Source organism: Vibrio sp. TBV020 (assembly GCF_046056895.1).
GTDB lineage: Bacteria > Pseudomonadota > Gammaproteobacteria > Enterobacterales > Vibrionaceae > Vibrio.
Genome location: NZ_JBEEAQ010000003.1, coordinates 3,228,961 through 3,286,395, shown reverse-complemented (window position 1 = coordinate 3,286,395; position 57,435 = coordinate 3,228,961). Strand labels below are relative to the sequence as shown.

Sequence of the window (57,435 nt, the reverse complement as noted above, 5' to 3'; positions counted from 1 at the left end):
GCGTGTCGAAGTAACGCCAAAGAACATTCTAATGATTGGCCCAACAGGTGTTGGTAAAACCGAGATAGCACGTCGCCTGGCGAAACTAGCGAATGCACCGTTTATCAAGGTAGAAGCGACGAAATTTACTGAAGTCGGCTACGTTGGTAAGGAAGTAGAAACGATTATTCGCGATCTAACGGATGTTGCGATTAAGATGACTCATCAGCAAGCGATGGAAAAAGTAAAATTCCGCGCTGAAGAACAAGCAGAAGAGCGTATTCTAGATGCACTTCTGCCACCTGCACGTGATGCTTGGGGTCAAAACGAGCAGCAAGATGAAAGCTCATCAAACACACGTCAAATCTTCCGCAAGAAGCTTCGTGAAGGCAAGTTAGACGACAAAGAGATTGAGATTGATGTTGCTGCACCGCAAATGGGTGTGGAGATCATGGCTCCTCCTGGTATGGAAGAGATGACAAACCAGCTTCAGGGCATGTTCCAGAACCTAGCAGGCGACACGAAGAAAAAGCGCAAGCTGAAAATCAAAGATGCATTCAAGGCTCTTACAGAAGAAGAAGCAGCGAAACTGGTAAACCAAGAAGAGCTGAAAGAGCAGGCGATCTTCAATGTTGAAAACAACGGTATTGTATTCATCGATGAGATTGACAAAATCTGTAAGCGTGGTGAGAGCTCTGGCCCTGACGTTTCTCGTGAAGGTGTTCAGCGCGATCTGCTTCCTTTGATTGAAGGCAGTACGGTTTCAACGAAACACGGCATGGTTAAGACAGACCACATCTTATTTGTTGCATCAGGTGCATTCCAAGTAGCAAAACCATCGGATCTGATTCCTGAACTGCAAGGCCGTTTACCAATTCGTGTGGAGCTTGAAGCGCTTTCAAGCCACGACTTTAAGCGTATTCTAACCGAGCCAAAAGCATCTCTTACTGAGCAATACATCGCTCTTATGAAGACTGAAGAAGTAGATATTGAATTTACCGAAGAAGGTATTACTCAAATCGCTGAAGCGGCATGGACCGTGAACGAAACCACCGAAAACATTGGTGCTCGTCGTCTGCATACGGTGATGGAACGTCTGATGGATGAGATTTCGTTTGAAGCAACAGATAAGTCTGGTTCTAAGCTGACTATTGATGCTGAATATGTCAAAGCGAAACTTGGTGACACGATTGAAGATGAAGATTTAAGCCGCTTTATTCTTTAGAGGTCGAATTGAATAACGAAGCCCGCTCTAATGAGCGGGCTTTTTGTTTATATGACGCTAATGATTTGTTTATTAGGGTATTTCGCTGTCTATGACGTTAAATATCGCTAGAAGTCCCGCTTTGTACAAAAGCTCTCTGTACATAAAAACATCGAGAATGTGGTGTGCAATTAGGTTTTTTGTCTGTATGATGGCGCGCTTTTATGATCGTTCTCACATTATTTTGTAATGAGAGAGAAACACGCCTAACCCGAAATATCGGGCCAGCAAAAGCGAGACTCTAATGTCTAGAGCCAGTTTGGCGGCAGGAGACCCCTGCATTTCTAATGTCGATAACTCGACCACTTCACTTAATCTATCCAACAAAACAAACATTCGTTCTCAGTTAGAACTATCTAACCCAGTGCTGTGGATTAGTGGCAGTTTTCTCACCATATTTGTCCTAATAGCACTGCTTGATACGCAGTTATTGACCACCTTGGTTAATAGTGGATTTGGCTACGCTACCCAGTACTTCGGTGGTTATTGGCAAATTCTAATGTTAGCTAACTTTATTATTGGTTTGTTCCTTGCTCTAGGTCAGACAGGATATGTTCGCCTTGGTGGGCTAGCGGCACCAGAAGTCGGAACATTTAAGTGGCTATCAATTCTATTGTGTACGCTATTGGCGGGGGGCGGAGTGTTTTGGGCAGCCGCAGAGCCGATTGCTCATTATGTTTCAGCGCCTCCATTTTATGGCCAGACTGAAGCGCGTGAGATGGCGATTAATGCTCTGTCTCAGTCTTTTATGCACTGGGGATTCCTTGCGTGGGCAATTTTAGGCTCATTGTCTTCGATTGTTTTGATGCACCTTCATTATGATAAAGGGCTTCCACTGAAGCCACGTACCTTATTGTATCCCGTTTTTGGTGAGCGAGTGCTTCACGGTTGGCTAGGCAATACGGTTGATGCGTTAAGCATTATTGCTGTTGCAGCGGGTACTATCGGGCCTATTGGCTTTTTAGGGCTGCAAATAAGCTATGCCATTAATGCGCTTTTCGGTATTCCAGATACGTTAGCTACCCAGACATTTGTTGTGTTAGTTGCGATGGGGGCATACACCTTGTCTGCACTGAGCGGTTTAAGTAAAGGTATGCAGATCATCAGCCGCTACAACATCCTGCTCTCTTTTGCGCTAGTAGTCTTTATCTTATTGGCGGGTCCAACAAGCTTTATCGTTGATGGTTATATTCAAGGTGTAGGGCAAATGATCGATAACTTTGTTCCTATGGCGCTATATCGCGGTGATACTAATTGGTTGAGCTGGTGGACGGTATTTTTCTGGGGATGGTTTATCGGCTATGCACCGATGATGGCAATCTTTATCGCCAGAATTTCACGCGGCAGAACGATTCGACAATTGATTCTAGCGATCAGTATTGCTGCACCGCTGATTACCTGTTTTTGGTTTAGCATCGTTGGTGGTAGCGGCCTCGCGTTTGAACTCGCGAATCCGGGGAGTATCAAAGCTGGTTTTGAAGGTTTTAACTTGCCAGGTGCGCTATTAGCCATCACGCAGCAATTGCCATTCTCTTTGCTGATTTCGATTCTGTTTTTGATTCTGACCACTACGTTTATTGTGACTACGGGTGATTCAATGACTTACACCATAAGCATGGTAATGACGGGAGATAGCCAACCGAATGCGATGATTCGCTCATTCTGGGGAATTGTGATGGGGGCGATTGCGATTGTCTTAATTTCAATGGGAGAAGGAGGCATTTCTGCCTTACAGTCATTCATTGTGATAACAGCAGTACCGGCATCATTCATCATCTTACCTTCTTTATGGGCCGCGCCTAAGTTAGCCCATCAAATGGCGAAGAGTCAGAGTTTACTGAAATAAAAAAATCCCTCGCATTTGCGAGGGATTTTTATATCAAGTAGTGGCTTAAATCATGAAGATAAAGATTACAGCCAATGCAGAGATTAAACCTGCAAATGCGTAACATGCCACTTTGCCAACCAAACCGGTATGGAATTTAAGATCGTGCATACCATGGTGTACACGGTGCATTGCATGCCACATAGGCAGTGCAAGTGTACCGATGATAAACAGAGCACCGATGATGCTTGTTGCAAACTCAGAGACGCGTTCGTAGCTGAGTGCTTCCGCATTAATCACGCCTAATGGTGCCAGTACGCCAAGCACTAAGATGGTGATTGGGGTAATCATCGCAAACCAAGTACCGCCAGCGCCAAATAGGCCCCACCAGATTGGCTCATCAGAACGTTTCGGAGATCTATCTACAGAGTAATTAGGTTTCATCGTCAACGCTCCTTACACTACGACCAGTACGATTAGTGAAATAAATGCCACAGCAGCCCACTGAGTCAGCACAATGATCTTCTTATCAACTGGCTTTCCTTTTAGGCGAATCGGCATTACTTGCGGCATCATGCTAAAGAAAGTTTGTGCATGAAGTAGGCTGCCTAGTAGAGCGACGATATTGATCGCAACGACGACAGGGTTTGCCATGAACTCAAGCCAACCTTGCCATGCTTCAGGACCTTTCACTAATGAACCTAAACCAAAAGTTAGGAAAATAGTGAATAGAATCAGTGGCAATACCGTTGCTTCACGAAGCATGTAGAAGCGATAAAACGGATGATTTTTCCACCAAGTACGTTTTACTTCACGAACGTAAGGTTTACGGTTACTCATCTTACGCCTCCTCTGCTGTTTTCGTTGGCGTGCCATCAGGCTTGAACATAGAGATAACGAAGTCCATTGAAGACTCCACTTTGCCTTGGTTTACCGCTGCTGCTGGGTCTACGTTCTTCGGACATACGTCAGAACAGTAACCTACGAATGTACAACCCCAAGCACCGTTTTCACCATTGATCAGTGCCATACGCTCTGATTTACCATTGTCACGGCTATCTAGGTTGTAGCGGTGAGCGAGTGTCAGTGCTGCAGGACCAATGAACTCTGGGTTTAAGCCAAACTGAGGGCATGCTGCGTAGCAAAGACCACAGTTAATACAACCAGCGAACTGCTTGTACTTAGCCATTTGTTCAGGTGTTTGCAGGTTAGTGCCATCTTCAGGTTTACGGTCGTTCCCAATGATGTATGGCTTAATTGCTTCTAGGCGCTCGATAAACGGCGTCATATCTACGATTAAGTCTTTTTCGATTGGGAAGTTGGCTAGCGGCTCGATCTTCACGCCATTTGGGTAATCACGTAGGAAGCTCTTACACGCAAGCTTAGGCACACCGTTCACCATAATGCCGCACGAACCACAGATCGCCATACGACAAGACCAACGGTAAGAAAGATCTTTGTCTAGGTTATCTTTGATGTAGCCGAGTGCATCAAGCGTTGACATAGTCTCATCAAATGGCACTTCGAAGGTTTGAAAATGCGGTTCCGCGTCGTGCTCTGGGTCGTATCGTAGAACTTCTACTTTTTGGATGCGATTCGCTGACATTATGCTTGCTCCTCTGCTTTCTTCTCTGCCGCTTTCGCTGCTTCTTCAGCAGCTGCTTTCTCGGCGGCTTCACCGTATAGACGCGCTTTAGGTTGTGACTTAGTGATGGTCACATTGCTGTAGTCGATACTTGGTGCCGCATCTTCTTTGAAGAATGCCAGAGAGTGCTTCAGGAAGTTCACGTCATCACGTTCAGTGCAATTGTCATCAAGACGTTGGTGCGCACCGCGTGACTCTTTACGCAGGATTGCTGAGTGAACCATTGCTTCTGCTACTTCTAGGCCGTAGCCCACTTCGATAGCGTAGAGAAGGTCAGTGTTGAACACTTTGCCTTTGTCTTTGATGCTGATGTTTTTGTAGCGTGCTTTCAGCTCAGTGATCTTATCGATCGTTGCTTGCATCAGATCTTCTTGACGGTAGATACCACAACCCGCTTCCATGGTGTGACCCATTTCAGTACGGATATCAGCCCAGTTTTCGTCGCCTTCTTGATTCATCAGTGCTGCGATGCGCTCTTCAACCGCTTTAACTTGAGCTGCGATAGACTCTTCGTTCCAGCCTTTGAATTCTGCAGCGCGTTTCACTGCTTGCTCACCTGCTACGCGGCCAAATACCACGAACTCAGCCAGTGAGTTAGAACCTAGACGGTTTGCACCGTGAAGACCAACAGAGGCACATTCGCCAACTGCGAATAGACCTTTAATGCGAGTTTCACATTCGCCGTTGGTTTCAATACCACCCATGGTGTAGTGAACTGTAGGGCGAATTGGAATCGGCTCTTTTGCAGGATCAACGTTCACGTACGCTTTTGCTAGCTCACAGATGAACGGTAGACGCTCTTGCAGGTACTCTTCACCAAGGTGGCGAAGATCTAGGTGTACCACATCACCAAGAGGGTGTTTGATGGTGTTGCCTTTCTGTTGTTCGTGCCAGAAAGCTTGCGAAACTTTGTCGCGAGGACCGAGTTCCATGTATTTGTTCTTCGGTTGGCCAACTGGAGTTTCAGGGCCCATACCGTAATCTTGTAGGTAACGGTAGCCATTCTTATTGACGATGATACCGCCTTCACCACGACAACCTTCAGTCATCAGGATGCCTGTGCCTGGAAGACCTGTTGGGTGATATTGAACGAACTCCATATCGCGTAGAGGAACGCCGTGACGATACGCCATTGCCATGCCGTCGCCCGTTACGATACCGCCGTTAGTGTTACAGTGGTAAACACGACCTGCGCCACCCGTTGCAAGCACAACAGATTTTGCTTTGATTGTGACTAATTCACCTTCTGACATGTGGATTGCGATCAGGCCTTGAACCTCACCTTCGTCCACAAGTAGATCCACCACAAAGTACTCATCAAAGCGTTTGATGTTGTCGTACTTCATTGATGTCTGGAATAGGGTGTGAAGCATGTGGAAGCCGGTTTTATCGGCTGCGAACCAAGTGCGCTCAACTTTCATTCCGCCAAAGCGGCGTACGTTGACTTCACCGTTCTCTTTACGACTCCATGGGCAACCCCATTGCTCCATTTGGATCATTTCGCGAGTCGCGTTTTCTACAAAGTATTCAACAACGTCCTGTTCACATAGCCAATCGCCACCGCCAACAGTGTCGTTGAAGTGGTTGTCTAGGCTATCTTCATCCTTGATAACTGCTGCTGAGCCACCTTCCGCTGCGACTGTATGAGAACGCATAGGGTAAACCTTAGAAATCAGTGCTACTTCTAAGTCTGGGTTTGCTTCAGCTGCTGCAATAGCAGTACGAAGACCAGCGCCGCCTGCGCCGATGACTGCGATATCTGTGGTGATAATTTGCACAGTTATCCTCCAGTGTGAAATTGCGGAATTTTCCGCTTGTTATAATTAAATGGGGATACACCCCAAAAGTGGTAGGGTTAGTGTAGAAGAGCTAATTTACAGAAAAATTGATTTATTTAGCTTTTTGCTCCGGTAATGCATCAAAGGGCATAAAAAATATAGGTTATGTGACTGCAATCACGGCAACAGTTGATTGAGGCTCTCGTAGTTGCTTACGCATGTTAAAGGGCTGTTACGTGACATTACCTACGTTGATACTAGAGTTAATAAAGGATGTTTTTTGTACTGTGCTACGTAAATTGCTTGCTTCAATTATGAGCGAATTCTTATTTCCTCCTAATGATCATTAAGCTAGGCAATTAAGGATAAACTTGATACTTTCCTCGCCAGATATAGAGATGAGATTTTCTAAGATGAGTAATCAATGGCAACCAACAGCGTCTGTAGCCCAGCTTCGCCAACGCGCTGAGATCCTGGCTAAAATTCGTCAATTCTTCGCTACGCGAGATGTGCTGGAGGTCGATACGCCAGCAATGAGTCACGCAACGGTAACTGACATCCACCTACACACTTTCCAAACTGAGTTTGTTGGCCCGGGGTATGCGGATGGAAGCAAGTTGTATTTCATGACAAGCCCTGAATTTCATATGAAGCGCTTATTGGCGGCAGGTAGTGGCTGTATTTATCAGATCAACAAAGCATTCCGAAATGAAGAAAACGGCCGTTACCACAACCCAGAATTTACAATGCTGGAATGGTATCGAGTAGGGTTTGACCATCACAAACTGATGGATGAGATGGATGCGCTGCTTCAACTTGTTCTTGATTGTGGAACTGCAGAGAGAATGACCTACCAGCAGGCGTTTGTTGATGTCCTTGGTGTATGCCCATTAGAAGCGACAATGGCGGAGCTAAAAGCTGTAGCTCGCACCTTAGGCTTAAGTGATATTGCTGATCCTGAAGGAGATCGAGATACCTTGCTTCAATTGCTTTTTAGTATTGGTGTTGAAGGCAAAATTGGTCAGCAAGCTCCCGCATTTGTTTATGACTTTCCATCGTCTCAAGCGGCCTTAGCGAAAATCAATCAACAAGACCCTCGTGTAGCGGACCGGTTTGAAGTGTATTTCCAAGGCATTGAGCTGGCGAACGGGTTCCATGAATTGGACAACCCGCAAGAGCAGTTAAATCGATTTGAAGCGGATAACGCAAAACGTATCGAAATGGGGCTTAAAGCTCAACCTATCGACCGCCATCTGATCGCGGCATTAGCATCAGGTTTGCCAGAATGTGCTGGAGTTGCGTTGGGTATCGATCGACTCATTATGTTGGCGATCGGTTGTGATCATATCGATCAGGTGACCGCATTTCCGTTCCCAAGAGCATAGGGAAATGTGCAATAGATTCTTATTCTGAGTGTATTTGACTCGCTTAGGCATCTTAACCTCGCTATACTTCGAGACTGAATTTTTAGCCTAGAGCCGCAATCCCCTTCATATTTGAAGTTACAACTCCAACTATTTTGGGCATTCAATCTTTTATTGGAAGCTGCGGTTCTATCATCAAAGAGCACAGGACATGCAAGAGTACATCGCATTTTTTCAAGAGAACATGATTCTATCAGTGGTTTGGGTAGGTCTTGTTGTCGCCCTGATCATGAACATTGTTAAGTCATCAACAGCGGCTTACAAAGAGATCACTGCAGCACAAACTACACAACTAATGAACCGCGAAAATGGTGTTGTGGTTGATATCCGTAGTAAAGATGAGTTCCGTAAAGGTCATATTACGGATGCAGTTCACATTTTACCTTCAGACATTAAAGCGGGTAACTTCGGAAGCCTTGAAAACCACAAATCAGACCCAATCATTGTGGTATGTAAGACAGGTCAAACGGCGCAAGAGAGCGCAAACCTTCTTGCTAAAGCAGGTTTTGAAAACGTAAACCTGCTTAAAAGCGGTTTGATCGCTTGGAGTGAAGCAAACATGCCTTTAGTTAAAGGTAAGAAGTAATTCCAAGGCCTAATATCGAAACGCTGATTGAAAAATCAGCGTTTGTTTTAGAGAGATGTGAAGAGTTCCACGAAATTTATCGGAAACCTAGTCATAGCAACATCTCTCGGTTAGTCTCCAGTAAGACTTTTTAATGCAGGATTAAAGGATTTTTAAAATGGCTGAAGCAGCACCACAACAAGAAGCACAGAACTTCGCAATTCAACGCATCTTCCTAAAAGACGTATCTTTCGAAGCACCTAACTCTCCTGACATGTTCCAAAAAGAGTGGAATCCAGATGTTAAACTGGATCTAGACACTCAAAGCCGTGAACTAGGTGAAGGTGTATATGAAGTTGTTCTACGTCTAACAGTGACAGTTAAAAACGCCGAAGAAAATGCATTCCTATGTGAAGTTCAGCAAGGTGGTATCTTCACTGCTGATAAGATGGAAGCTGGTCAACTTGCACACTGTCTAGGTGCATTCTGCCCGAACATCCTATTCCCATACGCTCGTGAAACTATCTCAAGCCTAGTGGTTAAAGGTACGTTCCCTCAACTAAACCTAGCACCAGTTAACTTTGATGCTCTGTTTATGAACTACCTACAGCAGCAAGCTCAGACTGAAGGTCAAGCTGAAGCATAATTAATTGTCCTCTGTTACACAGAGGAGCTGTAAAAAATGCACAGAGTGTCTACTATCGACGCGATGTGCATTTTTTGTTTAGAGGCATCTATAGCCAACGTAATGCTGGGAGTTTATTGTTAACTTTTAATCTCGCTTAGAGCTTAACGATAAGATTCTAGTTACCCGAATGAAAATCAGGCGGAACAATGAAAGACAAGACCAATAATGCCTACGGTAAAGATATTGCAATGACAGTACTTGGTGCTGGTTCATACGGTACTTCACTAGCGATTTCTTTGGCACGTAATGGTGCAAACGTAGTAATTTGGGGTCACGATCCAGAGCATATGGCTCAACTAGAAGCAGATCGTGCCAACCATGAATTCTTACCAGGTATTGAGTTTCCTGAGTCATTAATCGTTGAATCAGATTTAGAAAAAGCGGTCCAATCAAGTCGCGATTTACTAGTCGTTGTTCCTAGCCATGTGTTTGGTATCGTGCTGAACAATGTTAAGCCTTTCCTGCGTGAAGATACGCGTATTTGTTGGGCAACTAAGGGCCTTGAGCCTGAAACAGGACGTCTACTAAAAGAAGTGGCGTTTGATGCGATTGGTGAAGGATATTCACTGGCAGTGCTATCAGGACCAACGTTTGCAAAAGAGCTTGCGATGGGGATGCCAACGGCGATTTCAGTTGCTTCACCGGATGCAGAGTTTGTTTCTGATCTACAAGAAAAAATCCATTGTAGTAAAACGTTCCGAGTGTATGCGAATAGCGACTTTATTGGCATGCAGCTTGGTGGTGCAGTGAAGAACGTGATTGCGATTGGTGCGGGCATGTCTGATGGTATTGGTTTTGGTGCTAACGCACGTACTGCATTGATCACTCGTGGTCTTGCAGAAATGACGCGTTTAGGTGCTGCATTAGGTGCTCAGCCTGAAACCTTTATGGGTATGGCTGGTCTAGGCGATCTTGTTCTGACTTGTACCGATAACCAGTCCCGAAACCGCCGTTTTGGTCTTGCGTTAGGTAAAGGCAAAGATGTCGATACTGCACAACAAGAAATTGGTCAGGTTGTAGAAGGTTACCGCAATACAAAAGAAGTGTTCTTATTGGCTGAACGCATGGGTGTAGAGATGCCAATTGTTGACCAAATTTATCAAGTATTGTATCAAGGAAAGGATGCACACTTGGCAGCAAAAGATTTGTTAGCTCGCGATAAGAAAGCAGAAGCTTAATTTGGCCGCTAACACCGTACTAGAGACTAGGGATTCAGTACTAGGTAATTAAATGAAACATTGTGAGAAACAGAAAGTTTGGCAAACCATTGTGAAGGAAGCGCGAGAGCTTTCAGAGCAAGAGCCAATGTTAGCAAGCTTCTATCATGCGACCATTATTAAGCATGATAGCCTGAGCGCAGCACTAAGCTATATTCTAGCGAATAAGCTAAATACTGCATCAATGCCAGCAATGGCAGTCAGGGAAGTCGTTGAAGAAGCATTGAATGCGGATCCAAGCATCAGCGCAGCGGCAGCATGCGATATCTGTGCGACAGTGAATCGTGACCCTGCCGTGGCTATGTACTCAATGCCGCTGCTATACCTAAAAGGCTATCACGCGTTGCAAGGTTACCGAGTGGCAAATTGGCTTTGGAAGCAAGGCCGAATTGCACTGGCGACCTATTTGCAGAATCAAATCTCGGTGGCTTGTCAGGTAGATATCCATCCAGCGGCAAAAATCGGTCGCGGTATCATGCTTGACCATGCGACTGGGATCGTTATTGGTGAAACGGCAGTGGTAGAAAATGATGTTTCTATTTTGCAGGATGTGACGCTTGGTGGTACGGGTAAAGAGTGCGGTGATCGTCACCCGAAAATCCGTGAAGGTGTGATGATCGGAGCTGGCGCTAAGATTCTAGGCAATATTGAAGTTGGCGAGGGAGCTAAGATTGGCTCATGCTCTGTGGTGCTTCAACCAGTACCTGCCCATACGACGGTGGCAGGGGTACCTGCGAAGATTGTTGGACGACCAAAGACTGACAAGCCTTCTTTGGATATGGACCAGCAATTTAACGGCCGCTCACAAAGCTTTATTGGTGGTGACGGGATTTAATCCCTACGCTTTAAAAACAAAAAGGTTGGCTTTCGCCAACCTTTTTTCGTTTAGGTGGTTAGTTATGCTAGTTCTTCTAGCTCTGCTAATACTTCTTCTGCCCACGTAATCCAAGCTTGGCGGATCAGTAGGTTTCTACGCAGCGTAAGACGTTCTAGACGTTGCTGCTTATCTAATGTCGTTGTTGCTGGGTAGTATGCGTTTTCAATTTCTTGGTAGTGCGCAACTAGCTTACGTGATTCTTCAACGAGCTCAGAAAGCTGAACTTGGTATGGCGCAGAAGGTTGCACAGCACAAGCCATCAATTTTGCAGAGAATTCGTCGCGGACAGTTGGGTGTGCTGTTGGTTGGTCAAACCATTCACCAAGCGCAACGCGCCCTGAATCTGTGATTGAATAAACTTTACGGTCTGGTTTGCCTTCTTGAGGCTCAAGTACGCAAGTCACTAGGTTGTTCTGAGCCATTTTATTTAGCTCACGGTAAACTTGCTGGTGGCTCGCTTTCCAGAAATAGCCAATAGTGGCAGAAAATTCTTTAGTGATGTCGTATCCGGTTGCGTCGCGTGTGCTTAGAACGGTTAAGATAACGTGTGGTAATGACATGTCTTCAATCCAAATGGTAAATAAACTACTAAATACAACCGCTTAATTACTGTCGTGCTTCTTGAGGCACTCTTCGTTAGTAAAAAAAGCAGCACCAACAAATGTTGGTCATGTCACCTTGAAAAGCCGGTTTATCACCTAGGATCGATAAGTGAATTATCGAGGAACTGCAGCATGTAGATTTTTATATGTGTCGCTACAGAGGTTGAGTAGTATATCTAAATAATAAGCATAAAGTGGAATAGAAGGACAAAATAGCCCAAAAAACTGACAAAAATCTCAATAATGATTATTGGTTGGTTTTTTGTTCTTTGGTTGTTGTCTATTTGTCTCTTGTGTGGTTTTTATAACTGCACTTTTAGGTGTTGGTAAAATAAAAAGGTTGATGCTTTCACATCAACCTTCTTCATTACGACACTGATATGGCGTTAACCCGTGTTACGCATACCAGCTGCAATACCAGCAATAGTGACCATTAGCGCTTCTTCAAGCTCTGGTGCTGACTCTTCATTTTGACGAGTACGGTATAGCAGTTCTGCTTGCAGCATATTCAATGGCTCAACGTAGATGTTACGTAGGCGAATTGATTCTAAGCCCCAAGGGTCGCTTTGCATTAGGTTCTCGTTGTTTTCAACGTTTAGCACAGACTTGATGTCTTGCTGAAGCTGATCACGTAGACGATCCCCAAGTGGAAGCAGATTACTGTCAACAAGACGCTCATCGTAGTAGCGAGAAATTTCTAGGTTACATTTGGTGTAAACCATTTCAAGCATACCTAGACGAGTTGAGAAGAATGGCCACTCACGACACATCTCTTCTAGCAGCGCCTGATGGCCTTTATCTACTGAATATTGGATTGCTTCACCAGCCCCTAACCATGCAGGGAGAACCAGACGGTTTTGACTCCAAGAGAAGATCCAAGGAATCGCACGTAGGCTTTCTACGCCGCCTTTCGGGTTACGTTTTGCTGGGCGAGAACCTAGTGGTAATTTACCTAGTTCCAGTTCAGGTGTTGCTTGGCGGAAGTAAGGAACGAAATCAGGCTCACCACGAACTACGCTACGGTAAGCTTCACAGCTCACTTCTGACAGAACATCCATCAGATCACGCCATTCTTGCTTAGGCTCTGGCGGTGGCAGAAGGTTGGCTTCTAGAATCGCACTCGCATACAGATTGAAACTGTTTACAGCAACATCAGGCAAACCAAGCTTAAAGCGGATCATCTCACCTTGCTCTGTTACACGTAGACCACCTTTAAGACTCTTAGGTGGCTGAGATAGCAGTGCAGCATGAGCTGGTGCACCACCACGGCCGATAGTACCGCCGCGGCCATGGAATAGCGTCAGCTCAACGCCTTCTTCTTCGGCAACTTTAACCAGTGAATCCATTGCGTGGTATTGAGCCCAACCTGCAGACATTACACCAGCATCTTTCGCTGAATCGGAGTAACCGATCATTACCATTTGATGGTTCTGGATAAATCCGCGGTATAAGTCGATACCCATTAGCTGTTTGATGACCGCTTCAGCATTGTTCAAATCGTCTAACGTTTCGAACAGAGGACATACGTCCATGCGGTAAGGGCAGCCCGCTTCTTGCAGCAGTAGGTGAACGGCCAGTACGTCAGAAGCAGTACGTGCCATTGAAATAACGTAAGCACCAAATGCTTCACGTGGTTGAGCTGCAACAATCTTACAAGTATCTAGGACTTCTTTGACTGGCTCTGACGGTTCCCAATCACGAGGTAGAAGAGGACGCTTAGAAGCTAATTCATTTGTTAGGAAAGCAACCTTATCTTGTTCACTCCATTGGTCGTAATCACCAATGCCTAGGTAGCGTGTTAGCTCAGAAAGCACGTCTGAGTGACGAGTACTCTCTTGACGAATATCAAGACGAACTAGGTGAACACCAAACGCTTTAATGCGGCGCAGTGTATCTAATAGTGAACCGTCAGCAATGATACCCATGCCACACTCATGTAGCGATTGGTAACAGGCATAAAGTGGATCCCACAGTTGCTCTACACGTTGAAGTGGAGCTTTGACTGCAAGCTTCTGGCCGTGCACTTTGGCATCCAGAATCTCTTTCGTTTCATTTAGTAGTGCACGTAACTGTTTAAGCACAGCGCGGTATGGTTCGTGCTCATCATCACCCGCCAGCGCACGGACGGCGTCATTACATTTGGTCATCGATAGCTCGCTAACCAATTCGTTAATGTCACCTAGGTAAAGGTCAGCCGCTTTCCAGCGAGATAACAGCAGTACTTCACGTGTAATGGTATGGGTAACAAATGGGTTTCCGTCACGGTCACCACCCATCCAAGATGAGAAATGTACCGGACGAGCATCGATAGGTAGGCCTTCACCAAGGTAACCTTCTAGACGCTGATCGAGTTCGCGTAAAAAGTCAGGCACTGCTTCCCATAGCGAGTTTTCTACAACTGCAAAGCCCCATTTAGCTTCATCAAGCGGTGTTGGGCGCTGCTGACGAATGGTATCTGAGTGCCAGCTTTGGGCGATTAACTGCTCTAGACGACGCTCTGTTTTTGCGCGCTCTTTAACGGATAGTTCACCAAGCTCTAGCTTAGACAGACATTCGTTGATTTTGACCAGTTTGTTGATCATGGTGCGACGAGTTATTTCTGTCGGGTGAGCCGTTAAGACGAGTTCAATGTTTAGGTCTCGAACCGCTTGTGCCGTGTCTAGCTTGCTAATGTCATTTTGTGCCAGCTTAGAGAAAAGCGAGTTGATCGCGTCAGGTTCACAAACGTGAGCGTCACAGTGGCGAGAGATCGTATGGTACTGCTCTGCCATGTTGGTGAGGTTTAGAAATTGGTTGAATGCATGAGCAACAGGAGTGAGCTGCTCATTTGGCAGGCTTTTAATCTCTTCGATCAAGCTGTCGCGATCTTGTTGATTGCCTGCGAGGGCGGACTTTGAAAGTTTACGAATGGTTTCTACTTTCTCTAGAAGTACGTCACCATGTGCGTCCTTGATGGTGTTGCCGAGCAAGTGTCCTAGCATGCTCACATTGCTTCTGAGCGCAGAGTATTTCTCGTTCATTATCATCCTGCCTTGTAAAAAAATTACATCCAATGTTCCTTGTTAGGTAAACAATCTAGCGAAAAATGTCGCCTGGAGTCAATTACTGTAGGCTAAGTTTGCAAATATTGTGCAAGTGAATGTAACGCTATGCGAGCCATGCGATTGACTAATTATGTTGAAATTTTATTACAGAATGGCCGCGCTGTATTCTGTCATTCCCTAGACTAACGGAGGAAGGAGTAGGGAATTTCGAAAAGTTATCGACTTGCTTCAAAGGATCGCCAACTCGTTTGCTCCTCACTCTTGAGGACGACCAATTAAAAAAGGGTTGGTGTTCAACACTAACCCTTCTCTTAGGCACTCAAAAACTAAAAACAATACTTATGCATCGCTTTTGAAAGAACATCGATGGTCGGGTCAATAAAATCAAACGCGAGGAACTCGTCGGGCTGGTGAGCTTGGTCAATGGAGCCCGGTCCAAGTACTAGTGTTGGACAAAGCTGCTGTAAGAACGGCGCTTCAGTACAGTAGTTAACGGTTTCAGAGTCCACACCACAGATCTCTTCAACGCCATCAATGAATGGATGGTCATGTTGACACTCGTAGCCTGGAATAGGCTCATGTAATGGTGTTATTGAGATTCGGCCTGGCCATTTCGCTTCTACTTCTTTTAGCGCACCACGTAGCATGTTATCGAGCCCGTCCAAACTGATGCCTGGTAAAGGGCGAACATCGTAGTGCAATTCACAGCAACCACAAATACGGTTGGCGCTGTCACCACCGTGAATATGACCAAGGTTGAGGGTAGGGCTAGGAATCGCAAATCCTGGGTGATGGTACTCTTTCACTAATTTATCGCGCAGCTGCATTAGAGCAAACAATACTTCATGCATGATTTCGATGGCATTGACGCCAAGAGCAGGGTCCGAAGAGTGACCTGATTTACCGGTGACACGCACTGCATTGGCAACGTGTCCTTTGTGTCCACGAATAGGTACAAGGCTAGTCGGTTCACCAATGATGCAGTAGTCCGGTTTAAAAGGCGCATTATCGGTAAAGTGACGCGCTCCCAACATTGTGGTTTCTTCATCACAAGTGGCCAAGATATACAGCGGCTTAGTCTGTTTAGTCCAGTCGACCTTTTTCACTGCCTCAATAATAAAAGCAAAAAAGCCCTTCATATCTGCCGTGCCTAAACCATAAAAACGATTGTTAGCTTCGGTCAGCGCGTGAGGTTCATAGTTCCAACGTCCTTCGTCAAAAGGAACCGTATCGCTGTGGCCTGCTAGCAATAGACCACCTTCGCCCGACCCTTTCTTGGCGATTAAGTTGAATTTACCCGGTTTAACTTCCGTCAGGTTTACTTCAAAGCCGATGTCTTTTAACCAAGTGGCGAGTTTTTCGATCACTTGTGCATTGCCTTCATCCCAACTTGGATCTGTCGAGCTAATTGATGAGGTGGAGATAAGGCCACTGTAGACCTCTAGAAAACTTGGTAATTGCATAATTAGTTTACTTTCCCTGTTGACAGAATTGGGTTAAGAAGGTAAAACACATATTAAATCACTTTTATTGAATAAAAAACCAATAAAAGCCAAATAATTTAAATTTATAGTCACAAGTTGAGTGGCGCTTTTAAGTCGAAAATGGATGTATGAGATGCTTAAAACCACAATCATAGGCGCAAGCGGTTATACCGGAGCAGAGCTTGCTCTGATGGTTCACAAACACCCTGAACTTACGCTATCAGGTTTGTATGTTTCCGCCAATAGTCTAGATGCTGGTAAGAGCATCGCTGAGCTACACGGTAAGTTAGCTGGCATTATTAATCATCCAGTTCAGCCTTTAAAAGATCCGAGTGAAGTCGCACAGCAGAGTGATGTGGTGTTTTTGGCTACTGCCCATGAAGTGAGCCATGACTTAGCGCCGATCTTTTTGGAGCAAGGGTGCCAAGTTTTTGATCTTTCTGGTGCATTCCGTGTTCAGAAAGAAGGATTCTACGATGAGTTTTACGGCTTTGCTCACCAACATGAAGCGTGGCTTGATAACTCAGTTTATGGCTTAGCAGAGTGGAATGCTGAAGGGATTAAGCAGAGTCAACTTATTGCAGTTCCAGGCTGTTATCCAACGGCGTCTCAATTGGCGATCAAGCCGCTGCTTAATGAAGCTCTGCTGGATACCAGTCAATGGCCAGTGATTAATGCAACCAGTGGTGTGTCTGGGGCAGGAAGAAAAGCGTCGATGACCAACAGCTTTTGCGAAGTGAGTTTGCAAGCGTATGGGGTATTCAACCACCGCCACCAACCTGAAATTGCAACACACCTAGGCACGGACGTCATTTTCACGCCACACCTTGGTAACTTTAAGCGTGGCATTCTTGCCACTATCACAATGAAACTTAAAGCAGGCGTAACAGAAGCTCAAATTGCTGAAGCGTTTACGTCGGCTTATCAAAACAAACCGGCAGTGAGACTGACAGGGTCAACATTGCCAACACTACAAAATGTAGAGAATACACCTTTCTGCGATATCGGTTGGAAGGTTCAAGGTGAGCATATCATCGTTGTTTCAGCGATTGATAACTTACTCAAAGGCGCATCAAGTCAAGCGATGCAATGTGTAAACATCCACTACGGATTTCCAGAGCTGACTGCTCTTGTTTAATTGGGCAGGGAAGGAATAAGTGATGACAGATAACAAACAAACTCCATTAGTGATCAAATTAGGCGGTGCTGCACTGTCGTGTACTGAGACGTTAAGCCAGGTATTTGGTGCGATTGCCAACTACCAAAAGCAAGCTCAGCGACGAATTGTGATCGTCCATGGAGGAGGTTATCTAGTGGACGATCTTATGGCGAAGCTACAGCTGGAAACGGTAAAGAAAAATGGCTTACGTGTGACCCCTTATGAGCAGATTCCTGTGATTGCAGGTGCGTTAGCGGGTACGGCAAACAAGATGCTTCAAGGTCAAGCAATCAAAGATGGTCTCAATGCAGTTGGTTTAAGCCTCGCAGACGGTGGTCTTTGTCATGTTGAAGAACTTGATCCTGAGCTAGGCGCTGTGGGTAAAGCAACACCGGGTGATTCATCTGTTCTTCAAGCAGTCTTGTCAGCGGGCGCTTTGCCAATCATTAGTTCGATTGGTTTGACCGAGCAAGGTCAAATGATGAACGTGAATGCTGACCAAGCTGCAGTCGCAGTTGCAGGCTCATTGGATGCTGAATTAGTCCTACTTTCTGATGTGAGTGGTGTATTGGATGGTAAAGGCCATTTGATTAAGAGCCTAGATGAGAAAGAAGCGCAAAGCTTGATTGATGGCCATGTTATCACTGATGGCATGATCGTTAAGGTCCAAGCGGCACTAGAGGCGGCGAATGACTTAGGTCGCCCAATTGAAGTAGCAACCTGGCGTTACCCAGATAAGCTGACAGATCTATTTGCAGGTCAGAGCATTGGTACACAGTTTCTACCTCAGTAAGTAAAGACAAAAGAATTGAAATTCAGCGCCATGGCGTTGAGCACAATAAGAATCAATAGGAAGTAACCCGTAGCACTGACCGCCAAGCGCAGCGCCGGGAATTTGGAGAAAGAAAATGAGCAAAGTTCAAGTAAATAAAGTAGTTGTCGCATACTCTGGCGGTCTGGATACATCGGTAATCATTCCATGGCTTAAAGAAAACTATGATTGTGAAGTTGTCGCATTCGTTGCCGATGTGGGTCAGGGTGAAGAAGAACTGGCTGGTATCGAAGAGAAAGCAAAAGCATCAGGTGCATCTGAGTGTTACATCGCTGACCTAAAAGAAGAGATGGTTGCTGACTACATCTACCCAACACTAAAAACAGGTGCTTACTACGAAGGTAAATACCTACTGGGTACGTCAATGGCACGTCCTATTATCGCCAAGGCACAGGTAGAAGTAGCACGTAAAGTAGGTGCAGACGCACTATGTCACGGTTGTACAGGTAAAGGTAACGACCAAGTTCGTTTTGAAGGTGCATTCGCAGCACTAGCACCAGACCTACACGTAATCGCACCATGGCGTGAATGGGATCTAGTTAGCCGTGAAGAGTGTCTAGATTACCTAGCAGAGCGCAACATTCCATGTACTGCATCTCTAACGAAAATTTATTCACGTGATGCAAACGCATGGCACATTTCTACTGAAGGTGGCGTTCTAGAAGATACTTGGAATGCGCCAAACGATGACTGCTGGGCGTGGACCGTTGACCCAGAGCAGGCACCAAACGAAGCGGAATACGTAACGCTAAAAGTTGAAAAAGGTGCAGTTGTTGCTGTAGATGGCGAGACAATGACACCATACAACGCACTTGTATATCTAAATGCTAAAGGTGTTAAACATGGTGTTGGTCGTATCGATATCGTTGAAAACCGTCTAGTCGGTATGAAGTCTCGTGGTTGTTACGAAACTCCAGGAGGTACCATCATGATGGAAGCGCTACGTGCAGTAGAGCAGCTTGTTCTGGATAAAACAGCATTTGAGTTCCGTGAAGAGCTAGGCGTAAAAGCATCACACCTAGTTTACGATGGTCGTTGGTTCACTCCACTTTGTAAGTCTATCCTAGCGGCGTCAGAAGAGTTGGCTCAAGATGTAAATGGTGAAGTCGTTGTGAAACTATACAAAGGCCATGCAACAGTTACTCAAAAGCGTTCTGATAACAGCTTGTACTGTGAAGAGTTTGCGACATTTGGTGAAGACGAAGTTTACGACCAAAGCCATGCAGAAGGCTTTATCCGCCTTTACTCATTATCAAGCCGTATTCGTGCGCTAAACAGCCTGAAAAAATAAAGCTAGTAGCTAGAAACAACAAAGCCCATTTGTCATGCAAATGGGCTTTTTCTTTTATTGGAGCAAGAGAAGTACAATCCTGAATAAATATGTGAAAAAAGTGAATTAATACTTTATTTTTATTTTATTTTGACGTAACTTTGAACCATCATAAAATACTGAATTTAATTCAGAGTCAATCTTAGCAATAACAGCGATTCACACTTTTAGTGAGCATAGGTAATCAGGAGAAACGCAATGGCATTATGGGGCGGAAGATTTACCCAAGCGGCAGATACGAGATTCAAAGATTTTAACGACTCATTGCGTTTCGATTACCGACTAGCTGAGCAAGATATTGTCGGCTCTATTGCTTGGTCAAAAGCACTGTTATCTGTTGATGTATTGACAGAAGAAGAGCAACAGAAACTAGAGTTAGCGCTTAATGAACTTAAGCTTGAAGTGATGGAAGATCCTCATCAGATTTTACGTTCTGATGCAGAAGACATTCACTCTTGGGTTGAGCAACAACTGATTGGTAAAGTGGGTGACTTAGGCAAAAAACTTCACACGGGCCGTTCACGTAATGACCAAGTAGCGACTGACCTTAAACTATGGTGTCGTCAGCAAGGTCAGCAGCTGTTAATGGCTCTTGATCGTTTGCAAGCTCAAATGGTTTCTGTTGCCAAAGAGCATCAAGGTACGGTTTTACCAGGTTATACTCACTTACAACGTGCTCAACCAGTAACATTCGCTCACTGGTGTCTAGCTTACGTAGAAATGTTCGAACGTGATTACTCTCGTTTAAGTGATGCGATTCATCGTTTAGATACCTGCCCGCTAGGTTCTGGTGCATTGGCTGGTACTGCTTACCCAATGGATCGTGAAGAACTTGCTCATAGCCTTGGTTTCCGTCGTGCGACACGTAACTCATTGGATTCAGTATCGGATCGTGATCATGTGATGGAGCTGATGTCGATTGCCTCTATCTCTATGCTGCACCTGTCTCGTCTTGCTGAAGATATGATTTTCTACAACTCTGGTGAATCTAACTTCATAGAGCTGGCGGACACGGTGACTTCTGGCTCTTCGCTAATGCCACAGAAGAAAAACCCAGATGCCCTTGAGCTTATCCGTGGTAAAACGGGCCGTGTTTATGGTTCTTTGGCAGGCATGATGATGACAGTGAAAGCACTGCCACTTGCCTACAACAAAGATATGCAAGAAGACAAAGAAGGTCTGTTCGATGCGCTCGACACATGGAATGACTGTATGGAAATGGCAGCGCTTTGTTTTGATGGCATCAAGGTGAACGGTGAGCGTACTCTTGAAGCAGCGAAACAAGGCTATGCAAACGCGACAGAGCTAGCGGATTACCTAGTAGCGAAAGGCATTCCATTCCGTGAGGCGCACCATATTGTCGGTGTAGCCGTGGTTGGTGCCATTGCAAAAGGTTGTGCGCTTGAAGAGCTTTCCATTGCAGAGCTGAAAGAGTTCTCTGAAGTGATTGAGTCCGATGTGTATGACATCCTGACTATAGAATCATGCCTAGAGAAACGTAGTGCACTGGGTGGCGTTTCACCTAAGCAAGTCGCTCACGCGGTAGAGCAAGCAGAAGGACGTTTGATTAAGCGTGATACTTCTGCAGTGAATGTACGTCCAGCTCGTCTAACAGACATTGAATCGCTAGAAGGTATGGTGACTTACTGGGCGAATATGGGTGAAAACTTGCCTCGCTCTCGCAGTGAACTAATACGTGATATCGGCTCATTTGCAGTTGCTGAACACCATGGTGAGGTGACAGGTTGTGCATCGCTATATGTTTACGATTCAGGCTTAGCAGAAGTTCGTTCTCTGGGGGTTGAAGCTGGCTGGCAAGGCCAAGGTCAAGGTAGTGCGATTGTGCAATACCTAGTTGAAAAAGCGCGCCAGATGGCGATTAAGAAAGTGTTTGTACTTACTCGTACGCCAGAGTTCTTTATGAAGCAATCTTTCTTGCCAACGTCGAAGTCATTACTGCCTGAGAAAGTACTTAAAGATTGCGACCAATGTCCTCGTCAGCATGCATGTGATGAAGTTGCACTGGAAGTGAACTTGGTTGAGCAATCAATTGCTCGGGTAAACGTTGCATAACTTTCTGAATCACAAAGGAAAGGGAAAAAGATCAAAAAAGATCGAGTAAGTTTTGGAACTAATTAGAAAAGGCAGAGTCTATTAAAGTACCACTGCTTTTTCTTAGAAGAATCTAAGAAGGCCCCAAACCATAATTGGTTTTGGGGCTTTTTTCTTTTCTGCTCTTCATAATTTAAGTCAGCCCTATAGAGCCTATGGGCAAAAAGAAATTTTACTTACTTCCTTTTTGGCGTTTCTGCCACGGTAAGATGACAAAGCGCATCCATAGGTGAAGAGCCAATAAACCATTAAAAGCAAACCCTGCGATGATCAAAGTAATCGACTCTATGCTTTTTGGGTCTTCTTTAAATAGAAACCACCATACGATCCAGCACAACACCGATAGTACGGTGAGCTGATCCATACAGCGTTTGCAGCGGCCAATTTTTTTCCAAAACCAACCGTTATTTTTGCAGTGAGGACATGTCATGGTGGCACGAATTAGGTAACATAACTTGCTATAGAATATCGCAATCGAATTTGAAAGTGAGAAAAATGATCGAACGTCAACACACAAAACAGCGTATGAGCCGTATTGTTAAACACAACGGTACGATTTACTTATGTGGACAAGTTTGTGCAGATGCAACTCAAGGTATCACAGAGCAGACTCAGACTATGTTGGATAAAGTAGAGCAACTGCTGCTTGAAGCGGGCAGTGATAAAGAGCATATGCTGTCTGCAACTATCTACCTAAAAGATATGAAAGACTTCCAAGAGATGAATGCGGTGTGGGATGCGTGGGTACCTGAAGGTCATGCTCCTGCGCGTGCTTGTGTCACTGGTGATATGGCTCGTGAAGCTCTGCTGGTCGAAATTTCAGTGATCGCAGCAGAAAAGTAACGGTTGTTCTTTCGCAAAATATAAAAAACGAGCCGCTTGGCTCGTTTTTTTAATGTGTTCAGTATATAGACCAGAGGTATTAGCCTAAGTAAAGCTCTAGCTCTTCGCTGCCACCGATGTGTTTACCACCAATGAAGACTTGAGGAACTGTTGTACGGCCAGTAATTGCACGTAGACTAACTGTCGTTGCGTCTTTACCTAAAATGATCTCTTCGTATTGCAGACCGTGGTCAATAAGGTTCTGTTTCGCTTTTACACAGAATGGACAACCTGGCTTTGAAAACACAGTGATTGATTCTTGCGTTTTGAAGTCTGGTGCAATGTGGTTAAGCATTGTGTCGGCGTCTGATACTTTGAACGGGTCGCCTGGCTCGTTTGGCTCGATAAACATTTTTTCTACCACACCGTTTTTCACCAGCATGCTGTAGCGCCATGAACGTTTGCCAAAGCCGATATCGTTCTTGTCGACAAGCATTCCCATACCATCCGTGAACTCACCGTTGCCATCAGGAATGAATGTGATGTTTTCTGCTTCTTGGTCGTTTTTCCAAGCGTTCATTACGAATGTATCGTTGACAGACACACACACAATCTCGTCTACACCGTGTTCTTTAAACACAGGGAATAGTTCGTTGTAACGTGGAAGGTGGCTAGATGAACATGTAGGAGTGAACGCGCCAGGAAGACTGAACACGATAACCGTCTTATCTTTAAATAGTTCTTCTGTCGTTACATTTACCCACGCGTCGCCTTGACGAGTAGGGAAAGTGATTTGAGGTACGTGTTGACCTTCTTTAGATGCAAACATATGGGTTTCCTTTTTATTTTTGTTTAATTTTTTGTTGAGACTTATCAGCTTTTTGACTGTGCTCTGTTTCGATGAAGTTATTATTAAAGAAAAGCTTTGATAGCTCTAATCGTTTGATGCTATGGTTTTGATAGATTTTTTCTATCTTCATTTGAGAGCATTAGAAATGAATATCCGAGATTTTGAGTATTTAGTAGCTCTAGCAGAGCATAAGCACTTCCGTAAAGCGGCAGAGGCTTGTTTTGTTAGTCAGCCGACATTAAGTGGCCAAATCCGCAAATTGGAAGATGAGTTAGGTACGGCGTTACTAGAGCGCAGCAGCCGTCGAGTATTATTTACTGATGCGGGCTTACAGCTAGTCGATCAAGCCAAACGTATTCTGACGGAAGTGAAAACCTTTAAAGATATGGCAAGTGGTCAAGCAGGTGAAATGGTTGGTCCTATGCATATTGGATTTATTCCAACCGTTGGACCTTACTTGCTCCCTAAAATTGTGCCAATGCTAAAAGAGTCTTTTCCAGACCTTGAGCTTTACTTACACGAAGCTCAAACCCACCAACTTGTTCGTCAATTGGAAGATGGTAAGTTGGATTGTTTGGTGCTCGCTTCGGTAGCAGATACCGAAGCGTTTAAAGAGATTGAAGTGTACAACGAGCCATTGAGTGTCGCTGTACCTTGTGATCATGAGTGGGCGGAGCTTGATGAAGTAGACATGCTTGACCTTAATGGTAAAACCGTATTGTCACTCGGTGATGGTCACTGTTTAAGAGATCAAGCTCTTGGCTTCTGCTTTGCTGCAGGTGCAAAAGACGATGAGCGCTTTAAGGCGACTAGCTTGGAAACGTTACGTAATATGGTTGCAGCAGGGGCAGGGATAACCTTACTTCCTCAGCTTTCTTTGCCAAATGAGAAGAAAAAAGATGGTGTTTGCTATGTACGAGCAACTAACCCAGTGCCATCTCGAAGCATAGTTCTCGCTTATCGTCCTGGTTCGCCACTTCGTTCTCGATTCGAACAATTAGCTCGCGCTATTAGCGATGAACTTGAATCGCAAGTTAAATAACAAAAAGGGGTTGATACTATGTATCAACCCCTTTGCTTTTAAGCTTAGCTACTTTTACTAGAACAGAATCTTCTTCCCCATCTTCAGAGGTATAGATACTGTCTGTAATTTCACTTGTGACATACTCTGTTGGTTCTGTGCCTTCAAGGAAGTACTCAAACATTGAGCTTGAGTCGAACTTGTTGGTTAGTAAACCAGAGTCTCTATCGATACGTACTCGTACAATGTTTTCAGGGATGACTTTCTCTTGCTGTGGTAGACCAGCTAGAGCAGTGTGCATGAAGTCTACCCATGCTGGCTGAGCCGTTTTCGCCCCTGCTTCAGCACCTGAGATTTGGTCTTTACCTAAGTTGCTGTTTGGCTTAGTTCTACCAAGCTTTCTCGTATGGTCATCAAAGCCAACCCAAGCGATCGCAACCATTCCTGGACCGTAGCCGTTGTACCAAGCGTCTTTTGAGTCATTGGTTGTTCCGGTTTTACCACCAATATCACGACGTTTTAGTTTTTGAGCTCGCCAGCCGGTACCATTCCAACCAGTACCATCACGCCAGTTACCACCGCCCCAAACGTTGCTGTACATCATTTCACGCATTAAGAATGCCGTTTGCTCAGAGATGACTTGAGGCGCGTATTGTGGCTGTTCAGAATCTGTAGAAATGTCTTCCTCAGCGAATTCATTACTCGCGTTGCTTGTCTGTTCACAGTCCTGCTTACAAATCGTTTTCGGTGTTGCTTCAAACTCTAAGTCACCAAATGGCCCTTCCACTCTGCTGATGTAGAAAGGTTCTACGTAGTAACCACCATTAGCAAATACGGAATAGCCTTGTGCCATCTTAATTGGTGTTAAGCTACCTGCACCAAGTGCAATGGTTTCTGAGCGAGGCAATTGGTCAATTTCGAAACCAAAGCGAGTTAAATACTCACGCGTTTCATCAAGGCCAACTTCACGCAGAACACGCACCGCCATAACGTTCTTTGACTGCGCTAGACCGATACGTAGGCGAGTTGGACCTGTATACGTTGGTGGCGAGTTCTTAGGGCGCCAAGCTGTGCCTTGACTCTTATCCCATTGGTTAATTGGTGCGTCGTTGATAAGTGTTGCCAGCGTTAAACCTTGGTCAATCGCTGCCGCATAGATGAAAGGTTTAATACTTGAACCTACTTGGCGAACAGACTGAGTGGCGCGATTAAACTTGTTATGAATAAAGTTAAAGCCACCAACCAAAGAAAGGACTGCGCCATTTTCTGGGTTCATTGCGACGAACGCAGTATTCGCATTTGGTACCTGACTAAGGTGCCATGCCAATGAGCTTTCTTCATTGTCTGCATCGCTTGCGATTTGGCGAACCCAAATTTGCTCACCTACCGCTAAAACATCAGAAGCTTGGTTTGGTACAGGGCCTTGGCGATCATCTGTAAGGAACTTACGTGCCCATTTTATGCCATCCCATTCAAGCGTTTGTACTCCTTGGTTCTTAACCCAAACAGTTGCTTGTTTACCTTCAACCTTGGTCACGATCGCTGGAACTAATTTGCCATAAGTTGGCACGTTATCCAGCGTCTTATCAATCTTGGCGTCATCAAATGCGGTTTGGCCTTGTTTCCACAGAACCTTTTCAGCTCCACGGTAGCCGTGACGCTCATCATAAGTGAGTAAGTTATTGATGGCTGAATCGTTAGCCGCTGCTTGCAGTTTAGAATCGACAGTTGTGTAGATTCTCATGCCAGAGGTATATGCTTCTTCTTCGCCGTAGCGAGCTACCATCCAAGCACGAGCAAGCTCAGCAACGTATGGCGCACTTAGTTCAATTTCAGCACCATGGTAGCGTGAAACAATCTCTTCAGCGCGAGCCTCGTCGTACTCTGCTTGAGTGATGTATTTCTCATCAAGCATACGCAGTAGAACGACATTACGGCGGTTAGTTGCACGATCCACAGAGTAGATAGGGTTCATCGTAGACGGTGCTTTTGGCATACCAGCAAGGGTCGCGAGCTCACTCAATGTGAGATCTTGTAACTCTTTGCCAAAGTAAGTTTGAGCGGCAGCACCAAAGCCATAAGAACGATAGCCTAAGAAAATCTTATTGACGTATAGCTCCATGATCTCTTCTTTTGATAGAAGCTGCTCAATATGGATAGCAATAAAAATTTCTTTAATCTTACGCATAATCTTCTTTTCATTTGAAAGGAAGAAGTTACGCGCTAGCTGCTGAGTGATGGTACTCGCCCCTTGCTTTGCTGAGCCTGACATGGCCACAACAACGGCTGCACGTGTGATACCGATAGGGTCGATACCAGGGTGATCATAAAAACGACTATCTTCCGTCGCAATTAGGGCTTCCACAAGGTGTTGGGGAATATCATCGTAAGCAACAGGAATACGGCGCTTTTCACCAAATTGAGAAATCAGTTTGCCGTCTTGGCTAAACACCTGCATTGGCGTTTGCAATTTTACGTCTTTCAACGTCGCTACATCTGGTAGCTCTGGTTTGACATAAAGATAGAAGCCGAAAATAGTACCGACTCCAAGAATTATGCAAATCAATGTGAATATAAACAGTCGCTTTATGAACTTCACCGGATATTCCCTGATTAATAGGATTCACTTTATGCAAACCCTTGTACTTTAAGCTAAAAAAACTAGCTCAGTTATCTATGTGTTTACTTAACCATCAATTTAAACATATGAGCGAAGCAAAAAGTACGGAGCCAAGCTTCATGGGTAAATCATTAGTTACAGGCATTGATATTGGCCACCACAGTATAAAAGCTGTGGTTCTCAAGCCATACAAAGGCACATTTGCGCTTGTAGGTTATCAAGAACTGCCAATCGAATCGGACATTTTCACTGATAACCACATGTTAAATTATCAGAAAATTGTAAAGAAACTCAAAGAACTAAGGAAGTCTTTGCCACGATTTAGCCAGAAAGTTGCTTTGGCTGTCCCTGATAACGCTGTAATAAGTAAAGTATTACAAATAGATAGTGACTTAGAAACGCAAGAAACAGAGTTTGCAATCTTTCAGGCATTTTCTCACCAATCTCCCTTTCCTATCGAAGAGTTGAATCTCGACTTCGTCCAAATAGCGGGATCAAACACAAGCCTCAACACAACAAGCTTTCAAGTCTATGCGACGAAAAAAGAGGTGGTTGATAGTCGTATTCAAGCAGTAGAGAAAGCAGGCTACAACCCTGTACTGGTCGACGTACAAGCGCATGGGTTAACCCAAGTATGGCAATTGGCTGCCCGAATGCATCAACAACAGCAATGGATTATGTTGGATATTGGCCTGAGTCAATCCTCACTCTGTATCGACTTTATGGATAAAGCACCATTCTGTAAAGACATTCCCTTAGGCACACAAATCATAGAGAGTTTGGATAATGACGACTCTCTTTTACATAGCAGTACAGAGCGCTTCATTCACACTCTGGTGGAAAAACTACAGCGCAATGTTCAACTGCTAGCTTCAATGCACAATACTCGGGTGGAAGGTGTATGGCTGTGCGGCGGTGGTGCTATGACCCCAATGTTGGCTGAAGAAATTACTCGTCGCTTGAATGTCCCTTGTGAACTATTTAATCCATTAGCGCTTTTTGATGCCAAAGGTAATAAGCACTATGGTGATTTCTCACGCGGTTATGCCTATACCATGGCAGCAGGGTTAGCTATGAGGGGAATTGATTGGTTGGAGCATAAACATGCTGCATAACGTTAATTTATTGCCATGGCGTGATGACTTACGAATGCGTCACAAAAAACGCTTTGTTTGGCTGGTTATGATTGCGGTGCTGGTGGCAATTGCAGCGCAGTGGGGCGCAGGAAAGTACTTACAAAATCAAGCTCAGATCCAGCAATCGCGTTTGAGCTACCTGACATCTTATATTACTCAGCTCGATCGCCGGATTAACGAGTTAAAAATGGTTGAGCAAGACCATAAGGCGTTGCTTACTAGGCTGCAAGTTGTCGAGCAGTTGCAAGCGTTGAGAAATAAAACCACAGACTTTATGAACGCTGTGCCAAGCTACATTCCTGAAGGCGTGTATGTCGACAAAATAAAGATGAATGGCCACCACATCCAAATTTCTGGGATCAGTGATACCACCTCACGTTTAGCCACCATGCTCGACAACTTAGAGAAATCTTCCCTCCTGAGCAATGTAGAAATGCATTCAATCGTGCATGGAAAGGTACGTTTTGGTAAGAAATTTCAAACGTTTAATGTCTCTTTTTCTTTCGAGCCTATGTCCCAGCCAAAAGGAGTTTAGTGATGGCAAACTATGTCGATTTAGATATTGAGGAGATCGCTGAATGGCCCTTACTAGCCCAACTTGTTGTGATGGCACTCCTGATTGCGGCGATACAAGGTTGTGGTTACTGGTTTTATCTAAAGCCTCAATCTGAGCATATTGAAGAGCTAAAGAACAAAGAGCAGACACTAAGATCAACCATTGTGATTAAAGCGAACAAAGTGGCGACGTTGCCTAAGTTACAAGCGCAATTGCAAGAGCTGTCTGAGAGATATAATTACTTGTCGAAGCAGCTCCCTGTTCAGAAAGAGCTGGCGAGTATGTTGGCCTCTGTAAATGAGGTCGGTTTAAAAAACTCGCTGACTTTTACTCGTATCGATTGGGGGCAAAAACAAAACCAACAATTCCTCTACCGTTTGCCGCTAAACATTGAGCTGACAGGCGACTATCACAATATTGGTGACTTCACTCAAGCCATCGCAGAGCTTCCGAGGATCATCAACTTTGATGATGTTTACTGGCAGCGAGTGAGTCAAGAGAGCAGTACTCTCCATTTCCGAGTGCGGGCCTACACCTATCAGTTTAAGCCTGAGGTGAAAGATGAGCAGTAAAAGACTCGTTGTGTTGTTTTGTTGTTTGGTCTTAGGTGGATGTAAAGCGAATCAAGACTCTTTAGGTGACTACATTACCCAAGTTGAAAGTCAGGCCCGAAAAGATGTCATCGATTTGGCTCCTGTACTCGACTTCGACATTACTCAATATGCCTCTCATCAGCAGCGTGAACCCTTCGTTTTACCGCAAGAAGCACTCGTACTTAACCAACCAAAAGAGAAAACAGATTGTTGGCAGCCAAACCGGCGTAAAAAAAGCGGGGAACTAGAGCGTTATCCATTATCCAAGTTGCGCTTAAAAGGCGTGATGAGCAGTAACAACCAAATCTCTGCGTTGGTACAAACGCCAGCGGGAAATGTTTTGAAAGTGAATACTGGACAATATATCGGAGTCAACAACGGCAGAGTGACTCGAGTGACTGAAACGTACTTACAAATTAATGAAACCCTACCTGATGGATTGGGATGTTGGAATAAGCGCAACGTTAAGTTAGCGCTCAAGTAGATGTCAAAGGTTAGAAAACGAAAATGATAAAAGGACTTAATCAGAGGTTTCGTTGCTTTGTGCAAATGATATTGCTCTCGTGCGTTGCCTGTTTTTCTGGTGCTACGTTGGCGCAGCAAAGCGGTGAGAACTTGCTTAAAGGGATAGATTTTCGAGTGGATGCTCAACAACAAGCCAAGATCATCGTGCAGTTAGAACACCCGCAGGTCGCAGTCGATCTGAAAAAGTCTCCAGAGGGTTTAAACATAGAACTGCTGAATACCCAGGTGCCTGATGACAAACTCTATCTTGTCGATGTTAAAGACTTTTCCACCAATGTTGAGTCGATTGAAGTCTTTCGTAAACAGCCCAGTACCTTGCTCGTTGCGACCATTAAGGGCAATTACAGCTATGACTACAGCTTAAATGGCAACTACTTAGAAGTTGTGGTTAAAGCGATAAAAGCTGAAGAAAAGCCCAAGCAGAAAAGTATTCTCGAAAAAGAAGGCAAAAAAATATCGATTAATTTCCAAGACATCCCTGTACGCAATGTTCTACAGCTTATTGCAGATTACAACGACTTTAACCTCGTCGTTTCTGACTCCGTCAATGGAAATTTAACGCTACGACTTGATGGCGTCCCTTGGCAGCAAGTGTTGGACATCATCTTAAAAGTCAAAGGGCTTGATAAACGTGTTGATGGCAATGTTGTGTTAATTGCACCCAAGGCCGAGCTGGATGCGCGTGAACGTGAGATCTTGGAAAAAGCTCGCCTGGAAGAGGAGCTTGGTGATCTTAGCTCAGAAATCATAAAAGTGAAGTTTGCCAAAGCCTCTGAAATTGCAGATATGATCGATGGGGAAGGGACAATTAGTATGCTTTCAGAACGTGGTTCATTAAGTGTGGATGAAAGGACTAACGCTCTGCTAATTAGAGACCTAAAAGAGAATATTGATGTCGTACGTGAGATCATCGCTTCGCTGGATATTCCGGTTAAGCAGGTTCAAATAGAAGCGCGGATTGTGACGGTCAATGAAGGTAACTTAGATGAACTAGGTGTTCGGTGGGGTTATAGCAATACTAACGGCAGTACCTCTATTGGCGGCAGCATCGAAGATAACGTTTTTGGTGTTGTGCCGATTGATGACATGCTCAATGTGAATTTGGCTGCAACCTCAGCCAATGCTTCAACAATAGCGTTTCAAGTAGCTAAATTAGGCTCTGATATGCTTTTGGACTTAGAGCTTTCAGCATTGCAGCGTGAATCTAAAGCGGAGGTTATTTCTAGCCCTAGGCTTATTACCACTAATAAAAAGCCAGCCTACATCGAGCAAGGTACTGAAATTCCTTACTTAGAATCCTCATCGAGTGGGGCGACCAGCGTCGCGTTTAAAAAAGCGGTACTAAGCCTAAAAGTGACTCCGCAAATTACCCCTGACAACCGTTTGGTCCTTGATTTGAGTGTTACCCAAGACAGACCTGGTGACATTGTTAAAACGGGCACTGGTGAGGCTGTTGCGATTAATACCCAGCGTATTGGTACACAAGTTCTGGTAGAAAACGGTGAAACGGTGGTGTTAGGTGGTATTTTTCAACACAGTGTGACCGACGCTGTTGATAAGGTTCCACTGCTGGGCGACTTACCCGTACTTGGGGCGCTTTTCCGCCGAACATATCAACAAATGGGTAAAAGTGAACTGCTTATTTTTGTAACGCCCAAAGTCGTAATTCAGTAAGAATTGGCTGAGGTGCAAAAATAAATTTGCATTAATGGCACCTTATCTAGATAATTTCGGGTCTTATCACGAATTATCTGTGAGGAATAGGTGCCACAAGCATCTCTATTGCTAGTTTCTAACTGGCTTTTCTTGTGGCGATGTCATTGAATTAACGTTGTAAATTACTGCTAAACATGGCTGAGAAACGCAATATTTTCCTTGTTGGCCCAATGGGCGCCGGCAAGAGCACAATCGGTAGACACCTAGCTCAACAACTTCATATGGAGTTTGTTGATTCTGATACCGTTATTGAAGAACGCACTGGCGCAGATATCGCTTGGGTATTTGATGTTGAAGGCGAAGACGGTTTCCGCAAACGCGAAGAATCTGTGATTAATGATCTAACTGATGAGCAAGGCATCGTTCTTGCGACTGGTGGTGGTTCAATTAAGAGCAAAGAAAACCGTAACCGTCTTTCTGCGCGCGGTATTGTTGTTTACCTAGAAACAACAATTGAAAAGCAACTTGCTCGTACTAACCGCGACAAGAAGCGCCCATTACTACAAACTGATGATCCACGTGAAGTGCTAGAATCTCTAGCTGGAGAACGCAACCCACTTTACGAAGAAATTGCGGATTACACAGTACGTACAGACGATCAAAGTGCAAAAGTGGTAGCCAACCAGATCGTAAAAATGCTAGAAGAACGTTAAGACTTTTTTTAGCAACTGGAGAATACCCATGGAACGGATTACGGTCAGCTTAGGCGAACGTAGCTATCCAATCTCAATTGGCGCCGGATTATTTGATGATCCGGCCCACCTTTCTTTTTTATCAAGCAAGCAAAAAGTCGTCGTGATTTCTAATGTCACGGTCGCTCCACTTTATGCAGATAAAATCTTTTCTCTCTTAAAGCAATTAGGCTGTGACGCATCGTTACTTGAATTGCCTGATGGCGAGCAATACAAATCACTCGAAACGTTCAATACCGTAATGAGCTACCTGCTAGAAGGTAACTTTGCACGTGATGTCGTGGTCATCGCTCTTGGTGGTGGTGTGATTGGTGATTTAGTTGGCTTCTCTGCAGCATGTTATCAACGTGGTGTAGACTTCATTCAAATTCCAACTACGTTGCTGTCACAAGTAGACTCCTCAGTCGGTGGTAAAACAGCAGTCAATCATCCACTAGGCAAAAATATGATTGGTGCTTTCTATCAACCTAAAGCAGTAGTGATCGATACTGATTGTTTGAAAACACTACCTGAGCGTGAATTTGCCGCTGGCATCTCAGAAGTGATCAAGTACGGCATCATTTACGATCAAGACTTCTTCGTTTGGCTGGAAGAAAACCTCGATAAACTGTACCAACTGGATGAGCAGGCACTGACATATGCCATCGCTCGCTGCTGTGAAATCAAAGCAGAAGTTGTCGCAAAAGACGAAAAAGAGTCTGGTATTCGTGCATTGCTGAACCTAGGTCATACATTTGGTCATGCGATCGAAGCAGAGTTAGGTTATGGTAAGTGGTTGCATGGCGAAGCGGTTTCTTCTGGCACAGTTATGGCCGCGAAAACGGCGCAGCTTCAAGGACTTATCAGTGAAGAGCAAGTTGAGCGAATTATCTCTATACTGAAAAGAGCCAAACTGCCTGTACACACACCTGAGCAAATGTCGTTTGCTGATTTTATGCAGCACATGATGCGTGATAAGAAGGTGTTAGCAGGTGAGCTTCGTCTTGTATTACCTACCAGCATAGGTACAGCGGATGTAGTAAAAGGTGTGCCAGAGTCGATTATTGAACAAGCTATCGACTTCGCCCGCACTGTTTAAGTCTTCTTGTTTGTAGTATCAACCGAATTTTATGAGTTCGACTCAAAGACGGTTGATACTGCGTGATGATCGTTGGGATATTGTGAAATGAGCTTAGCGCGTGATCCACGTGTGTTGGAGTTAGACTCGCAGGTTGAACTGCTAGAGCGGTTGCAGCTTCTGACCAATTTTGGTTCAAACCTCGTTACCATTGGTGGTGACAAAGGGGCGGGGAAAACTTGGCTTGCGCAATATTATCTTGAAGCTTGGGCACAAGATAAAAATCAGTCGCTACTGATGTGTTTTCCAAACCAAGATGATGATCAGCGACGCTCTACCATTCTGACTCAGCTTATATCCGAACCGCTTTTCAATCCTGCTGACTCTATCGTTGAGTCCTTTTCTCGTTTAATGAGTGGTGAAACGTGCGATATTGTTATTGCGATTGATGATGCGCATTTACTGAGTGAGTCTTTCATCTCAGAGCTTTGGATGTTGGTGTTGGAAGCTCAAGTTAACCCTGGGTGGACTGTTAATGTCTTGCTGTTTGCTCAGCCAAGTAGTCTAGATGCATTGCTGACTCGGTTGAGCTATGGTCAAGAACACAAGCCAATTGACTTGGAAATTGAAGCACTTACTCAACAAGAAGCCGATCGTTTTTTTGAACATTTGGTGATTCGCTTTGTCGAAGACGATATGGAAAAGCGTGTTCGTAATGCCTATCGAACCGTAGCTCGACGTCCAGGTGAAATCATGGCACTAGGGGAACAGAAAGTGGAAAAAAGGATTATTATCCGCTCGATAGTAGGCTCGCCTATTAATATTGCTTTGTTAGTGGTCATTCTGCTGGTGATTATCGGTGGCGGCTATTGGTGGATGATGTCGCAACCATCGCCTGATGATAAAGCGCAACAAATTACTCAGTCGATTGAGCAAACCGTGATCCCTACGTTACCGGAAGTTGCTTCTGCAGCGGACTCTACGTCTGAAGTTATTGAGCCTGAGCTAATTGTTGACCCTACTTTAGCTAATGCTGAAGATGACTCTAGTGCTTTGCCGCCTGATGTCACTGAGGAAGTGTCGAGTGTTGGTAACACCGATGACGACCACCAACGAGTCGTAATTACGTCAGATGTTGTTGATGCTCTAATGGAAAATAAGCCACAAAGCGTCGATACCAGTAAGATTGATGCGGTAGTTGAGCAGTCAACGGTTACTGAGCCTGTCGCTGAACCTGAAGTTGAAAGTGAGCCGGAAACCCAAGAGCAGCCTCAAGACACCGTTATCAAGTTCTCATTTACAAAAGATGAGCTGAAGAGCTTCTCGCCACGCAGTTATACACTTCAGCTAGCAGCAGTCAATTCGTTGCAAGAAGTGCAAAAGTTTATTGACCAATATCAGTTAAGTAATCAAGTCTTCATCTATCCAACAACCCGTAATAATGTTGATTGGTACATTATTACTTATGATAACTATCCAACCATTCAGGTCGCGCGTGACGCAGTGCAAAGTCTCTCTTCGGAGCTGCAAAACCTCGAACCTTGGGCAAAATCTCTCAATCAAGTTCAGCGTGAAATAGAACGTGGCAACTAAGATGGCTCTATTCTTGGTTAGAGCCAGAAAATAGTCTGAGATTAATTACAAAATATGTTACATTCCGCAGCCTTAATTTGTGGTTGATAGATAGAGCAGTAGATGAAGAAGCAGCGTGCCTTCCTTAAATGGGCAGGTGGAAAATACGGACTTGTCGAAGATATCCAGCGTCACTTGCCAGAGGCACGTAAGCTGGTGGAGCCGTTCGTAGGTGCTGGTTCTGTTTTTCTCAACACTGACTATGACCAGTATTTACTGGCGGATATCAATCCAGATCTGATCAACCTCTACAACCTGCTTAAAGAGAATCCGCAAGAGTATATCTCTGAAGCTAAGCGTTGGTTCTGCCCTGAGAATAATCGTAAAGAAGCTTACCTACATATTCGTGAGCAGTTCAATGCAACCGATGATGTGATGTACCGTTCTCTAGCATTCCTTTATATGAATCGTTTTGGTTTTAATGGTTTGTGTCGCTACAACAAGAAAGGCGGCTTTAATGTACCATTTGGCTCGTATAAGAAGCCTTATTTCCCAGAAGCAGAGTTAGAGTTCTTTTCAGAGAAAGCCAAGAAGGCGACGTTTGTTTGTGAGGGCTACCACGAGACCTTCAAACGAGCGCGCAAAGGCAGTGTCGTTTACTGTGATCCACCGTATGCGCCACTTTCAACAACCGCCAACTTCACCTCTTATGCAGGGAATGGCTTTAGCCTCGATGATCAGGCGGCACTGGCTGATATCGCAGAGAAAGCCGCGACTGAGCGCGGTATTCCTGTACTGATTTCAAACCACGATACCACGCTGACACGCCGCCTATATCATGGCGCAGAGCTGAATGTGGTTAAGGTGAAACGAACTATCAGTCGTAATGGTGCAGGGCGTAACAAAGTCGATGAACTTCTTGCGCTATTCAAGCCTGTTGAAAGCAAATAATCACATTTCATCACACTTCTCTATCTTCTGATCTCTAGCTTAGGTAGAATTGCGCGCAAAGTTTCTTCAGTGTGCAATGATGCCAATTTAACCTAGAGGTCAGGTATGAAAGATTTCCTTATCGCTCCATCGATTCTGTCTGCAGATATGGCTCGCTTAGGCGAAGACGTAGAAAAAGTACTCGCAGCTGGTGCTGATGTAGTTCACTTCGATGTAATGGATAACCACTACGTACCAAACCTGACTTTCGGTGCACCAATCTGTCAGGCTCTACGTGATTACGGCATCACTGCTCCTATCGATGTTCACCTAATGGTTAAGCCCGTTGACCGTATCGTGCCTGACTTTGCCAAAGCAGGTGCATCAATGATTACTTTCCATATTGAAGCGTCAGAACACGTTGACCGTACCCTACAACTTATCAAAGAGCATGGTTGTAAAGCGGGTGTAGTACTAAATCCAGCAACACCACTGTCTCATCTAGAGTTCATCATGGATAAAGTTGACTTGATTCTACTTATGTCAGTAAACCCAGGTTTTGGTGGCCAGTCATTTATTCCTAAGACGTTAGACAAGTTGCGTGCTGTACGTAAGATGATTGACGAATCTGGCCGCGATATCCGTTTAGAAATCGATGGTGGTGTAAAGGTTGATAACATCAAAGAGATCGCAGAAGCGGGCGCAGATATGTTTGTGGCAGGCTCAGCTATCTTCAACCAGCCAGATTACAAAGAAGTGATCGACCAAATGCGCGCTGAACTAGCAAAGGTAAAGTAATTCGATGAGCAGTATTAAACTTATCGCTTTTGATTTAGATGGTACGCTGCTTGATAGCGTGCCTGATTTAGCGGTTGCCGCGGCTCAAGCCGTTCAGGCTCTGGGCTATCCAGCAGTTTCTGAAGAGCAGGTTCGTGATTACGTTGGTAATGGTGCTGATATCCTTATTGGTCGTGCATTAAGCCGAAGCCTGACGGTTTCACCGGATTTAGACCCAGAGTTACATGCTAAAGCTCGCGTGTTATTTGATGATTACTATGAAAAAAGTGGTCATAAGCTCAGCCACCTCTATCCTGCGGTGAAAGAGACGTTAGCTGAGTTACACAAGGCTGGCTTTACTATGGCGTTAGTGACTAACAAACCATCGAAGTTTGTTCCTGAGGTTCTAGCTAAGCATGGTATTGATAAATATTTTGTTGATGTGATTGGTGGTGATACTTTCCCTGAGAAGAAACCGAACCCAATGGCACTGAATTGGTTGTTAGAAAAACACCATTGCCAGCCACAAGAGATGATGATGGTTGGCGACTCAAGCAATGACATTAAAGCGGCGAAGAATGCTGGTTGTCATTCGTTTGGCCTGACTTATGGCTACAACCATGGTGAGCTAATTTCTGTGTCTCAGCCAGATTATGTCGCAGATACCATCGCAGATTTAGCAGAAGTCTTAGCTGTTTCAGCTTAATAGCGATAAAAGATCTTTCAAAATACTCGTTAATGAGTACACTGAGTAAACCGTGTGATGAGGTAATGACTACCTGCGTTCACACGGTTTTTTTCATTTATTCGTAATAAGAAGTCAAAGGAATCATTCCCATGAGCAAACCCATCGTATTGAGTGGTGTTCAACCATCAGGTGAACTAAGTATCGGTAACTACTTGGGTGCTCTACGTCAATGGCAACAGATGCAAGATGACTACGATTGCCAATACTGTGTGGTAGACCTTCACGCGATTACGGTTCGTCAAGATCCGAAAGCATTGCATGAAGCGACTCTAGACGCACTCGCAATCTGTCTTGCTGTTGGTGTTGATCCGCAAAAGAGCACGCTATTTGTTCAGTCACATGTACCAGAGCATGCTCAACTTGGTTGGCTTCTTAACTGTTACACCCAAATGGGCGAGTTGGGTCGTATGACTCAGTTTAAAGATAAGTCTGCGCGTTACTCGAAAGACTCATCTAGCCAGTTTGGTGATGTCAATGTTGGTCTATTTGATTACCCAGTACTGATGGCTGCAGACATTCTGTTATACGGTGCCCATCAAGTACCAGTAGGTAGTGACCAGAAGCAACACCTTGAGTTAGCGCGTGATATCGCTAACCGTTTCAACAACATCTACTCGCCAGAGCAACCAATCTTCCAAGTGCCAGAGCCGTACATTCCTACTGTAAATGCTCGTGTTATGAGCCTGCAAGATGCAACGAAGAAGATGTCTAAGTCTGATGATAACCGTAAGAACGTTATTACTCTGCTTGAAGAGCCGAAGTCAATCATCAAGAAGATTAACAAAGCTCAGACAGATGCTGAGACACCACCGCGTATTGCACACGATTGGGACAACAAAGCAGGTATTTCTAACTTGATGGGTCTGTACTCAGCAGCAACGGGCATGAGCTTTGAAGAGATTGAAGCGAAGTACCAAGGTGTTGAAATGTACGGTCCATTTAAGAAAGATGTTGGTGAAGCGTTAGTTGCGATGCTTGAGCCGATTCAATCTGAATACCACCGTATCCGTGCAGATCGCGCATACATGGATCAAGTGATGAAGCAGGGTGCTGAAAAAGCCTCAGCTCGCGCAGCAGAGACGCTTAAGAAAGCATACGAAGCAGTAGGTTTTGTGGCTCGCCCATAGACCTATCTGATTTCGGTAAATATAAAAAACGGACTCATTAGAGTCCGTTTTTGTATCTAGCCTGTCATTCCATAGAGTGACGAAGGAGCGAGTAGGGAATCCTTATTAGTATTAGCTTTCAGAGATCCTCAGTTCGTTCGTACCTCTCTCTTGAGGATGACGAGAATAAACGGTTAACTTCTCGTTACTGAGCACCTTCAAAGCCCATTTGACGCCATGCTTCAAAAGCAATAATCGCTACAGCATTCGAAAGGTTTAAGCTACGGGCGTCTGGCATCATTGGAATACGAATGCGTTGCTCCATCGGCATGCTGTCTATTAGCTCAGCAGGCAGCCCACGTGTTTCTGGGCCAAACAACAACACATCACCTTTGGTGAAATTTGCATCTACGTGATGGCCCGTGGTTTTGGTTGTGCAAGCAAAGATTCGGTACTCTTCTCGTTCTTTCTCTAGGTACTCAACAAACGCTTGATAGCTTTTATGACGAGTAACACGTGCAAGATCGTGATAATCCAAACCAGCTCGGCGCACTTTCTTCTCTTCTAAATCGAAACCCAGCGGCTCAATTAAATGAAGGTTAGCACCGCAGTTGGCACATAGGCGGATAATGTTACCCGTATTTGGGGCGATCTCTGGCTCATAAAGGGCGATATCAAACATATTGTCATTCTTGTGCTTTGGAATTTAGGCCAGAAAGTATAAGGCCACATAGAATCACCGCCAAGTCTGACATGATGAGTTTTGGTCGGTTAGTCGACGTTATTTACCTTGGGCTATTGCGACGGCGTAGTTTTCACTAACCGCATCCCAATTCACCACGTTCCACCATGCATCAATGTATTCAGGACGACGATTTTGATAGCTGATGTAATAAGCATGTTCCCAAACATCAAGCGCTAGAATAGGCTCACCTTGTTGCTCAGTGACATCCATTAAAGGGTTATCTTGATTGGTTGTTGAGGTGATGTGCAGCTCGCCACCTTTAACGATCAGCCACGCGAAGCCAGAGCCAAAAGTATTGATCGCAGCTTGCGCAAAAAGCTCTTGGAACTGTTTGAAGCTGCCAAAGGTATTGACAATTTCTTCTGCTAGTTGGCCTGTTGGTGCTCCTCCGCCGTTCGGCTTCATACAGTTCCAATAGAGAATATGGTTGTAGTAACCGCCACCATTATTGCGCACAGCAGGGGGCTGCTCAGAGATTTTTGCAAAAATATCTTCGAGGCTGGTGGATTCTAGCTCACTGCCTTTTATCGCAGTGATGAACTTATCAAAGTAAGTTCGATGATGCTTACTGTAGTGAACCTCCATGGTTTTAGCATCAATATACGGTTCTAATGCGTCGTAAGAATAAGGAAGTTCTGGGAAAACATGAGACATAGTAAATCCTCCATAATTGAAGGATTTACTTTAAATGATAATGAGATCTATTATCAACTGTATATTTGTAAGGTTATTCAGTACCACCGAGTGGAAGTGTGATCTCCACTCTTAATCCGCCGAGCTTACTGCGTTTGGCAATGATAGTCCCACTGTGTTGACGAATAGCACTTTCAGTGATGGTCAGTCCAAGCCCAGTGCCACCGCTGTGTCTATCGCGTGCTGTTGAAACACGGTAGAACGGACGGAATATCGCATCAAGCTCATGTTCAGGGACGCCTTCACCATTGTCATCTACTGCAATGATGATTTGTGCTTCGGATTCAGACAGCTCAACTTCGATTCGATCTTTACCGTAGTAAATAGCATTTCGAACAATATTGTCCAATGCGCTCATCAGCAGCTTAGGGTTGCCTGAAATAACTCGCTCTGGGATGTCATTAAACGTTAGCGTTTTATCCATTTGCTCAGCTTCAAACTGAGCATCAGATAAGATCGCTTCCCATAGACTGCCCATTGGCTGTTCTTCACGTGTTAAGTGACTATCGACCTGCATTCTAGATAGCTCAAGCAGTTCACCAATCATCTGTTCTAAACGCTGAGCTTCAGTGTCAATTCGGGTGAGCTCAGGGCTTTCGCCTTGCTTACGAGTTGCGAGTGCATTGGCCATTCTTAGACGGGTAAGAGGCGAACGTAGCTCATGGGAGATATCGGATAGCAATCGCTGTTGACCTGAAATCATCTGATTTACCGCCTCAACCATTTGGTTAAAGCTTGTGCCTGCTTGACGGAACTCACTGGTGCCTTTTTCAAGGGTAGGATCAACGACAAATTCGCCTTTAGCGACACGTTTAGCGGCACGCTCTAGTTTACGGGCAGGCTGACTGAGTGCCCAAGCTAACCACAGTAACAAAGGTGTACTGACAAGCATGACCGAAAACAGCAATTGGAAAGGGCGATCAAACATGCGCAGTAAAAATGGCGGAGGTTGATTCCACTTTACGCCCACATACAGCAGCAAATCTTCTTTCGCCAATGTCACAGGAATGGGGCCCGCTAACATGTAGTGGCCATAAAGTTTTTGTTTTGGCTGACCGTCGACATCAATACTGGTGATGAAGTTTTGTAACGCACGGTACTTGAAGTTTTTGCGGTCTTGGACGGTTAAGGTATTGCCTTCCAGATCCGTCACCATATAGTGCGGGCGAGGGTCTTTAGGCGAGCGTTTTGGCCCTTCAAGCGCATAGAGAACACGGGACAAATTGTCTTTATTCGCGTATTTCTGTTCAATTTTCGCTTTGATACCGAGTAACTTGTCGTAGTGATCCGCAGGAATATCTCGGGCCTTTCTCGGGTCAAGGTGAGGGAGTGATAATACCGCCACCAACACAAGAAACATGGTGAACCAGAAAATGGCAAAGATGCGGCCATATAAGCTATTGATCTTAGGCAGACGCATTAATCTTCCTCAACCAGCAGATAGCCACGACCGCGAATAGTCTTGATACGAGATTTACCATCAGCACGTTCTGGGAGCTTTTTACGTAAATTAGACACATGCATATCGATAGCACGATCGAACGCAGCTAGACGTTTACCTAATACATCCAAACTCAGTGCTTCCTTGGTTAAAGTATCGCCCGGGTTTTGAATAAAATGCGCCAATAGAGCAAATTCAGTCGTGGTTAAGTCCATCAATTGGCCTTGGCAATAGGCTTCTTGTTTACCAGGGAAAACCTGTATGTCTTGGTAGTCAATGCTATCACTGCCTTTCGCAGATTTAGTACTGGATGACTGAGTTCGGCGTAAGATTGCTCGTATACGAGCCATAAGCTCACGGTCACTGAATGGTTTAGGTAGGTAGTCATCAGCTCCTAGTTCTAGGCCTATCACTCTGTCTATCTCTTCGCCTTTCGCGGTCAACATTAGAACAGGAGTTTCCCACGTCTCACGTAGCCGTTTTAAGGTTTCCATTCCATTGAGTTTCGGCATCATGACATCAAGTAAGATCAGATCGATTTGGTCGTTTAACCGCTCTAAACCTTCTTCACCATTGTTTGCCTCAGAGACCTCAAAGCCTTCAAACGACAGCACTTCCTTAAGCAAGCTAGTCAGCTCGGTATCATCATCAATAAGTAAAATATGCGGCATAATGAAGTCTCTATACGTAATTCTAATAGGCTTATATTACTGCGAAATGAGCAATAGATTTAGGGGCAATGTTGCTCTTTACGATTCTTTACGCTCTCTAGACGTTCCTTTACGTCCTAGGTCGTATTCTACACTCAAGCGCTGCAGAGAACCGCAGCACAATCCAATAGATCAAGTGAAGGGTACGATTATGAAATTAGCAAAGAAATTAGTATTAGCGGCTGTTGTTGTTCCACTAACGCTTGGTACTGCAAGTGCCTTCGCATTCGGTGGTAAAGATCATAAGAAGGGCGGCCATGGTGAATGTGGTGGTGGCTTTGACCGTAGCATCATGCGCAAACTTGACTTAACTGATGCTCAAAAAGACCAGCTAAAAGAGATGCGCGAAGCAGGTAAAGCTGAAATGAAAGCGAACTTTAAAGAGAACTTTGAAGCTCGCCATGCAGAGATGCAAGCGCACAAAGCAAAAGTTCAAGAGTTAGTACTTGCTGACAATTTTGACCAAGCGGCAGCTGATGAACTCGCTAAGGCAATGGTTGAGAAGCAAACTGAACGTAAAGTCAAAATGCTTGAGAAACAGCATCAAATGTTAAGTGTCTTAACCCCTGAGCAGAAGGCAAAATTTGTTGAGTTGTCTCAAGAACGTGCAGATAAGTGTGCTGAGAAGATGCAAAAGCGTCTGGCAGACAAATAACTAAACACAATAGATCGACAAGGCGGCCAATAGGTCGCCTTTTTTGTGTCACTTTTATTCAATACCGGAGGCGTTATACTAAAGCTATGTTGGTTTATTGATCAGTCAGTTATGAAACAGGAATACGCACGTTTAGTTACCATGGCAGCTTGGACTGCAACCATAGTAGCGACGATATTATTGATCGTGAAAGTGGGAGCGTGGTGGGTAACTGGCTCGGTAAGTTTATTAGCATCGTTAATTGACTCGATGCTTGATATAGCGGCTTCATTGGTGAACCTAATTGTTGTTAGGTACTCTCTGCAACCCGCAGATAGAGAGCATACCTTTGGCCATGGTAAAGCGGAGTCTCTAGCGGCCTTAGCACAGGCAATGTTCATTTCTGGTTCTGCAGTATTCTTAATTCTTAATGGTATTGAACGTTTCTTCCGACCACATGATCTTCAGTCACCAGAATATGGTGTTTATGTCAGTCTATTCGCCATTGCCGTGACATTTGGCTTAGTGAGATTCCAAAAACATGTAGTGAAAAAGACTGGCAGTCAGGCGATTGCTGCGGACTCATTGCACTATCAGTCTGACCTGTACATGAATGCGGCTATCATGTTAGCCCTGGCATTGAGCTGGTTTGGTATCACTCAAGCGGATTCTGTTTTTGCTATTGGTATCGGCGTTTATATTTTGTACAGTGCTTTTAGAATGGTTCAAGAAGCCACTCAGACACTGCTTGATCGAAAATTGCCGGATGATGAGCTAAGAGCGATCAGAGAAACCTGTGTAAAGGTAGAAGGAGTATTAGGGGTACATCAGCTTAGAACGCGTATGTCTGGGCCAACCCGTTTCATCCAGCTACATTTAGAGTTAGAAGATAATATTCGCTTGCTAGAGGCGCATCGAATCTCTGATGACGTTGAAGCAAAATTACTTGAGCTTTTCCCTCATTCAGATGTATTAATTCACCAAGATCCTTATTCTGTGGTGTTAGGTGCGGAGAAAGCGCAGAAGTCTCAAGATTGGTAAGAACGTGCGCAGACAAACGGTGACTTATTGACTATCTTTTCAGCGTTACGACTTTTAACTGTGATCCTGATATGTATCAATTAAGTGAAATGGCAAAGCTGTAATACTCTTACATAAGTAGAAAAGTTACATAATTTCGTGCAAATAAAAGTAGTATTCCTGATTAGGAAAGGTAACATATTGCACAGTTAAAGGAATTAAGTCAGTGGCTAACAATGAAAGTGGCTGACGTAAAAATTGAAATAAGATTCCCAAAAATCGAGGGTGAGCATGATTAAGAAGATCGGTGTCTTGACTAGTGGCGGTGACGCACCAGGTATGAACGCAGCAGTTCGTGGCGTGGTACGTACAGCACTATCTGAAGGTTTAGAAGTTTACGGTGTATTTGATGGCTACTTAGGTCTATACGAAGATCGTATCGAAAAACTAGATCGTTCAAGCGTTTCTGACGTGATCAACAAGGGTGGTACATTCTTAGGCTCTGCACGTTTCCCTGAATTCAAAGAAGTGGAAGTACGTCAGAAAGCGATCGAAAACCTACAAAAACACGGCATTGAAGCGCTAGTGGTTGTAGGTGGTGACGGTTCTTACATGGGCGCTAAGAAACTGACTGAAATGGGTTACCCTTGTATCGGTCTACCAGGCACTATCGATAACGATATTGCAGGTACTGATTACACTATCGGTTACCTAACAGCACTAAACACTGTTATCGATGCGATTGACCGTCTACGTGACACTTCGTCTTCGCACCAGCGTATCTCTATCGTTGAGATCATGGGCCGCCACTGTGGCGACCTAACGCTAATGTCTGCAATTGCTGGTGGTTGTGAGTACATCATTACTCCAGAAACTGGTCTAGACAAAGAGAAGCTTATCAGCAACATCCAAGACGGAATTGCTAAAGGTAAGAAGCACGCGATTATTGCTCTAACTGAGCTTATGATGGATGCGAATGAACTAGCAAAAGAGATTGAAGCGGCAACAGGTCGTGAAACTCGTGCAACGGTTCTTGGCCACATTCAACGTGGTGGTCGTCCTACGGCATTTGACCGTGTTCTAGCATCACGCATGGGCAACTACGCTGTTCATCTACTTATGGATGGCCAAGGTGGTCGTTGTGTTGGTATCCAGAAAGAGCAGTTAGTTCACCACGACATCATCGATGCGATTGAAAACATGAAGCGTCCAGTTCGTGAAGACCTATTCAAGGTAGCTGAAGAGCTATTCTAAGCAAGCTTGCTTAATGCTTTAAATAAAAAGCCAGTTGGGAAACCAACTGGCTTTTTTCGTTTTGGTTGGTGTTATGTGCTTAGTGTTAATTGACCATCGTGGTTGAGAGAACATAACCAACAGTCGTAGCGGTAATCACACCAATAAAACCCGGTAGCAAGAAGCTGTGGTTAAGCACGTATTTACCAATCTGAGTTGTACCAGAACGGTCAAAGGTAATTGCCGCTAAATCACTTGGGTAGAACGGGAAGAAGAAGTAGGCATAACACGCAGGCAGCACACCGATCAGTACTGGCGCTGGAATCCCCATCGCAAAACCGAGCGGTAGCATGATGGTTAGCACTGCAGCTTGGCTCTTTAAGAACACTGACACAACGAACATCGCAATAGCAAAGGTCCAAGGATGAGCCGCAACGATATCACTCACTAAACTGATTAAGTAAGGTTTGTGGAAGCCGATGATGGTGTCACTCATCCAAGCAATACCAAAGATAATGATCACCGCCGTCATACCCGCAATAAACACGTTGCTGTGGACAATCTTCTTCGGTTCAACCTTAGTGGTTAACAAAATCAAAGCACCAACCGACAACATTAAGAATTGAATTGCCACCGACATTTTGACTCCATCAGGCAGCAGACCCAGATCTTTACCAAACATCGCAACAAAGATAACGGTCGCGATACCCGCTAAGAAGATGGTTAAGCCTTTCTTTGCAATCCCTTCATGAGCAGGTGAGTCGTCTTCATCACTGCTTGCATCGATAAGTTGAGCTTTAAATTCAGGATCTTGGCAACGCTCGATAAAGGCTTGGTCTTGATCCAGCTCTTTACCGCGTTTTAAGCTCCACAAACAGCCCACTAAGACACCAATTAGTGTGGCTGGAATCGTTACTAGTAGTACATTGACCAGACTAATATCTAAGCTGTTATCAGCCGCAGTAGCCATTACCACTGCGGCAGCGGCAGCAATTGGGCTCGCAGTGATCCCCATTTGTGACGCGACGGTTGCCATTGCCATCGGGCGCTCTGGACGAATGCCTTTCTTATAGGCCACGTCGTAAATAACGGGCAGGAGTGGGTAAACAGAGTGACCGGTACCGACCAGTACTGTTAAAGAATAGGTACAGAGTGGGCCAAGGAAGACGATTTGGCTTGGGTGTTTACGCAATAAACGCTCTGCAAACTTAACGAGTAACTTAAGGCCACCAGTGGCTTCTAATGTTGCTGACGCTGCGACTACCGCAAGGATAATCAGCATGACACTGACAGGTGGCGAACCGGGAGCGACACCAAAGATAAAAGCGAGAACCGAAACACCAAGGCCCCCGAGCAGACCAAAAGCGATGCCTCCGTGACGGATACCGATAAATATCACCGTCAGAAGCAGGAGCATATGCACGTAAAACATAATTAAACCCTACATTGGTAATGAAACTACAGTTAGATTACCCAAAAGTGGTAGGTTTTAATGTGAAGCTAAGTGCTTATATAACGACAAGCTTTTGTTTTCGAACGCTTCTTTGTCTTTTATCAAAATGCGGCGCTGTATCGACGAACTTGTTTCGATTTCGCCGGATTGTTCAAGCTTTTGGGCGGGGTGTTTTTCGGCTTTGAAATTTTTGGTGAACCCCACGACGTAATGACTTGATGCGATTTTCCGCCTTGTCCACGCCAAGGAGCACCGTCAATACTAAAGCGGTAATGACGACAGATTGTTGTAGATAACCTAGACCAATCATCATCCCCAGTGCCGCCAATACCCAGATCACCGCAGCAGAGGTAACGCCATGAATTTTCCCATCAAGAGTCATCATTACTCCGGCACCTAAGAAGCCGACACCTGTAATAATTTGCCCAAGTACACGAGCTTGATCGAGTGTATTCGGTGAAAGTGAAACTGCCATCGACATAAAGAAATATGTCCCTGAGATCACTAAGATTGATGTTCGTATACCTACAGGTTTACCGCGAGTTTGGCGCTCAACACCGACTAAAATACCATTGATGGCACAGCAAAGGAGCGCGGCCCAGCTAAATGGGCCAAGGTCGAGGAGTTGTTCGATAGTTGGTTGCATATCTGGTTGCATAGTGACCTCCAAAACGTCGGAGTATGCAGATAATAGACCGTGCTATCGAACAAAAGATTTTTGTCTTGAGGATAAATCAACAGCCGTCGGTAGTGAGGATGTAGCTCGGAGCTGAGGCGGATGTAGCTTCATTGTAGGTTAGAAAGCAACCATCTCCTTCTCTGCGGCGACTTCTTGGCATAAACGTGATGATGCTGTCGTCAGCGTCTTCGTTATTGAAGTACCAGTCAGCGTTATCATTTCCCCAGGTACTGTCTTCGATATTCGCTTCAAGGATACGCGACCAAGCATTAGCGTTATCTGCTCGCGCATAACCAAATGCGATGGCGACGGTTTCTCCTTCGACGACGACAGAAGAGCTTGCAACGGTATCTAACCCTTGAACAGAACTTACACCTATCAGCTGATCGTTAGCTCCTTGCATCGCTCCGAGCAGACCTTGAAGTGAAGAGATGCGAGCATCTGTTTGTAGGTCAATGAGTCTTGGAAGTGCGGTGACCGCGAGAATCCCCAGCACAACGATAACGATGACCAGTTCAATTAAGGTAAAGCCTTTGTTTTTCATAATCACTCTAAGTGTAAATCCAATGGGGTCTTACTGGTTCTGCCACCAATTTCGCGAGTCAATTTAGGCACCAAGTAGCCAGATACCTTTGCCATCACTCCGGCCATAATCTGTTTTGCTTGCTGGTCAGAAATGTAGAAGTGAGCGGCGCCTTGTACTTTATCGAGTACGTGCAAGTAATAGGGTAGGACGCCAGCATCAAATAGGGCTTGGCTTAGTGCAATCTGAGCCTCGACGCTGTCATTAACACCTTTTAGCATAACTCCCTGATTTAGAAGAGTAACATTGGCACATTTTAGCTTCATTAAGCTATCTCGCAATTCTTGATTGATCTCTTGAGCATGGTTGATATGAGTCACCAAAATTGCTTGTAAGCGCGTATTTTCAAGTAGCTCTACTAACTTGTCGGTAACGCGTGCAGGGATCACGACTGGCAGCCTAGAGTGAATGCGTAATCTTTTGATATGCGTGATATCAGCAATATGATCGACTAACCATGCTAGCTCATCATCTTTTGCCATTAAGGGATCGCCGCCGGACAAAATGATCTCGTCGATCTCTGGATGTTGTTGGATGTAATCTAAGCTTTGCTGCCAAGCCGATTTCGAGCCTTTATTTTCGTCATAAGGGAAGTGGCGTCTAAAGCAATAGCGGCAGTTGATCGCGCAGCCGCCTTTAACGATCATCAAAGCACGATTATGGTATTTGTGTAGTAATCCTGGAATTGAGTTGTTTTGCTCTTCTAAAGGATCATTAGAGTAACCATCGTGAATTTCAAACTCTTCACTGAGCGGTAGGACTTGGCGTAAAAGCGGGTCAAAAGGATTGCCTTTTTTCATTCTATCGACAAAACTTTGCGGAACACGCTGTGCAAAAAGTTTGCGAGCTTCAAATCCGTTTTGCCAAGGTGAAGGATCAATTTCAAGTTGTTCCAGCAGTTTTGCAGGATCCGAGATCCCATTCGCTAGCTGTTTGAGCCAGTTTTGCTCAACAGAAACAACTTTTCGGGTTATGATGTGCGGCATTGAATTTAGCTCTAAGAATGTAAGAGGAAAAAATGGCTACTGTTAGCACCAATGAATTTAAAGGCGGTCTAAAACTAATGCTTGATAACGAGCCTTGCGTTATCTTGGAAAACGAATACGTTAAGCCAGGTAAAGGCCAAGCGTTCAACCGCGTAAAAATTCGTAAACTTCTTTCTGGTAAAGTGCTAGAGAAAACCTTTAAGTCTGGTGAAACTTGTGAAGTTGCAGACGTAATGGATACAGACCTAGATTATCTATATAACGACGGCGAATTCTACCACTTTATGAACAATGAAACGTTCGAGCAAATCGCAGCGGACGTAAAAGCTGTCGGCGAAAATGCTAAGTGGTTGGTTGAAAACAACACTTGTATGCTAACTCTTTGGAACGGTAACCCAATCGTTGTGACTCCGCCAAACTTCGTTGAGCTAGAAGTAACAGATACTGATCCTGGCCTAAAAGGTGACACGCAGGGTACTGGTGGTAAACCAGCAACACTTTCAACTGGCGCAGTTGTACGTGTTCCTCTATTCATCTCTATCGGTGAAGTAATCAAGGTTGATACTCGCACTGGCGAATACGTAGGCCGTGTAAAATAAGCACGACTTATGTCAACTTTTAGAAAAAGGTCACTTATGTGGCCTTTTTTTGTTTTTCACCGTGCCCTTTGATGTGCCACAATTTTAGTTTAGCTGTAGGTAACTAAACTAATATACATGAAACAGTCTCTCAGAATTTGGCTTGACGCCGCTCGCCCTAAAACTTTGCCATTGGCATTGGTCTCTATCCTAACGGGTAGCGTATTGGCGTACTCTACACATCAGTTTTCTCCTATTGTTGCACTATTGGCTTTTCTTACGGCAACTTTACTGCAGATTTTGTCTAACCTTGCCAATGACTACGGTGACGCCGTAAAAGGCACTGACAATGAAAATCGCTTAGGCCCTGTCCGTGCAATTCAGTCTGGTGCTGTGACACAGCAAGATATGAAGCAAGCAATGGTTATTAATATTATTCTGACCATGGTTTCTGGATTGGTGCTGGTCATGTATGCGCTGGAAAGTTTGCAAAGCATATTGGCTTTTATTGGTTTAGGCATATTGGCGATTGTCGCTGCGATTGCGTATACCGTGGGTAACAAGCCATACGGTTATGTTGGCTTAGGTGATATTTCAGTCTTTATTTTCTTTGGCTTGCTTGGGGTCGCTGGCACTTACTTTTTGCACACCGGGATTGTCGCACCGCAATTGATTTTACCTGCAGTGGGCTGTGGCTTATTAGCCGTGGCTGTGTTGAACATCAATAATATGCGTGATATTGAAAATGATGAAGTATGCGGCAAAAGAACGGTTGCCGTTAGACTTGGACAAAAGCGGGCGAAATACTATCACTCATTGCTCCTAGCTGGCGCGAGCGTTGCTTTTATTGTTTACCTTGTTCATCAACCAAGCCCAGTTTGGATGAGCTTACCTTTTTTGCTTAGTTTGTTGGTGACATACAAACATGGTAAAGCGGTATGGCAGGCTAATGAACCTGCTCAGATTGCTCCGATGATGCCAGTGATAGTTAAGTGCTCTATGGTGACAAATCTACTTTTTGCTGGAGTGGTCATAGCTCAAACTCTAGTGAGTTAAATGATGCATGTCATTGCATTGACTTACTGACCCTTTATACTCGATTAAGAAACCAACGGTATGGGAAGGAATACTATGGAATACAATACTTCTGCCTTGTGTGATATTTACTTAGAGCAAGTAGATGTTGTCGAGCCAATGTTTAGTAACTTTGGTGGTAGTGCATCCTTTGCAGGTCAAGTCACCACCGTTAAGTGTTTCGAAGACAATGGCCTTATTCGTGAAATTCTAGAGCAAGATGGTTTAGGTCGAGTTCTATTGATCGATGGTGGTGGTTCACTGCGTCGTGCTTTGATTGACGCTGAATTAGCTTCACTTGCTGAAGAAAACGAATGGGAAGGTATTCTTGTATATGGCTGTGTACGTGAAGTAGACGAGCTAGAAGATATGAGTATTGGTATTCAGGCTCTTGCTTCTATTCCTGTTGGTGCGACGTCTCAAGGCATCGGTGAAGTCGATGTACCCGTTAACTTTGGTGGAGTTACTTTCCTTCCTGAAGATTATCTCTATGCAGATAATACGGGGGTTATCCTTTCACAAGAGCCGTTGGATATTGAATTAGAAATCGAAGACGAAGACGCCGCTTAACATCTCATTTTGCATGAAGAGACTTCTTATTGGCTGGTACGAAAGCCATTAAGGCGTCTCTTTTTTGTTTTTAGCATTCGTTGAGCGCAAGTTCTGATAAGAACTTTCTACGCAACTTCAAAGCGTAAAGATAGCCTAATATTCCGCCTAATATATTGCCGCAAGCAATACCAATAAATAGCCCCTCAATATCATACAGCTGGCTGCCAATCCAAGCACAAGGCAGAGTGAATATGAACAGGCGCATAAAGCTCCATTGAAACGCCTTTAGTGGTTCATGCAGGGCATTCAAACCAGAAACTAGCATCATCATCACCCCTTGAAATCCATAGCTGAATGGTACAACTAATAGGTAATGCCAAAGCAGATCTTTAACGGCTTGCTCTTGGGAAAATAACGCAGCTAATGGAATGCTCAAAGGGACCATCATTACAAAGATCCCCATCTGAAATACCATTGAAAACCTCATGCTGATAAACATCCCAGCAAAACTTCGCTTGGGATTATTGGCTCCCATGTTCTGCGCGATAAAAGGTGTCAGTGCTGAGGTCAGAGACATCAATACTAGTATCAAAATTGACTCTACTCGTTGTGCTGCTCCATAAGCGGCGACCGCGGTTGTGCCGTGAGCAGATAGCATCATCATAAGTAAAGCGCCAGATAACGGAGTTAGTGCATTGGAAAGAGCTGCTGGCGTGCCGATTTTAAGAATCTGTTTCCAATCGGAACCGATGCTTTTTAAGCAAGGCAGTGCGAGTAGCTTTTCACGTTTTGCTAATACATAGAGTGAACCGATTAACGCACCGAGCCAACTGAACGCACTAGCAATCGCGGCCCCTTGAATACCAAGCTCAGGGAAAGGGCCATAACCGAAGATTAATAGTGGATCGAGCACGCCATTAATAAAGCCTGCCAGCATCATGATCTTTGCAGGGGTTTTGGTATCCCCCGTCGCTCGAATCGCGGCGTTTCCAGCCATCGGAATCACCAATAGAGGGATAGTGAGGTACCAGATATCCATATATTGATGAATTAGAGGTAATAGCGCTCGGTCTGCGCCAAGTAGCAAAAAGAGTGGCTCAATCGTCGCTAAACCTAGCATCGAAGCCAGTGCAACAAGGGATACGGCCAGTATGAGGCCATGAGTTGAAAAGCGTGCGGCGTCTTGTGCCTGCCTTTGCCCAAGTAACCGACCTATATTGGTCGAGAGCCCCATACCGATACCCATAGTAATACAGTTGACGGCGAAGGTGACAGGGAAGGTATAGCTGATAGCAGCAAGCGCTTCAGTGCCGAGCAGGGAAATGAAGAAAGTATCCACTAGATTAAACATCAGAATTGCTACCATACCGAAGGTCATCGGTACGGTCATCTGACGTAAAACAGTAGGGATGGGGCCAGTTAAGAGGCCATGCTTATCCTGCATCGGGAACAACTAAGTTAGTAACAGAGTGCGTAGGATACTTGATTGAAGTTCCAGACACAAAAAAGGCCAGCCGAAGCTGACCTTTCTACGGATTTTTCAAAGCAATGAAAAATTACGCTTTTGCTTTAGCTGCTGCCTTAGCAATAGCGGCAAAGCCTTGAGCGTTAAGAGCTGCACCGCCAACTAGAGCACCATCGATGTCTGGTTGTGCGAAGTAAGCTTCAGCGTTTTCTGGCTTAACAGAACCACCGTATTGGATGATTACTTGCTCAGCAACTGCTGCGTCTTTCTCAGCGATCATTGCGCGGATAGAAGCGTGGATGCGCTGTGCATCTTCTGCTGTTGCTGCTTTACCAGTACCGATTGCCCAGATTGGTTCGTAAGCGATGATTGCGCCGTTAAGAGCTTCAACACCGTAAGCGTCGATAACTGCGTTGATTTGACGTGCACATACTGCTTCAGTTTCGCCAGCTTCGTTTTGAGCTTCAGATTCACCGATACAGAAAACAGGCTTTAGACCGTTCTCTTGTAGGAATTTGAATTTCTTAGCAACAAACTCGTCTGATTCGTTGTGGTACTCACGACGCTCAGAGTGACCGATGATGATGTGAGTTGCACCGAAATCTTTTAGCATCTCTGGAGACATGTCGCCAGTGAATGCACCGCTGTTGTTTAGGTCAGTGTTCTGTGCACCTAGGATGATCTTGTTACCGCCTTCAGCGATTAGACGCTCTGCTAGGTCGATGTAAAGTGCTGGTGGAGCTACTGCTACGTCAACACCTTCAACGCCTTCAAGCTCAGCATTAAGACCAGTTAGCAGCTCAGTTACCATTGCTTTGCTACCGTTAAGTTTCCAGTTACCCATCACTACAGGACGACGCATAGGAATATCTCCGTATTTAATCAGTTAATGTAAAAAATCTTCGTAAGAATATAACAGATAAAATTGACCAGATCATGATTACCGTCATGTCTTATCGGGATATCATCGATTGGTTGGAGCAGTCAGCCCACAGATATCCCTCTATTATGTGGTTTATCAGTGATCCATTGAACAGATTGGCGGTAACCATCTCGGAATTCAGCATAGAACTTGTTAATAGTAGGTGTTCATTTTTCCTTTCTTATGAAACTCACTTACATCTAAGGAATACTATGCCAAACCTAGTAATGGAATACTCCAACTCTGTCGATGAGCGTGTTAATGTTCAAGGTCTACTTGAAGACTTACACCATGTGGCGTTAACTTGCGGCTTGTTTGATGTGGACTCGGTAAAGTCTCGTTCTTTACGCTGCCACAATTGGTTGATTGGTGACGCTGGAGATAGCGTAGACTTTATTCATATTAGTTTCGAATTGCTAGATGGCAGAACTGCTGAGCAGAAAAGAGAGTTATCGCGTCAGTTGATGACTGTGCTACAAGACCAAGCGAGTCATGTGCACAGTTTAACGGTCAACATTCGTGATATGGATAAAGAGTGTTTTCAGAAAGTAATTAATTAGTGTTTCTAGAGGTAATCACCTCTAATTGTTTTGTATTTTTAGGTATTAATGATGTCGATGAAAGAATTGCTATTTTCGTTTCAAGGTCGAATAGGACGTAAAGTCTATTGGATTTGGAACGCCGTTTACTATTTGTTGATTGTTGGTTTTGCCATGGGGATGAATGTACTGTTCCCATCTCTGGCACATCTGGTTCTTCCTGTGTTTCTAATCGTTGTTCTTATTCCAGACTTAGCGATTACTGCCAAACGTTGGCATGACCGAGGTAAATCAAGCTGGTGGCTATTACTTAATGTACCTTTGGTGATTGGGCGAATGACAGTACCTGTCGGTGATCCGAGTATTGCGACGGATACGACGATGCTTCAAGCGGTAAGCTCTTTCGCTGCATTACTTTGTGGTGCTTGGATCTTGGTTGAGTGTGGTTTCTTAAAAGGCACTAGCGGTGATAACCAATACGGTTCGGAACCTAAATAACTCACAGTAGTAACGGGCTTTGTCCAAAGAAATGGGTGTCGTTCCATAGAGTGACGAAGGAGCGAATAGGGAATCTCTTTGAGCCTCATTCTCGATAATGACAGACTTATCTGTGGATACTAAAAGGGTTGGAATCAATGCCAACCCTTTCAAACTTCTAGTCTCTAGCTACTTACGCACAAACACTTCTTCAATTTTATGGCTAGCACCTTTTTTAAGAATAAGGTGCGCTCTACCTTTGGTTGGCAATATATTCGCATCGAGGTTTACACCATTGATCGATTGCCAAATGCTGTGGGCTTTTTCGATGGCTTTAGGGACCGATAGGCGAGTGTAGTGACTAAAGTAAGAACCCGGCTTAGTGAATGCGCCTTTACGGAAATTCAAAAAGCGTTCTACGTACCACTGCTCTATCACTTCACTTTCTGCATCAACATATAAAGAGAAGTCTAAAAAGTCTGATACAAATACACGGTGAGGATCGTGTGGGTAATCCATACCGCTTTGCAGAACGTTGAGTCCTTCTATAATCAAGACATCAGGTCGGTCGACCACTTTAACTTCATCAGTAATATCGTAAGTAATATGCGAATACACTGGAACTTCTAAGTTTGGTTTTGCTGCTTTCACATCTGAAACAAATTGGACCAAGCGCTTAATATCGTAAGATTCAGGAAAACCCTTACGATGCATAATACCGCGTTCATCAAGAACCTTTTTCGGGTACAAGAAACCGTCAGTCGTAACGAGCTCTACCTTAGGGTGATTATCCCAGCGAGAAAGTAAGGCCTTAAGCAAACGTGCCGTGGTACTTTTACCTACCGCAACACTACCTGCGATACCTATGATAAAAGGTGGAGCGCTCTCTTGGTTACCGAGGAAATTATTCAATACGGAATTTCGGTTTTGTCTTGCTGCGATATAAAGATTTAATAATCGAGCGAGAGGCAGATAAATTTCTTCTACTTCATCCATCGTTAGGCTTTCATTGACGCCTTGCAGCTCGACCAGATCGGTCTCGGATAATGTCATCGGTACTGAATTGCGTAATTCAGCCCATTGTTGACGATTAAAAGAGAGATACGGGGTCATAGTCATCCTAACTTGGTTTTACGATAGAGCTGCGAAAATACAACAACCAACAAATATTGCAAATGACGGATACGACATTCGCGTCTTTTATAAACAGAATTGCGTGATTTTTCGGCAATCAAACAGAAAGTTGGTAAAAAGCGGATTTTTTTTAAATTAGCTATTGCAAGGTAGAAAATCATTCAATAGAATGCGCACCACTTATGCCGACTTAGCTCAGTAGGTAGAGCAACTGACTTGTAATCAGTAGGTCACCAGTTCGATTCCGGTAGTCGGCACCATTTCTCCTTTATGAGAGATTTGGAGTAAAAATTTGGAGGGGTTCCCGAGTGGCCAAAGGGATCAGACTGTAAATCTGCTGGCACTGCCTTCGATGGTTCGAATCCGTCCCCCTCCACCATATTCTTAAGGAAATAGCTCACAGAGTTACGTGTTGCGGGCATCGTATAATGGCTATTACCTCAGCCTTCCAAGCTGATGATGCGGGTTCGATTCCCGCTGCCCGCTCCACTCAATAGTGATGCTGATATAGCTCAGGCGGTAGAGCGCATCCTTGGTAAGGATGAGGTCCCCAGTTCGACTCTGGGTATCAGCACCAGCTCTCAAGCACACTTTCCTTTTGATACTTTCTCTCGACTAAACTACGTTTAGTGATTGAAGGTAACTATATCACCAATACTTTTTTGGTTGCGTGGTCATCAAAGCCACCTAAATCCGTACCTAGAGGGACAACTCATGTCTAAAGAAAAATTTGAACGTACGAAACCGCACGTAAACGTTGGTACTATCGGCCACGTTGACCACGGTAAAACAACTCTAACTGCTGCTATCTGTACTACACTTGCTAAAGTGTACGGCGGTGTTGCGAAAGACTTCGCATCTATCGATAACGCTCCAGAAGAGCGTGAGCGCGGTATCACAATCGCTACTTCTCACGTAGAGTACGACACTCCAACACGTCACTACGCACACGTAGACTGTCCAGGACACGCGGATTATGTTAAGAACATGATCACAGGTGCTGCACAGATGGACGGTGGTATCCTAGTTGTTGCTGCAACAGATGGTCCAATGCCACAAACTCGTGAGCACATCCTACTAGGCCGTCAGGTTGGTATCCCTTACATCATCGTATTCATGAACAAATGTGACATGGTTGATGATGAAGAGCTGCTAGAGCTAGTAGAAATGGAAGTTCGTGAACTTCTATCTGAGTACGACTTCCCAGGTGATGACCTACCAGTTATCCAAGGTTCTGCACTAGGCGCACTAAACGGCGAAGAGCAGTGGGAAGCGAAAATCGTTGAGCTTGCTGAAGCACTAGACTCTTACATCCCAGAGCCAGAGCGTGCAGTAGACCAACCATTCCTACTACCAATCGAAGACGTATTCTCAATCCAAGGTCGTGGTACAGTAGTAACTGGCCGTATCGAGCGTGGTATCCTAACTGTAGGTGACGAAGTAGAAATCGTTGGTATCAAAGACACTACAACTACTACTTGTACTGGTGTTGAAATGTTCCGTAAGCTGCTTGACGAAGGTCGTGCAGGTGAGAACGTTGGTGCACTTCTACGTGGTACTAAGCGTGATGAAGTTGAACGTGGTCAAGTACTTGCTGCACCTGGTTCAATCAACCCACACACTAAGTTCGAGTCAGAAGTATACGTACTTTCTAAAGACGAAGGCGGCCGTCATACTCCGTTCTTCAAAGGCTACCGTCCACAGTTCTACTTCCGTACAACTGACGTAACTGGTGACATCTCTCTACCAGAAGGCGTAGAAATGGTAATGCCAGGTGACAACATCCAAATGCAAGTAGAGCTAATCGCTCCAATCGCAATGGATGAAGGCCTACGTTTCGCTATCCGTGAAGGTGGCCGTACAGTAGGTGCTGGTGTTGTTGCTAAGATCTTCGACTAATTCTTAGGAATTAGCTAAAGACTTCGGAAAATCTATTAATTAGATTTGACGAACCAGTAGCAAAAAGGGCAT

At 44.7% G+C, this 57,435-nt stretch carries 55 protein-coding genes and 4 tRNA genes (1 of these 59 only partly in view); 38 read left to right on the top strand and 21 right to left on the bottom strand.

Translation table 11 applies throughout. The annotated features are described in order from the left end of the window. Together hslU and AAFX28_RS23100 are read left to right on the top strand one after the other, a co-directional pair. Positions 1-1,204: the 3' portion of an HslU--HslV peptidase ATPase subunit gene (gene hslU / locus AAFX28_RS23105; protein ID WP_408690830.1), read on the top strand. The gene continues 131 nt to the left of window position 1, outside the view; the window shows 1,204 of its 1,335 coding nt (coding positions 132-1,335); its start codon lies beyond the left edge, outside the window; its stop codon occupies positions 1,202-1,204. Between the two features lie 283 nt (positions 1,205-1,487). After that, entirely contained in the window at positions 1,488-3,089 is a 1,602-nt protein-coding gene (locus AAFX28_RS23100) for a BCCT family transporter (protein WP_408690829.1), read from the top strand. A 45-nt stretch (positions 3,090-3,134) separates the two neighbouring features. Here AAFX28_RS23100 and frdD read toward each other — a convergent pair whose 3' ends face one another. From frdD to frdA, 4 genes are read right to left on the bottom strand one after another with little or no spacing between them, the layout of a single operon-like run. Beyond that, a complete protein-coding gene (gene frdD / locus AAFX28_RS23095; protein ID WP_408690828.1) occupies positions 3,135-3,512 on the bottom strand; it encodes a fumarate reductase subunit FrdD in 378 nt (125 codons plus the stop codon). 12 nt (positions 3,513-3,524) lie between these two features. Continuing rightward, positions 3,525-3,908 (bottom strand): fumarate reductase subunit FrdC, encoded by a 384-nt coding sequence (gene frdC / locus AAFX28_RS23090; RefSeq protein ID WP_408690827.1) that lies wholly within the window; start codon positions 3,906-3,908, stop codon positions 3,525-3,527. Between the two features lies 1 nt (position 3,909). Further along, the gene (locus AAFX28_RS23085) at positions 3,910-4,674 is read right to left on the bottom strand and encodes a succinate dehydrogenase/fumarate reductase iron-sulfur subunit (protein ID WP_408690826.1); all 765 of its coding nucleotides are present in this window, start codon (positions 4,672-4,674) and stop codon (positions 3,910-3,912) included. Further along, positions 4,674-6,491 carry a fumarate reductase (quinol) flavoprotein subunit gene (frdA, locus tag AAFX28_RS23080; RefSeq protein ID WP_408690825.1) on the bottom strand — a complete coding sequence of 606 codons (1,818 nt, stop codon included), beginning with the start codon at positions 6,489-6,491 and terminating at the stop codon, positions 4,674-4,676. Before frdA ends, AAFX28_RS23085 begins: the two co-directional genes overlap by 1 nt. Before the next feature lie 413 nt (positions 6,492-6,904). Between frdA and epmA the strand changes: the two genes are divergently transcribed. From epmA to cysE, 5 genes are all read left to right on the top strand, one after another. Next, positions 6,905-7,876 (top strand): elongation factor P--(R)-beta-lysine ligase, encoded by a 972-nt coding sequence (gene epmA / locus AAFX28_RS23075; protein WP_408690824.1) that lies wholly within the window; start codon positions 6,905-6,907, stop codon positions 7,874-7,876. A 190-nt stretch (positions 7,877-8,066) separates the two neighbouring features. Then, positions 8,067-8,501: a rhodanese-like domain-containing protein gene (locus tag AAFX28_RS23070; protein ID WP_408690823.1), complete on the top strand. Its 435-nt coding sequence runs from the start codon at positions 8,067-8,069 to the stop codon at positions 8,499-8,501. A 157-nt stretch (positions 8,502-8,658) separates the two neighbouring features. Next, positions 8,659-9,126, top strand: coding sequence for a protein-export chaperone SecB (gene secB, locus AAFX28_RS23065; RefSeq protein ID WP_004415967.1), 468 nt, complete (start codon positions 8,659-8,661; stop codon positions 9,124-9,126). 188 nt (positions 9,127-9,314) lie between these two features. Continuing rightward, on the top strand, positions 9,315-10,346 hold the full coding sequence (gpsA, locus tag AAFX28_RS23060; protein ID WP_408690822.1) for an NAD(P)H-dependent glycerol-3-phosphate dehydrogenase: 1,032 nt from the start codon (positions 9,315-9,317) through the stop codon (positions 10,344-10,346). A 52-nt stretch (positions 10,347-10,398) separates the two neighbouring features. Next, a complete protein-coding gene (gene cysE / locus AAFX28_RS23055) occupies positions 10,399-11,220 on the top strand; it encodes a serine O-acetyltransferase (RefSeq protein WP_408690821.1) in 822 nt (273 codons plus the stop codon). A gap of 62 nt (positions 11,221-11,282) precedes the next feature. On the opposite strand, the gene AAFX28_RS23050 is transcribed toward cysE, so the two are convergent. From AAFX28_RS23050 to argE, 3 genes are all read right to left on the bottom strand, one after another. Beyond that, positions 11,283-11,822, bottom strand: coding sequence for a PadR family transcriptional regulator (locus AAFX28_RS23050; protein ID WP_408690820.1), 540 nt, complete (start codon positions 11,820-11,822; stop codon positions 11,283-11,285). A 428-nt stretch (positions 11,823-12,250) separates the two neighbouring features. Continuing rightward, complete coding sequence (gene ppc / locus AAFX28_RS23045; RefSeq protein WP_408690819.1) at positions 12,251-14,884, bottom strand: phosphoenolpyruvate carboxylase; 2,634 nt, start codon at positions 14,882-14,884, stop codon at positions 12,251-12,253. A 350-nt stretch (positions 14,885-15,234) separates the two neighbouring features. Beyond that, positions 15,235-16,371 (bottom strand): acetylornithine deacetylase, encoded by a 1,137-nt coding sequence (gene argE / locus AAFX28_RS23040; protein WP_408690818.1) that lies wholly within the window; start codon positions 16,369-16,371, stop codon positions 15,235-15,237. Positions 16,372-16,525: 154 nt separating this feature from the next. Here argE and argC point away from each other — a divergent pair, with 154 nt between their 5' ends. From argC to argH, 4 genes are all read left to right on the top strand, one after another. Continuing rightward, entirely contained in the window at positions 16,526-17,530 is a 1,005-nt protein-coding gene (argC, locus tag AAFX28_RS23035; protein WP_408690817.1) for an N-acetyl-gamma-glutamyl-phosphate reductase, read from the top strand. A 22-nt stretch (positions 17,531-17,552) separates the two neighbouring features. Next, positions 17,553-18,344, top strand: a complete 792-nt coding sequence (gene argB, locus AAFX28_RS23030) for an acetylglutamate kinase (RefSeq protein WP_408690816.1) — start codon at positions 17,553-17,555, stop codon at positions 18,342-18,344. A gap of 115 nt (positions 18,345-18,459) precedes the next feature. Continuing rightward, positions 18,460-19,674 (top strand): argininosuccinate synthase, encoded by a 1,215-nt coding sequence (locus tag AAFX28_RS23025; protein WP_408690815.1) that lies wholly within the window; start codon positions 18,460-18,462, stop codon positions 19,672-19,674. Positions 19,675-19,911: 237 nt separating this feature from the next. Further along, on the top strand, positions 19,912-21,786 hold the full coding sequence (argH, locus tag AAFX28_RS23020) for an argininosuccinate lyase (RefSeq protein ID WP_408690814.1): 1,875 nt from the start codon (positions 19,912-19,914) through the stop codon (positions 21,784-21,786). A gap of 211 nt (positions 21,787-21,997) precedes the next feature. On the opposite strand, the gene AAFX28_RS23015 is transcribed toward argH, so the two are convergent. Then, positions 21,998-22,255: a DUF3624 domain-containing protein gene (locus AAFX28_RS23015; RefSeq protein WP_408690813.1), complete on the bottom strand. Its 258-nt coding sequence runs from the start codon at positions 22,253-22,255 to the stop codon at positions 21,998-22,000. A gap of 65 nt (positions 22,256-22,320) precedes the next feature. Here AAFX28_RS23015 and AAFX28_RS23010 point away from each other — a divergent pair, with 65 nt between their 5' ends. Next, a complete protein-coding gene (locus AAFX28_RS23010; RefSeq protein ID WP_408690812.1) occupies positions 22,321-22,668 on the top strand; it encodes a RidA family protein in 348 nt (115 codons plus the stop codon). A 79-nt stretch (positions 22,669-22,747) separates the two neighbouring features. Here the strand turns inward: AAFX28_RS23010 and AAFX28_RS23005 are convergent, their stop codons facing one another. Continuing rightward, positions 22,748-23,476 carry a glutathione peroxidase gene (locus AAFX28_RS23005; protein WP_408690811.1) on the bottom strand — a complete coding sequence of 243 codons (729 nt, stop codon included), beginning with the start codon at positions 23,474-23,476 and terminating at the stop codon, positions 22,748-22,750. A 166-nt stretch (positions 23,477-23,642) separates the two neighbouring features. Between AAFX28_RS23005 and oxyR the strand changes: the two genes are divergently transcribed. Beyond that, positions 23,643-24,539, top strand: coding sequence for a DNA-binding transcriptional regulator OxyR (gene oxyR, locus AAFX28_RS23000; protein WP_408690810.1), 897 nt, complete (start codon positions 23,643-23,645; stop codon positions 24,537-24,539). 16 nt (positions 24,540-24,555) lie between these two features. On the opposite strand, the gene AAFX28_RS22995 is transcribed toward oxyR, so the two are convergent. Then, the gene (locus AAFX28_RS22995) at positions 24,556-27,117 is read right to left on the bottom strand and encodes a penicillin-binding protein 1A (RefSeq protein ID WP_408690809.1); all 2,562 of its coding nucleotides are present in this window, start codon (positions 27,115-27,117) and stop codon (positions 24,556-24,558) included. A 140-nt stretch (positions 27,118-27,257) separates the two neighbouring features. On the opposite strand from AAFX28_RS22995, the gene pilM reads away from it, so the two are divergent. The 12 genes from pilM (at position 27,258) to trpS (ending at position 38,567) form a co-directional block, all read left to right on the top strand. Continuing rightward, complete coding sequence (gene pilM, locus AAFX28_RS22990; RefSeq protein ID WP_408690808.1) at positions 27,258-28,253, top strand: type IV pilus assembly protein PilM; 996 nt, start codon at positions 27,258-27,260, stop codon at positions 28,251-28,253. Further along, positions 28,243-28,809: a PilN domain-containing protein gene (locus tag AAFX28_RS22985; protein ID WP_408690807.1), complete on the top strand. Its 567-nt coding sequence runs from the start codon at positions 28,243-28,245 to the stop codon at positions 28,807-28,809. Before pilM ends, AAFX28_RS22985 begins: the two co-directional genes overlap by 11 nt. Positions 28,810-28,811: 2 nt before the next feature. After that, positions 28,812-29,402: a type 4a pilus biogenesis protein PilO gene (locus tag AAFX28_RS22980; RefSeq protein ID WP_408690806.1), complete on the top strand. Its 591-nt coding sequence runs from the start codon at positions 28,812-28,814 to the stop codon at positions 29,400-29,402. After that, on the top strand, positions 29,392-29,907 hold the full coding sequence (locus AAFX28_RS22975; protein ID WP_408690805.1) for a pilus assembly protein PilP: 516 nt from the start codon (positions 29,392-29,394) through the stop codon (positions 29,905-29,907). The genes AAFX28_RS22980 and AAFX28_RS22975 overlap by 11 nt, the downstream gene beginning before the upstream one ends. 23 nt (positions 29,908-29,930) lie before the next feature. Further along, entirely contained in the window at positions 29,931-31,622 is a 1,692-nt protein-coding gene (locus tag AAFX28_RS22970) for a type IV pilus secretin PilQ (RefSeq protein WP_408690804.1), read from the top strand. Positions 31,623-31,798: 176 nt separating this feature from the next. After that, positions 31,799-32,317 (top strand): shikimate kinase AroK, encoded by a 519-nt coding sequence (gene aroK, locus AAFX28_RS22965; RefSeq protein ID WP_004415935.1) that lies wholly within the window; start codon positions 31,799-31,801, stop codon positions 32,315-32,317. 28 nt (positions 32,318-32,345) lie between these two features. Then, positions 32,346-33,434, top strand: a complete 1,089-nt coding sequence (gene aroB / locus AAFX28_RS22960; protein ID WP_408690803.1) for a 3-dehydroquinate synthase — start codon at positions 32,346-32,348, stop codon at positions 33,432-33,434. A gap of 87 nt (positions 33,435-33,521) precedes the next feature. Beyond that, positions 33,522-35,006 carry an SPOR domain-containing protein gene (locus AAFX28_RS22955; protein WP_408690802.1) on the top strand — a complete coding sequence of 495 codons (1,485 nt, stop codon included), beginning with the start codon at positions 33,522-33,524 and terminating at the stop codon, positions 35,004-35,006. Between the two features lie 102 nt (positions 35,007-35,108). Next, positions 35,109-35,936 (top strand): Dam family site-specific DNA-(adenine-N6)-methyltransferase, encoded by an 828-nt coding sequence (locus AAFX28_RS22950; RefSeq protein WP_408690801.1) that lies wholly within the window; start codon positions 35,109-35,111, stop codon positions 35,934-35,936. Between the two features lie 105 nt (positions 35,937-36,041). Then, complete coding sequence (gene rpe / locus AAFX28_RS22945; RefSeq protein WP_053441413.1) at positions 36,042-36,713, top strand: ribulose-phosphate 3-epimerase; 672 nt, start codon at positions 36,042-36,044, stop codon at positions 36,711-36,713. Positions 36,714-36,717: 4 nt separating this feature from the next. Further along, on the top strand, positions 36,718-37,398 hold the full coding sequence (locus AAFX28_RS22940; protein WP_408690800.1) for a phosphoglycolate phosphatase: 681 nt from the start codon (positions 36,718-36,720) through the stop codon (positions 37,396-37,398). Between the two features lie 131 nt (positions 37,399-37,529). Continuing rightward, entirely contained in the window at positions 37,530-38,567 is a 1,038-nt protein-coding gene (gene trpS / locus AAFX28_RS22935; RefSeq protein ID WP_126575787.1) for a tryptophan--tRNA ligase, read from the top strand. A 184-nt stretch (positions 38,568-38,751) separates the two neighbouring features. Here trpS and trmL read toward each other — a convergent pair whose 3' ends face one another. The 4 genes from trmL to AAFX28_RS22915 all read right to left on the bottom strand — a co-directional run bounded on the left by trmL (position 38,752) and on the right by AAFX28_RS22915 (position 42,096). Further along, on the bottom strand, positions 38,752-39,228 hold the full coding sequence (gene trmL, locus AAFX28_RS22930) for a tRNA (uridine(34)/cytosine(34)/5-carboxymethylaminomethyluridine(34)-2'-O)-methyltransferase TrmL (RefSeq protein ID WP_408690799.1): 477 nt from the start codon (positions 39,226-39,228) through the stop codon (positions 38,752-38,754). A gap of 99 nt (positions 39,229-39,327) precedes the next feature. Beyond that, positions 39,328-39,945, bottom strand: coding sequence for a superoxide dismutase (locus AAFX28_RS22925; protein ID WP_408690798.1), 618 nt, complete (start codon positions 39,943-39,945; stop codon positions 39,328-39,330). A gap of 73 nt (positions 39,946-40,018) precedes the next feature. Continuing rightward, positions 40,019-41,404 carry an envelope stress sensor histidine kinase CpxA gene (gene cpxA / locus AAFX28_RS22920; protein ID WP_408690797.1) on the bottom strand — a complete coding sequence of 462 codons (1,386 nt, stop codon included), beginning with the start codon at positions 41,402-41,404 and terminating at the stop codon, positions 40,019-40,021. After that, a complete protein-coding gene (locus AAFX28_RS22915; RefSeq protein ID WP_408690796.1) occupies positions 41,404-42,096 on the bottom strand; it encodes a response regulator in 693 nt (230 codons plus the stop codon). Before AAFX28_RS22915 ends, cpxA begins: the two co-directional genes overlap by 1 nt. 190 nt (positions 42,097-42,286) lie before the next feature. Here AAFX28_RS22915 and AAFX28_RS22910 point away from each other — a divergent pair, with 190 nt between their 5' ends. The 3 genes from AAFX28_RS22910 (at position 42,287) to pfkA (ending at position 45,043) form a co-directional block, all read left to right on the top strand. Then, positions 42,287-42,790 carry a CpxP family protein gene (locus AAFX28_RS22910; protein WP_408690795.1) on the top strand — a complete coding sequence of 168 codons (504 nt, stop codon included), beginning with the start codon at positions 42,287-42,289 and terminating at the stop codon, positions 42,788-42,790. A 111-nt stretch (positions 42,791-42,901) separates the two neighbouring features. Next, positions 42,902-43,810 (top strand): CDF family cation-efflux transporter FieF, encoded by a 909-nt coding sequence (gene fieF / locus AAFX28_RS22905; protein WP_408690794.1) that lies wholly within the window; start codon positions 42,902-42,904, stop codon positions 43,808-43,810. Between the two features lie 270 nt (positions 43,811-44,080). Further along, positions 44,081-45,043, top strand: coding sequence for a 6-phosphofructokinase (gene pfkA, locus AAFX28_RS22900; protein ID WP_408690793.1), 963 nt, complete (start codon positions 44,081-44,083; stop codon positions 45,041-45,043). Positions 45,044-45,128: 85 nt separating this feature from the next. Here pfkA and AAFX28_RS22895 read toward each other — a convergent pair whose 3' ends face one another. The 4 genes from AAFX28_RS22895 to epmB all read right to left on the bottom strand — a co-directional run bounded on the left by AAFX28_RS22895 (position 45,129) and on the right by epmB (position 48,723). Continuing rightward, positions 45,129-46,454: an anaerobic C4-dicarboxylate transporter gene (locus tag AAFX28_RS22895; protein ID WP_408690792.1), complete on the bottom strand. Its 1,326-nt coding sequence runs from the start codon at positions 46,452-46,454 to the stop codon at positions 45,129-45,131. A gap of 172 nt (positions 46,455-46,626) precedes the next feature. Next, entirely contained in the window at positions 46,627-47,121 is a 495-nt protein-coding gene (locus tag AAFX28_RS22890) for an MgtC/SapB family protein (protein WP_408690931.1), read from the bottom strand. 88 nt (positions 47,122-47,209) lie between these two features. Next, positions 47,210-47,698: a type II secretion system protein gene (locus AAFX28_RS22885; protein ID WP_408690791.1), complete on the bottom strand. Its 489-nt coding sequence runs from the start codon at positions 47,696-47,698 to the stop codon at positions 47,210-47,212. Positions 47,699-47,700: 2 nt separating this feature from the next. Beyond that, positions 47,701-48,723 (bottom strand): EF-P beta-lysylation protein EpmB, encoded by a 1,023-nt coding sequence (epmB, locus tag AAFX28_RS22880; protein ID WP_408690790.1) that lies wholly within the window; start codon positions 48,721-48,723, stop codon positions 47,701-47,703. A gap of 32 nt (positions 48,724-48,755) precedes the next feature. Between epmB and efp the strand changes: the two genes are divergently transcribed. From efp to rraA, 3 genes are all read left to right on the top strand, one after another. After that, entirely contained in the window at positions 48,756-49,322 is a 567-nt protein-coding gene (efp, locus tag AAFX28_RS22875) for an elongation factor P (protein WP_004415903.1), read from the top strand. 117 nt (positions 49,323-49,439) lie between these two features. Next, on the top strand, positions 49,440-50,357 hold the full coding sequence (locus AAFX28_RS22870; RefSeq protein WP_408690789.1) for a 1,4-dihydroxy-2-naphthoate polyprenyltransferase: 918 nt from the start codon (positions 49,440-49,442) through the stop codon (positions 50,355-50,357). A 75-nt stretch (positions 50,358-50,432) separates the two neighbouring features. Next, positions 50,433-50,945: a ribonuclease E activity regulator RraA gene (gene rraA, locus AAFX28_RS22865; protein WP_408690788.1), complete on the top strand. Its 513-nt coding sequence runs from the start codon at positions 50,433-50,435 to the stop codon at positions 50,943-50,945. A gap of 70 nt (positions 50,946-51,015) precedes the next feature. Here the strand turns inward: rraA and AAFX28_RS22860 are convergent, their stop codons facing one another. Both AAFX28_RS22860 and tpiA read right to left on the bottom strand, forming a co-directional pair. Next, on the bottom strand, positions 51,016-52,371 hold the full coding sequence (locus AAFX28_RS22860; RefSeq protein WP_408690787.1) for an MATE family efflux transporter: 1,356 nt from the start codon (positions 52,369-52,371) through the stop codon (positions 51,016-51,018). A 112-nt stretch (positions 52,372-52,483) separates the two neighbouring features. Beyond that, the gene (gene tpiA / locus AAFX28_RS22855; protein ID WP_134837373.1) at positions 52,484-53,254 is read right to left on the bottom strand and encodes a triose-phosphate isomerase; all 771 of its coding nucleotides are present in this window, start codon (positions 53,252-53,254) and stop codon (positions 52,484-52,486) included. A gap of 272 nt (positions 53,255-53,526) precedes the next feature. On the opposite strand from tpiA, the gene AAFX28_RS22850 reads away from it, so the two are divergent. Continuing rightward, entirely contained in the window at positions 53,527-53,874 is a 348-nt protein-coding gene (locus AAFX28_RS22850; RefSeq protein ID WP_408690786.1) for a 5-carboxymethyl-2-hydroxymuconate Delta-isomerase, read from the top strand. Between the two features lie 51 nt (positions 53,875-53,925). Then, the gene (locus AAFX28_RS22845; RefSeq protein ID WP_408690785.1) at positions 53,926-54,351 is read left to right on the top strand and encodes a DUF805 domain-containing protein; all 426 of its coding nucleotides are present in this window, start codon (positions 53,926-53,928) and stop codon (positions 54,349-54,351) included. Between the two features lie 168 nt (positions 54,352-54,519). On the opposite strand, the gene coaA is transcribed toward AAFX28_RS22845, so the two are convergent. Beyond that, complete coding sequence (gene coaA / locus AAFX28_RS22840; protein ID WP_408690784.1) at positions 54,520-55,443, bottom strand: type I pantothenate kinase; 924 nt, start codon at positions 55,441-55,443, stop codon at positions 54,520-54,522. Positions 55,444-55,648: 205 nt separating this feature from the next. On the opposite strand from coaA, the gene AAFX28_RS22835 reads away from it, so the two are divergent. From AAFX28_RS22835 to tuf, 5 genes are all read left to right on the top strand, one after another. Further along, positions 55,649-55,724: transfer RNA gene (locus tag AAFX28_RS22835), tRNA-Thr, on the top strand. Between the two features lie 34 nt (positions 55,725-55,758). Next, positions 55,759-55,843, top strand: a tRNA-Tyr gene (locus AAFX28_RS22830). A 35-nt stretch (positions 55,844-55,878) separates the two neighbouring features. Beyond that, positions 55,879-55,953, top strand: a tRNA-Gly gene (locus AAFX28_RS22825). 12 nt (positions 55,954-55,965) lie between these two features. Then, positions 55,966-56,041, top strand: a tRNA-Thr gene (locus tag AAFX28_RS22820). A gap of 137 nt (positions 56,042-56,178) precedes the next feature. Further along, positions 56,179-57,363: an elongation factor Tu gene (gene tuf, locus AAFX28_RS22815; RefSeq protein WP_408690752.1), complete on the top strand. Its 1,185-nt coding sequence runs from the start codon at positions 56,179-56,181 to the stop codon at positions 57,361-57,363. Positions 57,364-57,435 lie beyond the last annotated feature (72 nt).

Coding starts and splice junctions, on each gene's coding strand:
- AAFX28_RS22925 (WP_408690798.1), bottom strand. CDS start 39,945: ATGTCTCATGTTTTCCCAGAACTTCCTTATTCTTACGACGCATTAGAA.
- cpxA (WP_408690797.1), bottom strand. CDS start 41,404: ATGCGTCTGCCTAAGATCAATAGCTTATATGGCCGCATCTTTGCCATT.
- AAFX28_RS22890 (WP_408690931.1), bottom strand. CDS start 47,121: ATGCAACCAACTATCGAACAACTCCTCGACCTTGGCCCATTTAGCTGG.
- gpsA (WP_408690822.1), top strand. CDS start 9,315: ATGAAAGACAAGACCAATAATGCCTACGGTAAAGATATTGCAATGACA.
- AAFX28_RS23100 (WP_408690829.1), top strand. CDS start 1,488: ATGTCTAGAGCCAGTTTGGCGGCAGGAGACCCCTGCATTTCTAATGTC.
- coaA (WP_408690784.1), bottom strand. CDS start 55,443: ATGACCCCGTATCTCTCTTTTAATCGTCAACAATGGGCTGAATTACGC.
- AAFX28_RS23050 (WP_408690820.1), bottom strand. CDS start 11,822: ATGTCATTACCACACGTTATCTTAACCGTTCTAAGCACACGCGACGCA.
- AAFX28_RS22940 (WP_408690800.1), top strand. CDS start 36,718: ATGAGCAGTATTAAACTTATCGCTTTTGATTTAGATGGTACGCTGCTT.
- AAFX28_RS23010 (WP_408690812.1), top strand. CDS start 22,321: ATGATCGAACGTCAACACACAAAACAGCGTATGAGCCGTATTGTTAAA.
- AAFX28_RS23015 (WP_408690813.1), bottom strand. CDS start 22,255: ATGACATGTCCTCACTGCAAAAATAACGGTTGGTTTTGGAAAAAAATT.
- AAFX28_RS22885 (WP_408690791.1), bottom strand. CDS start 47,698: ATGAAAAACAAAGGCTTTACCTTAATTGAACTGGTCATCGTTATCGTT.
- epmA (WP_408690824.1), top strand. CDS start 6,905: ATGAGTAATCAATGGCAACCAACAGCGTCTGTAGCCCAGCTTCGCCAA.
- tuf (WP_408690752.1), top strand. CDS start 56,179: ATGTCTAAAGAAAAATTTGAACGTACGAAACCGCACGTAAACGTTGGT.
- AAFX28_RS22845 (WP_408690785.1), top strand. CDS start 53,926: ATGTCGATGAAAGAATTGCTATTTTCGTTTCAAGGTCGAATAGGACGT.
- AAFX28_RS22870 (WP_408690789.1), top strand. CDS start 49,440: ATGAAACAGTCTCTCAGAATTTGGCTTGACGCCGCTCGCCCTAAAACT.
- trmL (WP_408690799.1), bottom strand. CDS start 39,228: ATGTTTGATATCGCCCTTTATGAGCCAGAGATCGCCCCAAATACGGGT.
- AAFX28_RS22910 (WP_408690795.1), top strand. CDS start 42,287: ATGAAATTAGCAAAGAAATTAGTATTAGCGGCTGTTGTTGTTCCACTA.
- AAFX28_RS23025 (WP_408690815.1), top strand. CDS start 18,460: ATGAGCAAAGTTCAAGTAAATAAAGTAGTTGTCGCATACTCTGGCGGT.
- ppc (WP_408690819.1), bottom strand. CDS start 14,884: ATGAACGAGAAATACTCTGCGCTCAGAAGCAATGTGAGCATGCTAGGA.
- rpe (WP_053441413.1), top strand. CDS start 36,042: ATGAAAGATTTCCTTATCGCTCCATCGATTCTGTCTGCAGATATGGCT.
- argC (WP_408690817.1), top strand. CDS start 16,526: ATGCTTAAAACCACAATCATAGGCGCAAGCGGTTATACCGGAGCAGAG.
- AAFX28_RS22980 (WP_408690806.1), top strand. CDS start 28,812: ATGGCAAACTATGTCGATTTAGATATTGAGGAGATCGCTGAATGGCCC.
- AAFX28_RS22895 (WP_408690792.1), bottom strand. CDS start 46,454: ATGTTTTACGTGCATATGCTCCTGCTTCTGACGGTGATATTTATCGGT.
- fieF (WP_408690794.1), top strand. CDS start 42,902: ATGAAACAGGAATACGCACGTTTAGTTACCATGGCAGCTTGGACTGCA.
- AAFX28_RS22975 (WP_408690805.1), top strand. CDS start 29,392: ATGAGCAGTAAAAGACTCGTTGTGTTGTTTTGTTGTTTGGTCTTAGGT.
- aroK (WP_004415935.1), top strand. CDS start 31,799: ATGGCTGAGAAACGCAATATTTTCCTTGTTGGCCCAATGGGCGCCGGC.
- pfkA (WP_408690793.1), top strand. CDS start 44,081: ATGATTAAGAAGATCGGTGTCTTGACTAGTGGCGGTGACGCACCAGGT.
- tpiA (WP_134837373.1), bottom strand. CDS start 53,254: ATGCGTCGTCCTGTAGTGATGGGTAACTGGAAACTTAACGGTAGCAAA.
- frdD (WP_408690828.1), bottom strand. CDS start 3,512: ATGAAACCTAATTACTCTGTAGATAGATCTCCGAAACGTTCTGATGAG.
- frdC (WP_408690827.1), bottom strand. CDS start 3,908: ATGAGTAACCGTAAACCTTACGTTCGTGAAGTAAAACGTACTTGGTGG.
- argH (WP_408690814.1), top strand. CDS start 19,912: ATGGCATTATGGGGCGGAAGATTTACCCAAGCGGCAGATACGAGATTC.
- argE (WP_408690818.1), bottom strand. CDS start 16,371: ATGCAATTACCAAGTTTTCTAGAGGTCTACAGTGGCCTTATCTCCACC.
- trpS (WP_126575787.1), top strand. CDS start 37,530: ATGAGCAAACCCATCGTATTGAGTGGTGTTCAACCATCAGGTGAACTA.
- cysE (WP_408690821.1), top strand. CDS start 10,399: ATGAAACATTGTGAGAAACAGAAAGTTTGGCAAACCATTGTGAAGGAA.
- AAFX28_RS22970 (WP_408690804.1), top strand. CDS start 29,931: ATGATAAAAGGACTTAATCAGAGGTTTCGTTGCTTTGTGCAAATGATA.
- AAFX28_RS23085 (WP_408690826.1), bottom strand. CDS start 4,674: ATGTCAGCGAATCGCATCCAAAAAGTAGAAGTTCTACGATACGACCCA.
- pilM (WP_408690808.1), top strand. CDS start 27,258: ATGGGTAAATCATTAGTTACAGGCATTGATATTGGCCACCACAGTATA.
- aroB (WP_408690803.1), top strand. CDS start 32,346: ATGGAACGGATTACGGTCAGCTTAGGCGAACGTAGCTATCCAATCTCA.
- AAFX28_RS22985 (WP_408690807.1), top strand. CDS start 28,243: ATGCTGCATAACGTTAATTTATTGCCATGGCGTGATGACTTACGAATG.
- AAFX28_RS23005 (WP_408690811.1), bottom strand. CDS start 23,476: ATGTTTGCATCTAAAGAAGGTCAACACGTACCTCAAATCACTTTCCCT.
- oxyR (WP_408690810.1), top strand. CDS start 23,643: ATGAATATCCGAGATTTTGAGTATTTAGTAGCTCTAGCAGAGCATAAG.
- rraA (WP_408690788.1), top strand. CDS start 50,433: ATGGAATACAATACTTCTGCCTTGTGTGATATTTACTTAGAGCAAGTA.
- secB (WP_004415967.1), top strand. CDS start 8,659: ATGGCTGAAGCAGCACCACAACAAGAAGCACAGAACTTCGCAATTCAA.
- AAFX28_RS22955 (WP_408690802.1), top strand. CDS start 33,522: ATGAGCTTAGCGCGTGATCCACGTGTGTTGGAGTTAGACTCGCAGGTT.
- AAFX28_RS22915 (WP_408690796.1), bottom strand. CDS start 42,096: ATGCCGCATATTTTACTTATTGATGATGATACCGAGCTGACTAGCTTG.
- AAFX28_RS22950 (WP_408690801.1), top strand. CDS start 35,109: ATGAAGAAGCAGCGTGCCTTCCTTAAATGGGCAGGTGGAAAATACGGA.
- AAFX28_RS22860 (WP_408690787.1), bottom strand. CDS start 52,371: ATGCAGGATAAGCATGGCCTCTTAACTGGCCCCATCCCTACTGTTTTA.
- AAFX28_RS23070 (WP_408690823.1), top strand. CDS start 8,067: ATGCAAGAGTACATCGCATTTTTTCAAGAGAACATGATTCTATCAGTG.
- AAFX28_RS22850 (WP_408690786.1), top strand. CDS start 53,527: ATGCCAAACCTAGTAATGGAATACTCCAACTCTGTCGATGAGCGTGTT.
- epmB (WP_408690790.1), bottom strand. CDS start 48,723: ATGCCGCACATCATAACCCGAAAAGTTGTTTCTGTTGAGCAAAACTGG.
- efp (WP_004415903.1), top strand. CDS start 48,756: ATGGCTACTGTTAGCACCAATGAATTTAAAGGCGGTCTAAAACTAATG.
- argB (WP_408690816.1), top strand. CDS start 17,553: ATGACAGATAACAAACAAACTCCATTAGTGATCAAATTAGGCGGTGCT.